We start from the raw sequence: 57,221 nt of genomic DNA, 5'->3' as shown, positions 1-57,221 counted from the left end.
TCGAGTGGGCCGCTCGCAATAATTCCCTGACGCTCCACCTCCATTAAGGCTCTGAGCAGGGCCTGCTCGAAACGGCCGCTCCAGAAAGATGAACGAACCCCCTCCTCTTCACGCATCTGTTCCTGCCTTAAGCCAACGGCGCTATCCAGCGCGCCTTTGAGCAGCGAGAACTGGCACTCATAAGCCCAGTTTCCGGGTGGTCCAAAGAAACAATTCTGGCCGAATTTGTCGTCCAGAAAGCGAGCTATGACTTCGCTGTCGAACAGTGCGGCGCCATCATCCAAAAGCAGACAGGGAATTTTCCCCAAAGGGTTAACCGACAGTAACTCGTCACTGTTATCGAAAGGATTGACCAGCTTTTCATCCAACGCCAAACCCAGCTCGCGGGCAATAACCCTGACCACGCGGGCATAAGGCGAAGCTGTAGAGTAATAGAGCTGCATCCAGACTCTCCTGTTACCAGTATTTTTCGACTGTTATCTGTCCTGGGGCCCGGCGCAGGTTTTTGGCCAAGCCTTTATCGATAAGTGCCGCCGTAGCCCCCTGGATCATCCCGGGATTACCACAAAGCATCAATTGCGAGTCCTTTGCACTTATGTTCAGCCCGGCCTTGGCCTCTATCTCACCACTTTGCAGGCCATCCGGGATGCGACAACGCAACGCACCATCAAAATCTTCACGAGTGACACAGGGCACAAACACAAATTGCTCGGGATAGGCCTGTTGATAGCCGCGGATCTTATCGAGATAGGCAAGATCCTGCGCTTCTCTTACCCCGTAAACCAGAACCACCTTATCAAACCGCTGCCAAGGCTCAGGAGTATCCAACATGGAAAGAAACGGCCCCACAGCCGTACCTGTTGCCAAAAACCACAGGTGACGCCCCTGTAATTCTCCTTTTGGGATCTCATCCAAAGTCATAAAGCCGGTGGCTTTGTCTGTCACGCTAATACTGTCACCCGGCTGCAAAGATTGCAGATCCGGTGACAACTGGCCTTGATCTACCGCCACCGCCAGTATTTCAAGATAGTCAGTCCCAGGGGCATTCACCAGCGAATAGGCCCGGGCGATACGTTTATCATCCCGCAGCTGACTGAGCTTGATAAACTGGCCGGCAATAAACGGTGCTATCTCGGCGGCAATCCTCAGGCTGAATAACTTGCTGTTCCAATCGATACGCTCAATGACCCGACCTTCAGTCCACATAGCTTCTCCTTAGGTAACACAAGACGATTATTGCAGCATAACCCCATATTCAACCAACAAAAACCCCTCATAGTGAGGGGGTTATCTGCAGGTAAGATTTCGCATGATCTCGATTATTCCTGCTCTGTGCTAAAGCTATCTCTGAATGCCTGCAACCCTTGCTGTACCAGAGCGTAAGTTTCATCCACCCCAGTCTTGATTTCGCCTTCCAGCACCTTGAGCCCGGAGAGGATATCCGTCGCCTCTTTAAAGCCCTGATCTATGGCGCCGCCGATAACGTCCATAAAACCGGACAGCTGACTGTCAAAGTCCATGCTGGAATTTTGCTGCTGGTAGACACTGAAGAACTGAGTCGCAAAGCTAACAATTCTGTCGGCCGTGGCCTCGGGAGAAGTATCTATCTGCTGCTCCTGCACCTGCTGCAGGGCATTTTCACCCATGTAGGGTGCCAGTTCTTCATTGATGGCCTCAATCGCGGCGCGATACAAGAGACTCATGGGTTCGTTGCCACTATTGAGACTTACCTCCTCCTGCGCCGCCAGAATAGCGTTATTCATCAACTGCTGACTGACATGGCGGATGCTCTTGCTACTGGCGACTTCAGATACCGCCTTGCCATGATTACCATCCAGTTGTTGGGTCTTATCCTTGGCCACCTCAGAGACCTGAGCGCCATGATTGCGGATTTCCATCTTGGTTTCCTCGTATGAAAAGCGTGTCCCAGGTTAATTATCGACCAATTCAGCAATTAGTTTAGTGATTGTTTACCCAGGCCGATACTCGGGCTATGATCCCACATGTTATTTAAGTATTTGATAGAAAATAAAAATGGTAAGAATTTTTCTACTGCTTTGTCTTTCAGTGCTTTTTGGTTTGCCGTCCCAGGCCGCCAACACTAATCAAACCATATTCCTGGTTAGGCACGCGGAAAAAGCTCAGGGAAGCGATCCCGGGCTGACAGCCGCCGGTAAGGCGCGAGCCGAGGCTCTGGCAGCGGCACTACAGGACACCCAACTGCAAAGGCTGATGTCGAGTGAGTTTCGCCGAACTCAGGAAACCCTGGGACCAATTGCAACAGCCAAACAACTCAGGATTGAGGTGTTTCCAGCCAAAGGCGGCTTGGAGGTTCACATCAATGCCATAGCTGATGCGGTCAAAGCCAGCCAAGGCAATGTGCTGATAGCCGGCCATAGCAATACGATTCCGGCCATCATCAAGGCACTCGGTGGCCCCCTTGTTAGTTTGGATGAGCAGCAATACGATCAACTTTTTATTCTCACCTTGGCAGAACAGGGGCCCACGGGCCTGGTAACCAGCCACTTTGGCAGTCAATAAGGATAGAAGATGCGCGAGCAAAACTGGTTTATGTGGGGCCTGGAACTCTTTTCCGGCCTGTTTTTGATAGTCGTCGGCTTAGGACTCTTGGTAATCACTTATATGTATATCGCCGATGTGATGCAAACCAAGCAGGCGGTGCGGCATAACTACCCTGTTGTCGGACGATTCCGATATTTCTTCGAGAAAATGGGCGAATTCTTCCGCCAGTACTTTTTCGCTCTCGATCGGGAAGAACTCCCCTTCAATCGTGCCGAGCGTAGTTGGGTCTACCGAGCGGCGAAAAATGTCGACCGCACCATAGCCTTCGGCTCCACCAGGCCACTGGAAGCCAACGGCAGCATACTGTTTATGAACACCGCCTTCCCCACGCTGGATCAAGACGTTGTACCGCCAACACCTGTGATTATTGGCCCTGACTGCGAACATCCCTTTGCCACCAGCGCCATTTGCCATATTTCCGCCATGAGTTTCGGCGCTCTTTCTCGCCCAGCTGTTACCGCCCTTTCCCATGGGGCAGCCCAGGCAGGATGCTGGCTCAACACTGGCGAAGGCGGCCTCAGCGCCCACCACCTCAAGGGAAACTGCGATCTGGTATTCCAGATAGGCACTGCCAAATATGGCGTTCGCAACGCTGAAGGGCACCTGGATGATGACAAGCTCAGGGAAGTGGCCGCTCACTCTCAGGTGAAAATGTTCGAAATCAAACTCAGTCAGGGAGCCAAGCCAGGCAAGGGGGGAATTCTTCCCGGGGTAAAGGTAACCGAAGAGATAGCCGCGATTAGAGGGATCCCAGCAGGAGAGGATTCCATCAGTCCCAACGGCCATATCGAGTTTCATCATGTCGGCGATATTCTCGACATGATAGCCAGAGTCAGACAGGTGACAGGCAAACCCACAGGGATCAAAGCGGTCTTGGGTGATACTCACTGGTTGGAAGATTTTCTGGAAGAGATTAACCAACGCGGTCATGACTCGGCTCCCGATTTCTTCACCCTCGACAGCGCCGATGGCGGAACGGGCGCAGCGCCGCAAACCTTGATGGACTATGTTGGCCTACCGCTGAAAGAGAGCTTGCCACTGTTGGTCGATCAACTGCGGCGGCATGGACTGAAGCAAAGGATCAAGGTGATAGCCTCAGGCAAACTTATCACGCCCTCCAGAGTCGCCTGGGCGCTGGCGCTGGGGGCGGATTTCACCGCCTCAGCGAGAGGGAATATGTTCGCGCTGGGATGTATTCAAGCGCTGCAGTGCAACAAGGATACCTGCCCCACCGGGATAACCACCCATAACAAGAAACTGCAACAAGGATTGGATCCCAGGGATAAATCCACCCGAGTCGCCAACTACAACAAGGCATTGCACCATGATCTGGGGATGCTGGCCCACTCCTGCGGGGTTACTGACCCAAGACAACTCAAACCACGCCACGTCAGAATCGTTACCCAAAGTGGCCTGTCGGTATCTTTGGATAAATACTACGCTCACTTCGATCAATGAGGTATTGTCACTGTCACCGAAGCGTAATAATGGTTAGATTGTGCGTTGTATCACAAAAGTGGTAAGATCTTGCGCCTAATCAAGACTTGCCACTTCCAGAGGATTTTGAAGTGAAAATGACATTTGTCAGTCAGGTCCCCAAGCCGGAAACGAGCAAAACTGCATCGCTCAGCTGCAAGAATTGCAGCCGTTTAATTGAGATTGAGGGAGAGATGCTCTGTTATCGCGGCGGTAAAATAACTGAACTGACACCGCTAAATGAAGCGAAAAATAGTTTCAACCTACTGTGCGACGGCTGGCAAGCCGACCGCAACCAAACCAAGAAATAGCATCAACTCAGGCTCAGCTACGCACTTCCCCTTGCGACTGAGCCTGCTTTCTTGACTCACTGATAATTCCTTCCAACGCCTCATTAAAGGGTTCTGCAGATACCATAGACAGAGTCAGGCCGCGGGTGGATACTCTCAGCCCGGCACGTAACTCGGTATGTAATTGATTGAGGGCAACATCATCCATACCTCGGGCCTTAAGCTCATCCGCCAGACAATTCCAATCTGTACGGACTTTGTCCTGCATTCCTTCAATATTGACCTGCAATACAATGTTTTCCATCTGTGCTGCCCCCATGGCTGACGCGACTTTGGACTTTCGAGTATGCGGCAGCCAGGCTGAATCAATGCTGAACTTGCACCGACTCATCAGCCTGTTTTGTGTGCTGGATCCGCCATAAACGCGCGTAATATCCATCGGCGGCCAACAGGCTATCATGGGTGCCGGACTCAACCAACTGACCTTGATGCAACACTAAGATTTTATCGGCATCCACCACTGTCGATAACCTATGGGCAATCACCAAGCTGGTATGACCCTTGGCAACTTCGTCGAGCGCCTTGAGAATCGCCCGCTCGGAGCGACTGTCCAGCGACGAGGTGGCTTCATCGAAGATCAGTATCGGCGAGCGCTTCAATATCGCCCTGGCAATAGCCACTCGCTGCTTTTCACCGCCGGAGAGTTTCATGCCTCTCTCACCCACCTTGGTCTGGGCCTGCTGCGGTAATGCCTCAACAAACTGCTTAAGGTGGGCCAACTCTATCGCCTGCCAGATTTCGGCGTCCGAAGCATCGGGGCGGCCATAGCGAATATTCTCAAACAGAGTATCGTTAAACAGCACAGTGTCCTGAGGCACTATGGCAATGGCTCGGCGCAGTGCATCTTGGGTCATATCGCGAATATCGATACCATCGACCCGAATCGCTCCTTGGCTGACATCGTAAAAGCGGAACAACAAGCGCACCAACGTCGATTTACCGGCGCCGCTTTCACCCACGACAGCCACCTTCTGCCCGGGCTCTATCTCAAAACTCACACCCTTGAGTATCTGCCTGTCACCATAGCCAAAGCCAACCGAGTCAAAGCTGATTCGGCCCTCTGTCGGCACGATATCCTTGGCCGCTGGGTTGTCTTTTACCAGCGGAGTCTTATCCAGCAGCGAGAACATCCGCTCTATATTGGCCAAAGCACCCCGAATTTCACGATACACAAAACCCAGGAAGTTGAGCGGCATAAAGAGTTGCATCATAAAGGCGTTGATCAATACAAAGTCACCCACAGTCATCTGTCCACGGGTCACTTCAAAGGCCGCCAGCCCCAGCATTAAAGTCATGGCGACAGCAATAATGGTGGCCTGACCGGCATTGAGGGCGAACAACGACAGACGATTCTTGCGCTTGGCCACTTCCCAGTCTGCCAACGCCTTGTCATACTCATTCGCCTCATAGGCTTCATTGTTGAAGTATTTGACGGTTTCATAGTTAAGCAGGCTATCGATAGCGCGGGTGTTGGATACCGAGTCGGCCTTCGCCGCCTCACGGACATAAGAGGTACGCCACTCAGTCGTCACAACAGAAAACAAACCATAGGCCAGTACGGAACAGAAGGTTATCAGCGCAAACCAGATACCATAATTCCACAGTAAAATGGCCACCACCATCAGGATTTCCAACAAGGTGGGTACTATGTTGAACACCATAAAACGCATCAGAAAACTGATGCCGCTGGTGCCGCGCTCTATGTCCCGCGATAATCCGCCGGTGCGCCTGTCGAGGTGAAAACCGAGATCCAGCCGGTGCAGATGTTCAAAGACCTGCAATCCCAGGCGTCGTATCGCCCTCTCGGTCACTCGGCCAAAGAGGGTATCCCTGATCTCCCCGGTGAGCGCATTGACTAATCTCAAGCTGCCATAAGCCAAAACCAGCGCTATAGGCACGGCCAACAGCTGCGCCGTTTGGGCGCTCCCCAAGTCATCAACCAAATGCTTCAACAGGAAAGGCAAACCGACACTGGCGAGTTTTCCCACAACAAGACACAGCAGCGCCAGGATAATCCGGCCCTTGTATTCCAACAGATAGGGCCAGAGAAGTTTGAGCACTTGCCAGTTGAGCTTATCGACGGGACCTTCAAGGTAAAGAGTTGGACGCATACATCTTGCCAGGAGAAAAGAGTGTTCCGAGTGTAGCAGTGAGTGGGGCCCAAGTCTGCGATCTGTTTGGCTGACCGCCCGGAAATAATCATCAGAAGCAGCACTTTAGAATGACAAAAATAACATTTAACCTAGACTAAATGGCTAGCAACGGAATTTTTATCGCCAAAATTCCTCCAAAGAGCGGAAAGATGGTTATGCATGAAAAAAGAATTTGCTACTCTTTCCTGCTAAGTACGGGCGGCAACGAGTGTTCAAAAATGTCAAACAAACCGGTCCGCACCGATTTTTTACTGTATCTGTTGAAGGAAATCTTATGTTGGATTCAAAAGTTCAATACCCGCCCCTGCCACTGATCCAAACCTGGGTATGGATGATGATCGAATCAGGCAACCCCGAGATCCAGGAAAAAGGCCGTAACAATCTGATAGCTTCCTTTGGCAGCCTGGCCAAGGCCAACGAATACCTGGCACAGCAAGCCCAAAAGTAAAGGCGCCAATGGCGCCTTTAACCCTATAATATTGACGCTCAACCCTGACGGCGCTTCAGCACGCTGTCATTGAGCATTGACAGCAGTTTCTCTGTATCATCCCAACCGATACAGGCGTCGGTAATACTTTGCCCATAACAGAGAGGATGCCCGGGATTAAGATCCTGACGCCCTTCCACCAGATGACTCTCCACCATCACTCCGAAAATCGCCTGCTGTTTAGCGGCAATCTGGCCGCAGACATCTTCAGCCACCAACATCTGACGCCGGAAGTCTTTACTGGAATTGGCATGACTGAAGTCAATCATCACCTTAGGTTTCAGGCCAACCTTCTCAAGCTGAGAACATATCCGGTTCACATGAGCTGAGCTGTAGTTAGGTTCGCGTCCACCACGCAGAATGATATGGCAGTCATCATTACCCTTGGTTGACACAATTGCCGAATGACCAAACTTGGTCACCGACAGAAAATGGTGGGGCGCGCTAGCGGCCCCAATGGCATCTATCGCCACCTTGATGGTGCCATCTGTGCCGTTTTTGAATCCCACAGGACAAGACAGGCCTGACGCCAACTCGCGGTGAACCTGAGACTCTGTGGTACGGGCGCCGATGGCGCCCCAACACATGAGGTCGGCCATATATTGCGGGGTAATCATATCGAGAAACTCACCCGCGGTTGGTACCTGGCTGTCATTCAATTCCAGCAGCAGTTTGCGGGCAGTTCTCAGGCCGTCGTTGAGCTTGAAGCTGTTATCCATGTATGGATCGTTAATCAGCCCCTTCCAGCCCACTGTCGTTCTGGGTTTCTCGAAATAGACCCGCATCACCACTTCCAACTGATCCTGATAGGCCGTTCTGAGTTTGGCCAAACGCGCACCATATTCCAGCGCGGCCTCAGGGTCGTGAATAGAGCATGGGCCTATCACCACCAGCAGGCGATCGTCCTGTCCATGCAGGATTTTGTGAATATTCTTCCTGGCTTTAAAGACGGTGGATGAGGCGCGTTCGGTTGCCGGAAATCGTTCCAGAATGGCTATCGGTGGCAGTAACTCTTTAACTTCATTAATCCGTACATCATCATTCTGGTAATACATAAACGTCACACAGCTCCGGCTATTGATAAGAATCTCTTGTTTTGAATAACAGTTTCAATCTATCCGCTATATTCAACCAATGCAATTAACTTATATGGATTTCTCTGCAATTCATGTTATTTCTTATTTTTTGTATGATAATCCCTGCCTTCTAATGAGAAATTCCCTAAACACAGCCTTGTTGATAAACAAACCACCAACACCACCTTTCAATCAAGGATTAGCCCTTATCGCTACAAGCTCTCACATGGTTTGAATCAAACCCTATTGAATTCCTATTTATAGGCAAGTAACTCATTTATAGAGTGCGCTCAAAAGTGACTCCCACCTCTCATGATCAACTGTTATATTTAACTAAAAAATCAATAAATTCCTACATATACAACTACCCATTCCAATTGGCTTAACCTAGCCAATATTTCAACAATTGACTTGCCGCAAGCAAACATTACAACTAACTTGATTAGCGGATAAGCATATTTATCCATTCACAAAATAATGATAATCAACAAGAGAAATGCGACATGAAAATATCCACCACCCTGATGATGTTGGGTCTTTGTAGTGTCTGCTCCCTGAGTCATGGCGCCACCGGCGTCGCCTTTGTCCATGGAACAGGAAAACAAACCGATGCCCTGAACGATTACTGGACCCGCGAGTTTGTCGATTCAGTTCGTCAAGGTATCAGCACCCCGAGTAACTATCAGGTCATCAACTGTGACTTCGAGCAATATATGTGGGATGAGGCCGCTGCCGGCTGTTTGGTCGATCAGCTGCTGAGCTTTATCAACGCCCGCAATCTGGATCAACTGATCCTTATCACCCACTCCAATGGCGGCAACATAGTGCGCTGGGTCTTGTCCAATCCCACCTGGGATGGACGTTATCCAGCTGTGATCAACAGCATCAGCCGAGTGATAGCGCTGGCGCCTTCCAGTGCCGGTACACCACTGGCCGATGCCGTCACTCAAGGCAATGTGTTTGAAACCAGTCTCGGCTGGCTGCTCGGTTACGACAGTGACGCCGTCAAACAGCAGCAAGTGGGCTGGATGGCGCAATACAACAGTCAATGGCTGTACGGCACAGCCGGGCGTCCTTCTCTGGGTAAGCCTTTTGAAGCTGTTGTCGGCTCAGACGTGGAATCGGCAGTTTGGGACAGCGACAGCTATTGCGGCGGTTATCAGTACCAGGTCGGGTTGGAGACCACCCAAAACTGGTTGGATAACTGCTCCGACGGTTTTCTTGAGTGCAGCTCCCAGAGTGCCGCCGGCAGTGTCTGGTTTACCGATAAGCAGAAAACCCGTGACAGAGAACCTTTGAGTCACCATCAAAGCCGCCGGGCCTGTTTTAATCTCGACACCCTTCTGCGCAATCATATCTGAGGAGGTAAGTATGAAGATGCATATCAGCAAGACACCGCTGCTGGCAGCGATACTCCTGAGCCTCACGGGTTGCCAGGATGATACCAAGGTAGCACAGAACCAGCAGCCCAAAAGCCTGACCTTGGCCATGGCTCCGCCCCAGGCAAGCGATATCAAAGCAGGAGAAGAGCTAGATACAGGGCAATTGCCGCCCTTGAATACCTCCAGGGAAGATGTCAGCTTTGTCAGGGCGCTGTCAGGGGAGTATCAAGCCCAGCTGCCGGACAAAACCGCCAGTGCCAGCAGTGATGAATACTGGTTGATGGTTACAGGCTCCGAGCTTAACCAAGGCATAGAGCTGCCATTAACCCAAGGCAGCAGCGTTATCCGTCTGGCGCCTCGCTGGGATAAAAGCAGCGGCGCCCCGACGGCCCCCAAGAGCATTGCTCCGGACGCAGTTCAACTCAGCTCAGCCGCAGGCAAAACTGAGAACAAGCGTCTTATCCGCCGCGCCGTAGACTCTGAGTCTCTGGCCAGCGCCGGAATGGATGATGACTCCAGTGCCCTGTTGCTGAGCTCAGATATCAAGCCCGGCCTCTATCGCCTGCAGGTCGCCGCAGCGCTGACCGCCACTGACAACTATCTGGTTAATGTCAAAGAGAAAGGCTCTGCCTATCATCTCAAGTTAAGCACCCCATCATCACTCGAGGCCAACACCCATCTCGAGTTGGAGCTGGCGCTTGAGAACGATAAGGCCCTGGGTTCACCTCGTTTGGCCAGTGCCCGGCTACAGCAAGCAAGCGGCGAGCAAACCCCACTGCAACTCAGCCAAAGTGGCAACAGCTGGCGACTGCAAAATGAGCAGCTGCCCATGCCCTCAAGCAATGCGGGGTTCAGTGAATTGGTAGTCGATATTGAGACCCAGGTGGATAACACCTTGGTACGACGTACAGTCAAGACCGCCTTCAAGCAGTTCTATCCATCGGCGCGGCTGGCACCCGAAATCAAAGTGGGTTGGCAAAATGGTCTGCCAAGCACTCTTAACTTTACGCTGGAGCTGGCCCAAAGTGGTCGTTTTGGGGTGTCGGCAATACTCACAGGGACCGATGCCCAAGGTCGGGAAATCGCCATACTGCAGAGTGAGACTGCGGCCTGGCTGACACAAGAGCAAAACAGTCTGCAGTTGCCTCTAAACCTTGAGCTAATCCAAAATTCGGGCTTAAAGCCGCCCTATGGTGTCAGGGCCGTTGAGCTCAAGGATATGGGGCAGATGGCGCGCTTGAGTTACCGCGACAAGGCGCTGAGTTTCGATGCCCTTTAAGGCCAGCTTTCAGGCAGAGAGAAACTTATAACCAGAAAGCAACTTATAGCCCAAAGCAACTTATAACCCAAAAGCAACAAAGCCCGATACAGATGTCAGCATCGGGCTTTTTACCCTACAACTTGGCTTAACCAATTGCGCCTTTATAACCCCGCTCTTTTAGCCAAGCTTTTGAATCAATGCCCTTCCATCGCATGCAACTTGGCCTGATAGCGTTTTTTCTGCTCGCCGTCACCGGCCAGCGCCAACGCCTTTTGCAGATTGCTCTTCGCCCGGTCGGAGTCCCCTTTTGCCCAGTAGGTTCTGGACAAACCAAAGTAAAACTCGTGACGATAATCCGCCTTCTCAATCGCTCTTCGATACCAACTCAGCGCCTTATCATATTGGCGATCCATGTAGGCTTGTTGCGCCATATCATAGTAGTAATAAGGATTACGGATCCGGGCAAGCTCCAGTACCTTGTGCACTTCGGCCCATTCATCCAGTCTGTCCTGGCTGCTCAGCATGACCGCCAGGTTATAGAGGGTAGTCATGTTTTCCGGCTCAAGCGTCAACGCATAGCGGTAGACCCGCTCGGCCATCTGTTCCATGCCCCTGGCGCGATAGAGCACCGCCAGGCTGTTGAGCGCCGGAATAAACAGACTCTGCTGTTGCAGGCTCTTTTTCAACAAGCCGTATGCGAGATCCCAATTCTCATTGATCAATGCCTCGGCCGCCGCATTGTTGTAATACATGGCGACCACAGTACTTTGGCTGATCTTATTGACCTTATAGCTGCGCACAGCACGCTCGGGCAGGAAATCCACCAGAATGGAACGCTCGGTAACATGGAAGACCTGATTGCTCTTGGGCGGGTATAACTTGAGGTTGATATGACCATTGACCAGATAAAAGGCGCCTTGGCGATCCCAGACCGGAGGCACTTCCACGTCGCGAAATTCAACCTCTATCCCCAGTTGTTGCGCCATGGCCGCCGTCAGGATCACCAGTGACATGCAGTTTCCAGACCTATCATGAAAGGTTTCGGCGGCGGTGCGGGTATAGTTGTCCTGATAGCGAAAGCCGCCCTTGTCGGCATGGATATAGTCAGCCAACCACTCGTGGGCCAACTGCTGATTGGAGATGAGTGCACCGCGGCTATAGGCACCTCTGAGCAACTGCACCGCCTCGGGAGGCAAGGCGAATAACTCGGCGGGCTCGGGGATATTCCCTGCCTCTTTGAATTGGTTATCCTGAAACAGGCTGCCAAGAGCCATCTTGCTTGGCACCGGGGTACTGCTGCAACCGCAAAATAGCAGCAGCAAAACCGCACCAATTAAGCGACTCAAGATGGTAGTGGATAGAGTGCCAAAGAAAGAATGAGTGAGAGAGCCGGAGAAAGCGCTTGAGAAAGTGCCTGAGAACATAAGGCCTCCTGAGTTAAGGCTTCTTTACTGAAAGCTTAAGTCAGACTGGCCACTCCTGCCGCGCCAAAGGGTGACAAAATGTGAATATCCCCTAGTTCAAGCCTTCATTCCCGGGAGCGATAACTTCAGAACCCGGCTTGGGGATCCCTATATATAGCTGCTGTTGCCGGTAAAGATAGGGGCGATAAAAATGGCCATTGCAGGAAAAGTAGCGATAGGGGCGCATGTAAGGAACACATATGGCAGGCAGGCTGCGGAGGATCTCCAGTTGTTGCTGCGAGCGCAGTAGTTCCTGCCACTCATGCTGACGCAGTAATTCATCCCTGACGGCAAAGGCATCGAAGGGCTCACTGGCATCACGAACCACCACTTGACCTGCCTCGGCATTGCCAAGCCACAGCAAGGTAATTAACAAAGCACCGAGAAAAGTACCGGTCAGCTTCATTACACTGAGAGTCTTCATCGCCATCCCCTTAGGCTCCAGGCTGTTTCTGCTTTCAGTCTGCCCCCAAGAGCGTCTGTCATCAAGCGCCATAGCCCCTAAATGCGCTTTTCCTGGCCGACTCCCGCCAAGCAAGGTAACAACAAGGCCGGTAACCCCAAAGCCAGCTCTAACCAAAAGCCACCTCACAAGAGATGGCTTAAAGGTGAAGGAAGCCTGCTTGATCTCTCAAGAACACTCATGGCTTATCAGCTGGCATTCTTGACTTATCAATTGGCGTTCTTGACTTATCAATTGGCGTTCTTGGCCTCTCAGTTGGCGTTCTTGACAGTTACAAACTCAGGATAGGCATCGATACCACAGTCCGACGCGTCCATACCGTTGTACTCTTCCTCTTCGGTCACCCGGATCCCCATGGTCACTTTCAAGGCGCCCCACACCAGCAATGACGCCAGGAACACCCAGGCAGAGATCACCGCAGCGCCAAACAGCTGCCCTGTCACACTGGCTTCGGCATTGGACAGAGGCACCATCATCAAACCGAAGAAACCGGCGACCCCGTGCACCGAGATAGCCCCGACAGGATCGTCTATCTTGATGCGGTCAAAGCCCACAATGGAGAACACCACCAAACCGCCGGCTACCAGGCCTATCACACCCGCCATCGGCAGCGAGGGCGACAATGGATCGGCCGTGATAGCCACCAAACCAGCCAAAGTACCATTGAGTATCATGGTCAAGTCGGCCTTGCCCCACACCATCTTACAGACGATCAGTGCAGATACCGCACCGAAGGCCGCCGCCGAATTGGTGTTAACGAAGACTTTGGCCACAGCGCTGGCATTTTCGGCATCAGAGACCAGTAACTGAGAACCACCGTTGAAACCAAACCAGCCCATCCAGAGGATAAAAGTCCCCAGGGTTGCCAGCGGCAGGTTGGAACCCGGGATAGGGTTAACCTGGCCATTGGCGCCATATTTACCTTTGCGGGCTCCCAGCAGCAAGACACCGGCCAAGGCCGCGGCCGCACCGGCCATATGCACTATGCCGCTACCGGCAAAGTCGACAAAGCCGGCTTCGGAAAGGAAACCACCGCCCCAGGTCCAGTAACCTTCCACCGGATAGATGACTGCCGTCATTACCAGGCTGAATGCCAGGAAAGCCCACAGGCGCATGCGCTCGGCCACGGCGCCGGAAACAATCGACATGGCTGTAGCCACAAATACCACCTGGAAGAAGAAATCAGACTCCAGCGCATGGTCGGCGTCGGCGGCTTGAGCTCCTATCAAGGTGCTGATGCTCGGCAGCCAGCCACCCTCACCATTGTCCACATACATGATGTTGTAACCCACAATCAGGTAGGTGATACAGGCAATTGAATAGAGACAGATGTTTTTGGTGAGTATCTCTGTGGTATTTTTGGAACGCACCAACCCGGCCTCCAGCATGGCGAAACCCGCCGCCATCCACATCACCAGCGCGCCGGAGATCAGAAAGTAAAAGGTGTCCAGCGCAAAACGCAGCTCTGTGACCGTAGTACCCAATTTGCTCAGTTCTTCCATCTTCTCCCCCTTACAGCGCTTCTGTGTCTGTTTCGCCCGTACGAATACGGATAACCTGTTCCAGATCTGTCACAAAGATCTTGCCGTCACCTATCTTGCCGGTATGAGCGGCATTGGTGATGACCTCCAGCAGGTGCTCAAGATTCTCCGCCTTAGTGGCTATCTCGAGCTTGACCTTGGGCAGAAAGTCCACCTGATACTCGGCTCCCCGATAGAGCTCTGTATGTCCTTTTTGCCGACCAAAACCTTTAACTTCGGTGACCGTCATCCCCTCAATGCCTATGCCCGCAATCGCTTCGCGGACATCATCGAGCTTGAACGGCTTAATGATTGCGCTGACTAATTTCATCCAGACCTCCAGAATCGCCTTGCTGTATTGGTGTTATGCCAAAAGCAATTCAAACATTAGGCCAAAATGTTAATTTTTTGTTTTATAAAGAGTTAGTTTTTACGGACCAGGTTGAGAGCTGCAGATATGCACCAATTAAGTGCAAGCAAGGCTCAGGCGCACAAAAAAAGCGCAATCATCTACGACCTAAGGCCTATTGGCTTAAGCCCTGTCCTGTCGTTAACTGAATGTCCTTAGGTTTACTGAAGCAAAAGCAGGGCTCGTTTACACCTGTCCTAAGGCCAACCAGAAGGAGAACAAGATGTTAAAAGCGGAAGAATGTGTGCTGGTCATAGTGGATGTTCAGGGTAAACTGGCGCAGATAATGGACAAGAGTGAACAGCTGCATCAGCAACTGGCCATGCTGATAGAAGGCACAGCCTTGTTTGATATCCCGGTGCTCTGGCTGGAACAGTTGCCGCAGAAGCTCGGCCCCACTACAGAGTCACTGGCCGCCCTGCTATCCAAAACCACATCGCCGATTGCCAAGCATCACTTCAGTGGCTGGCACTGCCCGGCGTTCCGTGAGGCACTGTTGAGCGCGGGCCGCAAACAGGTACTGCTGGCCGGGATAGAGACACATGTCTGTGTCTATCAAACCTGTGGTGATCTTATCGAGCAGGGTTTCGATGTGCACTTGATAGCCGATGCCGTCAGCTCCCGCAGTGAAAGCAACAAACGCTTGGGAATAGAGATGATGAAGCAGCAGGGAGCCAGGCTCAACAACAGCGAATCTTTACTGTTTGAACTGCAACATCAGGCAGAAGGTGAACGCTTCAAGGCTCTGCTTAAGCTGATCAAATAGGTCTGTAATCCCTCACGGGCTACCACTGATTTCTTGTAAGATAAAAAAATCCCCGCGGTGCGGGGATTTTTCATTTACGAGTGTTAACGACTGTTACTTGTAGGTCGCTTCACGCTTCTTGGCTTCAGCATCCCACTTGGGCAGAACATTTTTCTTGAAGTCTTCCTTGTCGGAAACCATCTTCTTCATGTCCATACCCAGAGCGGCCTGAGCCTTGGCCTTGGTGGAGATATCAGGCAGAGCGACAGGATCAACGATACCTTTCTTGGCCAGCAACTGCGCCAGTTTCACCCGGGCGTTGGCAGCCTTGTCAACCGCAGTACCCAGTACCCGCAGCGCTTCATCAGGAGCGTGAGCCGCGACACCGTGAGAGGCGATAGCATAATCCCAGCGCCATTGAGCATGACGGATATCAGTCAGGATTGGCTTCATTTCGACTTCAGTCGCACCGGCTTTCCAGGCGGCAGCAGCTTCGAAGTGCGCCTTGACGATTTGATCTTCAGCCTTCAACTTCAGCTCATTAACCTTGGCTTTACGCTCGGCAGTCAGATTCTCCATAAACTCTTTGCTCTGAGTGTGGCACTGAGCACAGGTTTCTTCGAAGCGGTCGAAAGGATTACCCACTTTGTGATCGGTGAACTTACGCCCCTTGTCGTTGGTTACTTTCGGCATGTGACAGTCAACACAAGTCACGTTGTTCTTACCGTGTACCCCCAACTGCCAAGTTTCATAGCCTGGGTGCTGTGCCTTCAACATAGGTGTCTTGGACAAGGCGTGAGTCCAGTCGGCAAACTCAATGGCATCGTAGTAGGCTTCCATGGATTCCACTGTAGTACCTTGATCCCATGGGAACTTAACAAAGCCCTTACGGCCTTCCACTTTCTCAAAGTAGTATTCTACGTGACACTGACCACAAACCATGGATTGCTTGTCTTTACGGGAGGCCTTATCAAATGGTGTACCCAGGGTATCCATGGCGCGCTCGGCAAAAGGACGGCCCAAGCGCAGCTTAGGCGAGCCTTTCTCGTGACAGTCACCACAACCTATGGCGTTAACCACTTCAGGGCCACCTTTGGCCCACTTGCCGGTGAAGTAACCATCTTCACCCTGCTCTTCAATCAGGCGAGGTACATCCGGGCTCTTACAGCTCCAGCAAGCCATTGGCATTGGGCCATCTTCGGCACTCTTTGGCGCACCGGTACGCAGGGTATTGCGCACATCCGTCACGGCATAAATGTGGCCACGAGGGGCATTGTAGTCCTTGGCGAAACCATAACCGGCCCACATGATGACCAGGTTGGGATCTTCTGCCAATACATCAACAATTTCAGAACTCTTTGCAGTGTCATGCCAACTGGCATATTGATTTTTGTACTTGTCTTTGTAGACTTCGTTGCGAGGCTCGGTCTTGTCACTCGCAAACGCACCGGCAGCCATTAGGCTTGCGGCGACCAATGCACTGAGTGCAAAGGATTTTTGGTTTAATTTTTTCACCATCTCATCTCCGTGTTACTTTATCGTTATTTGCAATAACCACGACATCTCCAAGGTCAAAAGTAGCCGCTTGAATACACCAAAAATATACCTCTTAGGGGGTATCCGGGGCGAAGTTTGCGCCAGATCAAAATGTGAAGGCGATGTTGTTCACATTTTTGTACTCTTGTTAATGTATTCAAGTGCTGGCTAATGTAGAACTCTGAGACCCAAGTCCTTTTTTATTCTCGACAATCTTATCGGCGCGTTTCCTTTCCGGTCATCGAGAGCAACACTGCAGGGACTGAGGAAACCTTAGCAAAAGTGAGTGAATATTTCATGAAACGAGGCAGTTTGACCTCTACCATTTTAGGCTTAATGCTGACCCTTATCCTGCTTTCAAGCGGTTTGGCCACTTTTGCCATTATCAATCTGTCTTACAGCCTGGGGGATGCCAGGGCGATCAACGCTTCCGGTTCATTGCGGATGCAGAGCTACCGGCTGATGTTTTATGCCAACTCCGGCAGTGAAGAAGCGCTGCAAAAAATTCGCGAATTTGAAAATACCCTCTACTCAGATGCCTTGGTACGCTCTATGGACTGGTCATCGCCTGCCAGGCTCGGGCAGCAGTACCAACTGGTGATCAGCAAGTGGAAGGTCATGAAGTACTACATAGAGCAGGAAGACTCACGCAACTACGCCTCCTCGCTGAAAGACTTTGTCGATACCATAGATTTGCTGGTATTGGAGATGGAGCACCATGCCGCCTTCAAACTAAGATTGCTGGCCATCAGCCAGATAGTAGGTCTGGGTTTGATGCTGCTGATTGCCTTTATCGCCGTGCGCTTTACCAAACGCAAGGTGGTGGTGCCGCTGCAACAGATGATGGAATCGGCCAACACTATATCCAAAGGTAACTTTGCCGTCGAAATGCCGAAGACGGAATATATTGAGCTCAGCGCTCTTTCCGATGCCCTCGACAGTACGGCTCAGGAGCTGGCAACTCTCTACGGCAACCTGGAAACTCAGGTGAAGGAGAAGACTCTGGCGTTGACCCGTGCCAACCGTGAGCTCAAGTTTCTTTATGACAATCTGGTGTTGCTGCATTCGGGCAAACTCAATTTCGAGGTAATGCGGCAGTCGCTGCTGCAACTCAAGGAGTATGAGCACCTGCAACATCTGCGGCTGATTATTCAGCAGGATGAAGATGCCATGGAGGTGATAGCTACCGACGAGGATATCTGGCCGCAATCCGGACAGACCATGCAGTTTCCGCTCAAATTTGAACAGCAGGAACTCGGCTTTCTGGAAGTGATAGGCAAGCACGATATCAATGTGCCCCTGTTTGAAAACTTCGCCATCATGCTGGCTCGCTCGATTGTGATTCACAACGCCTCCGAGCAGCGCCAACAGCTGGCTCTGCTGGAAGAGCGGGCAGTTATCGCCAGAGAGCTGCACGATTCTCTTGGGCAACTCTTGTCGTTCCTGAAAATCCAAATAAGCTTGTTGCGAAAAGGCCTCGACCAGAGCTGCAAAAGCCCGGCGGTAACCCAACAGCTCGAAGAACTCAATGAGGGGGTGACCACAGCCTACGCCCAACTCAGAGAACTGCTGTCGACCTTCCGCCTGACCGTTAAAGAACCCAATCTGCGCAACGCCCTCGAAGCCATGCTGGAGCAACTGCGCGGCCAAACAGATACAGAGCTGGAACTCAGCTATCGCCTGCCGCCACAGTTACTGGCGGCGCACCAACACATTCACATTCTGCAGCTCACCCGAGAAGCCACCCTCAATGCCATTAAACATGCAAATGCGAGTCGTATTTGTATCAGCTGCGAAAAGAACTCTGATAACATGGTGGTTATCAGTGTCGAAGACAACGGCATAGGCCTGGCGCATATCAAGGAAAGGGATCAACATTTCGGCATAGGGATAATGCACGAACGAGCCAGCCGTCTCTCGGGTATGGTTGAATTTTCCAGCAATGCGTCGGGAGGCACCAGTGTTGTCCTGACTTTCCCACCTCAGCAGGAGCCACATCATGGGTAAACCTTATTCAGTTCTGGTAGTCGATGACCATCCCTTACTGCGTCGCGGTATCTGTCAGTTACTGGCATCCGATCCTGACTTTAGTCTCTTCGGTGAAGCCGGTACCGGGCTCGACGCCCTGGCGGCTACCGCCGAAAACGAGCCGGACATTATCCTGCTGGATCTGAATATGAAAGGTATGACAGGCCTAGATACCCTGAACGCCCTGCGTCAGGAGGGAGTGACCTCCAGAATCGTTATCCTGACGGTTTCCGATGCCAAACAGGATGTTATCCGTTTACTGCGAGCCGGCGCCGATGGTTACCTGCTCAAGGATACTGAACCCGATCTGCTGCTCGGGCAACTAAAAGAAGCCATGTCCGGCCACCGAGTGATCAGCGCCGAAGTGGAAGACTATCTGTTTGAATTGAAAAATGCCGCCGAGGAGGAAGCCTGGCTCGACAGCCTGACACCGAGAGAATTGCAGATACTGCAGCATCTGGCTGAAGGCCAGAGCAACAGGGTAATCTCCGAAGAACTACATATCAGCGAAGGCACGGTCAAGGTGCATGTCAAAAACCTGCTTCGCAAGGCCAATGCCAAGTCCCGCACCGAGATGGCTGTGCGTTACCTCAACCGTTAAGCCACAAAAAAGGGACGCTCCCGCGTCCCTTCTCATAGTTGCCAACGCCGCTTAATCAGCGACTCTGGTGCAGAAAGTCACACCAACTTTCAAGCACATCCTGAAAGTCTTCCAGGCCGCACCAGGCTTCTGACTCGGCATCATAGAGGGAGAGGGACTCATCCAACTCCTGACTCTCGCCGAATTCGAGCACATTGGCGTAAACACGCACCTGCTCCTGATCCAGTTGCAGCGTCAGATCCCGGCCAATCAACTGCCATTCGCGAATGCGTCCTGACTGTAAGTCTGCCAATGCCTGTTTGACCCGAGTGCAGATCTCGACGTCATCCGCCAACTCTTCAGAGAACCATTGCCCCAGTACATGATGCTCCATACTGAAGCGGGCCATTGCGGTTCCCGTCAGTGAATTGCGCCGAAATTCGTATTCCATGGTGCCACTTCTTTTGCTGTAATCAAACCTATACTAATTTTAACCCAGAGCCCCGGGGATTGCCCATAGTTATGCCCATGCTTTACTTTCTATAGCCGTATTCCTCAGTTAGCTCTGCTCTGAGCCATTTAAGCCATTGAAGATTGGCAATGGCATAGTGATGCTACAGCGAGACAAGTTGGTGTAATCATCGAATGGCTGACAAATTCCCAAAGCGCGAGTCGAAAAAGCGCGCATGCGGCGCAAGCCAATGTCGCTTTATCCCGATCCCCCCCATGACCTTACTTGCCTGCCGAGCTTTTCATTGCCACTGAATGAGTAAATTCCTATGCCCAGTGGTATAACTAGGTTAGCTTGAACTAAAGCAAATCTATGAGAGTGAATCTATGGCCGAAAAACAGTTTTGTGCCTTGCTGCTCAGTGGAGAGATGGCAGGCAAGGAGTTGACGCTGCAACAGGTCAGCGACTGGCAGCCAGAGCAGGGTATACTCTGGCTGCATCTGGACTATAAGAAGAAATCCAACCGTCAGTGGTTGCAACAACACAGCGGCCTGGAAGCGCTGGAAGTGGCAGCACTGTTGGCGCAGGACACTCGCCCCAGGGTGGTACAATCCGGCCAGGGTTTCCTGCTGGCGCTCAGAGGGGTCAATCACAACCCCGGGGCTGACCCGGAAGACATGGTGTCGATACGCCTCTACCTGGACAATCACAGAATAATCAGCACCAGCAGTCGCGAGCTATTATCGGTCAATGACATCATCCAAAGCGTCGGCCAAGGCGCTGGCCCCGGCAACACAGGAGAATACTTGTTGACGTTGACGCAACGGCTCACCCAGCGGAAGACGGAGTTTATCGACCGGCTGGAGGAAACCGTCGACGACCTGGAAGACAAGGTCATGGCCGGTAACGACAAGGATCTGCGCAGCGACATCGCCGAGCTCAGGCGCCAGATAGTGGTGGTCCGGCGCTACCTGGCGCCGCAGCGGGAAGCCTTTAGCCGCCTGCTGGCAGACTCGGCCAAGATATTTGATGAACAGCAGCGGCTTAAATTCAACGAAATCAACGATCAACTCATTCGCTGCATCGAAGATCTGGACGCAATAAGAGACAGAGCCAGCGTCACCCAGGAGGAGATGCAAAACCGTCAGGCCGAGGCCGTCAATCGCCGCCTCTATTTCCTGTCGCTGATCAGCGCCGTCTTCCTGCCACTGGGGTTTCTCACAGGTCTGCTCGGGGTCAATATCGCCGGGATCCCGGGCGCCGATGTCGGCTGGGCCTTCGGAGCCTTTTGCCTATTTCTGCTGATATTGGTGGGAGGACAGTTGTGGCTGTTCTATCGCTATAAGTGGCTTTAGAATCAATGACGCAAGCAGTGGTTGTAAAGAAGAAAGGACGCCGGCGGCGTCCTTTTCAATATCGGGTATCCACTTTCCGTAAAAGAAGGGATTACTTGGCAGAAGCCTCGGCTTCGGTCGGTTCTACAGGGGCATCGGCCTTCTTGACCTTGAGCAACTCGACTTCAAAGATGAGTGTTGAGTTGGCTGGAATAGTGCCCATGTCACGCTCGCCATAGGCCAGCTCAGATGGGATTACGAAACGATACTTGGCGCCGACCGGCATCAACTGTACACCTTCGGTCCAGCCCGGGATCACCCGGTTCAGGGCAAATTCTGCCGGTTCACCGCGGGAGTAGGAGCTGTCAAACTCAGTGCCGTCGATCAGAGTACCACGGTAGTGAACTGTCACTACGTCTTCGGCGGCCGGCTTCTCACCCTCGCCTGGAGTCAATACTTCATATTGCAGACCGGATTCAGTGGTGATCACACCTTCTTTGGCCTTGTTCTGTTCCAGATAGGCTTTGCTTTCCTGCATCGACTTGGCCGCCATTTCCTGAACCTTGGCCATACGTTTTTCATTCAGCTTTTGATCCAGACCTTCAAGCACTTTCTGCATCTCATCTTCTGTCAGTTGCAGCTCGTCTTTCAGACCCTGTTGAAAACCTGTCACAATCAAAGCACGATCGACTGAGAAACCCAGCTCTTCCTGTTCTTTGATATGACCGGCCATATAGCGGCCGATAGAGGCGCCCACGCTATAGGCTTCTTTCTGCTCGACAGAGCTCAGTTCCACCTTGTCGGCACTCGCTGTTTTTTGTTCTTGGTTACAAGCGGAAAGGCCGAATAGAGCCAGCGCGACCAGTGAAATTTTGTAAATCGGTTTCATTAAAGGCATCCTCAGGATCTTCAAATGGTTACAATTAACCCAAAATGTGTAAGACGACTCACTTTATACCAGTTAACTTTGAGATACAAAGCAGATTATCCATACTGGTTAACAAGGGAAAGCGGTCAACAAGCCGAGCCCCTTGTATGGAAGTGACAGCGTTTTACCCTTACTCAAAATGACAAGTCGAGGCGGTATAAGTTCATGGCAATAAACAGATTGCTACTTATTTGCACGCTCAGTTTTACTCTGCTGGGCCTTGGTGCCTGCCATCCAGGCCCGGATAGCAGCCAATCCTTGGCGGCCGATCCCAGCTACAGCGCCAGCCTCTCTGCCGATGGCCGCTACGCTTTGATAAGCAGCAAAGAGGGGATCAGGCTTTGGGATCTCAAACAAGGCGCTGTCAAGTATCAGTGGGCTCAAGGCAGTGCAGCCAACGATGTGATCGCCACTGATATTTCGGTAAATGGAGAATATGCGGTGACGTTAAGCCGCGATTCAGTTGCACTGTGGAAAATCGCCGACGGCCGGGCGGCGGGTTGGTGGTCACTGCCGGCAGTAGCCCAGGCTGTGGCCGTGGCCGACAACGGCCAGTTGCTGGTGGGGTTGGCCGATGGCGCGGTAATGTCGCTGACCCCGACCACAGGTGTGCTGGTGAAATTTCTTGGCCACAGCGAAAAGGTCAACAGCGTTGCCCTCTCTGCCGATGGCCGCCTGGCATTGACCGGGGCCAATGACGCTACCGCCCTGCTATGGCGCACCCAGGATGCTCAGGTACTGAGGCGCTGGCAGATGGACTCCAGGGTACTGAAGGTTGCCCTCAGCCGCAGCGGTAACCTCAGCTTAGTGTCCGACAGTACCGGCAATGCCGACATTTGGCACAATGACTCAGGGAAACTGGTCAGCTCGCTGGCGATAGTACGGCGGCAAATGAACTTTTCGGCGGCGCGCTTTATCCAACAGGAGCAGGCCTTGTTAACCGGCACACCAGCCAGAGAATTGAGTCTGTGGCAGGTCGATTCGGGGAAAAGAGTCGCCGACTGGCAAGTTTCACTGCCAAAAAAGCCTTTGCCCCAAAGCGCCGTAGTATACTCAGTGTCTGAATCCGACAACGGCCAACTTCAAAGTATCAGTAGTGCCAGCTTGCTGGAACGCTGGTCGGCGCCAACACAGAGGTAAGTAATGCAAGCAATCCCGGACAGGATCGAAGAACTCGAAACCAAGCTGTCATTTCAGGAAGCCACACTGGAAGAATTGAGTCAGGAGATTTTCGAACTCAATAAAGTCGTAGCTGAACAGCAGTTTCAGATCCAGTTGTTAATCAGTAAACTCAAGGCGGTAGAGCCAAGCAATATAGCGTCTCAATCGGAAGAAACGCCGCCGCCTCACTACTGAGTCGAATAAAGGGGGATAAGGATGTTAGCCATAGCAACCCACGGAGAACGTATTCTGGGGCAGACTGCCCAGCCGGTTCAGCGATTCGATGAACCTTTGGCAGCCCTGACCGAGAAAATGCTCGAGACCATGAAACTGGCACAGGGCGTTGGCATAGCTGCGCCTCAGGTAGGCCAAGGTATCCGCTTGTTTATTATGGCCCCCCACCCCAACGACAGATATCCGGATGCGCCTTTGATGGCGCCCCAGGTGGTGATCAACCCACAGATACTCAAACGCTCAAGCAAGATGCTGGCCGGGGAAGAGGGTTGCCTGTCTCTGCCCGGCGAAAGAGTACAGATTCTGCGCCATGAAAGCATAGAGGTACGTTATCAGGATCTCAGTGGCGAGTGGCAGCAGGAATGGTTACAGGGCTTTATCGCGCGCATTTTTCAGCATGAATATGATCATCTGGAAGGGCTCACCTTGAGAGAACGACTGGAGATCCAAAACCAAGGAGCCGGCTCTTGAAGTCAGGCAAGTTACTGCTGCCACTGCTGTTGTCATTGAGCCTCACTGGCTGCGCCTTCAACAGTGTATTAGTCAACTATCCATCCCAGTTGGCAGGCGTTCGCGCCGAGCTCAACTCATCAAAGCCGGGCAATGCAGCCAAAGAACTGGCAAATGGCATAAACGGCCGCGATGGCCTGCTCTATGCCCAGGAAGCGGGGCGCGCCGCCCAGATAAGCGGCAATTTCGCCGCCAGCAAAGACTATTACCAAAACGCCATAGCTGCCTACCAAGCCTTTGACGATAAGGCCAAGCTCAGTTTATCCGGACTGGGTTCCCAAGGCGGCAGCCTGCTGCTGAACGACAATATTATTCCCTATCGCGGTCCCGGGTATGAGCGCATCATGCTGCACCAGTATCAGGCTCTCAATTATCTGTTTGCCGGCGATGCCGAAGGCGCGTTGGTGGAGGTGCGTCGCAGCAATGAACTGCAATCGCTGGAGCAGCAAAGGTATGAGAAATCCAGCAGTGCGGTGCAACAGATGGCCAACGGCACCATCAGCGCCGAAATGGATAAACTGGGCAAGGCCGCCGGCAATGTCACCAGCTCGTTTTTGAACGCCTACAGTTACTACACCACAGGGGTACTGCACGAAATCCTTGGTGAGCGCAACGATGCCTTTATCGACTATCGCAAGGCGGCGCAGATTATGCCGGACAACCCTTATCTGCAGCAGGATCTGGTGCGCTTGGCCAAAGAGCTTGCCATGCCTCAGTATGATGAGTTCAAACGCCGTTGGGGAGAAGCGCCCTCGCCTGCCAAGGGACAAGGCCAGGTCATCTTGCTGTTGGAGCGCGGCTTTGTGCCCGCCAAAGAGAGCCTAACGGTTCCCTTCACCATTCACGGCAATTGGCAAACTGTCTCTCTGCCCACCTATATGCCCTCCAGAGTACCGGTCAACAGTGCCCATATCCGCGGCTTGTCAAAACCTATGACTGCAGCCCCGATAGCCAATATAGATGCCTTAGCCATCACGGCGCTCAAGGAGGAACTGCCCTATCTGCTGGTGCGCCAGGCCGCCAGAGTCTATGCCAAGTCGGAAATGGCCCGCAAGGCAGAGCGCAAAGACGGCTCGGATCTTGGGGTGATCGCCATGCAGATATTCAACGTGGTTACAGAGCAGGCCGATCGCCGCAGTTGGCTCACGTTACCGCGCCAAGCACAGATAGCAAGGCAGTTTGTCGATGCCGGCAGCTATCAACTGACCCTGGATAATCAGGGCACGGAAATTCAGGTTCAGAGTGGCAAGACCACTCTGGTCTGGGCAATAGACACTGGCAATGTCACACGTTTTTATACAAAATTGATTTGATAACCTTGAAATGGAACTGACTATGAAACACTTGAAGCTGATACTGATACTGGCAATGGCTATGGGCATGGCAGCCTGTCAATCCAAAGTGGAATACGGTGATGCCACTGAGGTAGAGACAGTGAATGAAAACTTCGGTTCGACAGATCTGCAAGCCATTGCCGCCAAAATGGTCGACAGCATGCTGACTTTCCCGCCTGTGGTGGCCATGACAGCCAACGACAGACCTATCATCTTTGTCGACAAGATCAAGAACAAGACCTCTGAGCATATAGATACTGAGTCAGTGACCGACTCCATCAGCAACAAGCTGCTGCGCTCAGGCAAGTTCCGTTTTATCGATATGACCAAGGTGGATTCAGTGCGCAAGCAACTGGACTACCAGAACAACGCCGGCATGGTTGACCCATCCACCGCCATCAAGTTCGGTCGTCAGATAGGCGCTCAATACATGCTCTACGGCAACCTTTCCAGCATAGTTAAACAAAATGGCAGCACCCGTGATGTCTACTACAAGATGACTATGCGCCTGATGGATCTGGAAACCGGCTTAATCGAATGGTCCGATGAAAAAGAGATCCGCAAAGTGAAGTCCAAGTCCTTCCTCGGGCTCTAACCAAGTCTAACGCTCCTTCCCAAAAGCCGCTGTCACAGCGGCTTTTTTGTAACATTTCTCCTTTGTTCTTTGGCGGCAAATAGCGTAATTTATGCCGCGGGCACCAAGCCTGAGAGGGTATTAATCCTAAGTGTATTCCTCCCCTTTCATTCCTGTTGTGAGGGAAAACACCGACACCCAATGGTAAAACAATAAAAAGCAAGGAATCTGTTTGTGAAATCTCTTCCCCGGTTGTTTGGTCTCAGCCTGTTGGCTGCCGGACTACTGACACTCAGCGGCTGCAGCAGCACTCAATCCTCTGCCGGTGTGCGTGATGGCAGCAGTTATATCAGCGAGCAACAGGCGATGGCCCGCTCTGCCAGAGTCAGCAATGTCAGCTATGAACTGGACTTTACCTTGGATGGTAGCGAGCGATTTGCCAACCGCACCCTGGTACGTTTCAGTCTCAGCGACAACCAACAGCCCCTGACACTGGACTTGAGCAAGGCGCAGATCACCAGCCTTAAGATCAACGGCCACAGGCTCTATCCCAAATACAATGGCGCCTACCTGGAGATCAGTGCCAAGTTGCTGCTCAAAGGCGACAATGAAATAGAAGTCAGCTTCACACGCCAGCACTCCACCAATGGTGAAGGACTGCATCGCTTTGTGGATCCCGTCGATGGCAAGGTCTATCTCTACTCTCACTTTGAGCCCGCCGCCGCGCAGCAGATGTTTGCCGTATTCGACCAACCGGATCTCAAGGCCAGCTACAAGTTAACCGTCAGAGCCCCCAAAGACTGGCAGGTGATCAGCGCCACCCAAGAATTGAGTGTGACCCCGGAGGGTAACAGCCAGCTGTGGCAGTTTCCGGCAACGCCCAAGTTGAGCCCCTACAACTTTTCCATGCATGCCGGCCCTTACCACGTCTGGCAAGACAACAGCGGCAAATACCCCATGCGCCTGTTTGCCCGCCAATCTGTGGCGGCCCAGGTCAATGCCGCCGACTGGTTCAGATACACAGGCGCCGGGCTTAAGTTTTTTGACGACTATTTCGGTATCGACTACCCCTTTAAAAAATACGATCAACTGCTGGTGCCTGACTTCCTCTATGGTGCCATGGAAAATGCTGCTGCCGTCACCTTTGCCGAAGGGCGTTTTCTTGGCAGTGGTGAGATGACAGCCAATCAGCGCCAGCGCTTGGCGTCTGTGATCATGCATGAAATGGCGCACCAGTGGTTTGGCGATCTGGTGACCATGAAATGGTGGAACGGTCTGTGGCTCAATGAAAGCTTCGCCTCCTTTATGGGCATGCTGGCGAGCGCCGAAGCCACTGAGTTTGACAATACCTGGCGCAGTTTTTACGCCAGGGGCAAACAGAGTGCCTATCAACAGGACTCAGGCGTTACCACCCACCCCATAGAAGTGCCAGTGGCCACTAGTGCCAACGCCTTCGATAATATCGATGCCATCACTTATCAGAAAGGTGCCGCGGTTCTGATTCAACTGCGTCACCTGCTTGGGGAGCAAACCTTCCGCCGTGGCGTCAGTGAATACCTCAAACGCTACTCCTGGCAAAACGCCACACTGGAAGACTTCATTAGCAGTCTCGGCCAGGCCGCCAAGCGGGATCTGAGCCAGTGGACCCGGGATTGGCTCTACAGCGCCGGTGTCAACAGCCTCAAGGCCGAGTTCCAGTGCCAAGATGGCCGCATCAGTGAATTTGCCCTGTTGCAGTCAACAAGCGATCCCGCCTACCCGACTCTCAGAGAGCAAAAAGTTCAGCTAGCCTTACTGAGCAATGGCCGCCATGAGATGCACCTGCTGCAAACTCTGGCCGTTAGCTACCAAGGTGAAAAAACCTTGGTGCCGCAACTTACAGGAGCATCCTGTCCTGATTTGGTTTATCCCAACTATCAGGACTGGGGCTATGTCAAAGTCGAGCTCGACCCTCGCTCGTTCGATACCGCCTTCAATCACCTGGCCAGGGTAGAAGATCCCCTGCTGCGCGCCATGCTCTGGCAAAGCCTGTGGGACAGTGTCCAGAGCGGTAAGTTGCCTTTGAACAAGTATCTGGAAACCGTGCTTATCAATGCTCCCAAAGAGAGCGATTACACCCTGCTGGGGCAAATTCTCGGCAATATGCGCTACAGCAAGGCCTTGCTCGAGTCGATGGCTCCGATTCACTCGGCCTATGCCGAGCGCGCCATCAGAGCGCTGGCGCAGATGAGCCTGCGTCTGACCATGCAAAACGCGGATAATAAAGATCTGCAGCGGCGCTGGTTCGATGCCTATGTGGACTTTGCCCGCGACGGGGACTCGCTGGATCACCTGCTGTCACTGCTGCAGGGCTACAGTAAGATAAAGGGAATAGAGCTGGATCAAGATACCCGCTGGCAGCTTATCTATCAGTTGAACCGTTACGATTACCCCACCAGCAAACTTCTGCTGCAGCAAGAAGCCAAACTTGATATCAGCGATTCAGGGCAAAAGGCGGCCATCGCCGCTGAAGTAGTGCGTCCGGACACCGCCGGTAAACGCCGCTGGCTGGAAAAAATCAACCATTCGGCGCTGCCGTTTGCCAAGCTGAGGGTGGCGATGGAAAACCTCTATCCCAGCAGCCAAGGGCAACTGCAGGCCAGCACCGCAGAGCAGCGCTTGAATCAGTTAGCCACTCTGGACGCCGAAAAAGACCCGGTATTTATGCGCAGTTACGCGCCGGCATTATTACCGCGTCAATGCAGTCACGCCTCAGTGCTGCGGCTCGAAAAAGCCTTGCAGGCCAACCCAGAGCTATCGGCCCAGACCCAGCGCAATCTCAAGCAAGCAATAGAAAGGGAGCGGCACTGCGTGTTGATAAAAGAAACCCTTAAGCCTTAATTGGCAAAGCAAGTTCAAGGGCCTCAATGAGGCCTTTGGCGTATTATTGGTCCAACCGAGCCACACAATAGTGCCGTAATGTGCGAGAATAATGTGCCAAAATATTCAATATGCTTAACACCCAAGGAGTCATTATGGGATTAATGAGTCTGGTAGCCGTCATAGCCATAGGCTTTTTTGCCATGGTACTCATCAAGGACTACAACAGTAAGCAGCAAGACGGTCAAAGCCGTGAGATAGAAAAACTGCAACGGGAAGTGGACGAACTGAAGCAGCGGATTGCCAACCTGGAAACCATAGTTACAGACAAGAGCTACGATCTGAAGGACAAGATCAATCGACTCTAAGACTAACGCAATGGTTCCTCTTCAGTATATCCGGAACAAGATACTGTATTAATTAAGTTAGTTGTCATAATTTTACTATCCGGCTGTCATTTAGCATCCTTAGCTTAAGAAATACCATGCTCGTCAGGCGAGTAAACTCCTGTGCGAAATAGCAAAAGGATCTGCTTAATGAAGGTTTTTCACTCCCAAACAACGTCGGCATTACTTGGCTCTGTACTGCTTGGTCTGTTGCTCGGTGGCTGCAACAGCAATGACAACAACGCCAATACTTCAACTCCGGCTCAGGATCAGCAGGAGAAAGTTGGCGCCAACCTGGGCCCCCGTCCCCTGTTTCTGGTAAATGACATGGATGAAGGGCCGCTCAAAGATAAACTGGCACAATGCAGCAAGGCGCCCTTTTATCGCACCGACTTCAGCATAGGCCACCGCGGCGCCTCCATGCAGTTTCCAGAGCACACCAAAGAAGCCTATTTGGCGGCTATAGATGCCGGCGCCGGGATAGTGGAATGTGATGTCACCTTCACCGCCGATAAACAGCTGGTTTGTCGGCACTCCCAATGCGATCTGGCCACAACCACCAATATCCTCGGCATCCCTGAGTTGGCAGCCAAATGCCGTCAGCCTTTCTCTCCCGCCGATGCTGCCAATGGTATTAACGCCAGCGCCGAGTGCTGTACCAGCGATATAACTCTGGACGAATTCAAACAGCTTTGCGGCAAGATGGATGGTTTTAATCCCAAGGCCACCACGGCGCAAGCATTTATGGAGGGCACTCCTGCCTGGCGCACGGATCTTTACGCCAGTTGCGGCACATTGATGACCCATGCCGAGAGCATAGCTCTGTTTAAAGAAGCCAAGGTCAAGATGACGCCTGAACTTAAGGCTGCCAGCGTGCCCATGCCCTTCGATGGCTTCAGCCAACAGGACTATGCTCAGAAGATGATCGACGAATATCAGGCCGCCGGGGTGCCGGCAAAAGACGTCTATCCCCAGTCATTTAATCTGGAAGATGTGCAGTACTGGTTGGCCAATAATACCGATTTTGCCAGGCAGGCCGTCTATCTGGATGGCAGGTATGACTCGGACAGCAGCTTTAACCCCAATGATATGGGCCATTGGCAGGCCGATATGCAAAGGCTCAAGGCGCTGGGAGTCGAAATCATTGCGCCGCCCTTGTGGGTATTAGTCGTTCTGGATGACAGCGGCAAAATAGTTCCCTCGGCCTATGCTCTGGCGGCCAAGGAAGCCGGGCTTAAAATAATCACTTGGTCACTGGAGCGATCCGGCCCCCTGGCACAAGGCGGTGGTTGGTACTACCAAAGCATCAGCGGCAACATTAATAACGATGGCGATGTTTATCAACTACTGGATGTACTGGCCAAAGAAATAGGAGTACTGGGGGTCTTCTCCGATTGGCCGGCGACCGTAACTTACTATGCCAACTGCATGGATATCTAGCCATTGCTGACAACAAAGAGGGCGCCCATCGGCGCCCTCTTTGTATTGGATTTTTTATCAGAGAAACAGCTCTTTGATATTTTTGAGATCGCCCTTACCTTCGGCCAGCTCTTGTGCACTCAGGCCGGAAACTTCATGGGGGAATACCAGCCATTCATCCGAGGCGTGGATATAGTAGTCGGGTTTCAGTGGCACCGCAGTATTCTGTGGCTTGTAGTAAGGACAAGCGATACGGATATCCTTGGGCATATTCAGACGCATGGATTGACTGAGCTTTTCCTTGAGAGCAAAAACGCTGCGCCCGGAATCGAAGACATCATCAACAATCAACAAACCATCATCGGCATTGGCATTTTCAACAATGTAATGCAGACCATGAACCTTGATCTCCTTGCTCTGCTTGTCTGTACCTATGCCGTAATAGGATGAAGTGCGCACCGCTATATGGTCGGTTTCCACCTTTTTGAAGTCGAAAAACTCCTGTACCGCGATCCCTATTGGAGCGCCGCCACGCCAGATCCCAACAATAAACTGCGGCCGAAAACCACTGTCATAGACCTGTGCAGCCAGACGAAATGAATCCTCCAGCAATTCCTGAGCGGTAATAAAGCGTTTTTCTATCATAGGTATACGACCCCATCTTGTTCTATTTTGTGTGCTTCGCTGTCTGCTTTGGCAGGTACTGAATTGGAGGCCTGTTCCAAAATCCGGAGTGGGCTTCCACCATTGTAGGCAGGCAGAGGATTTTGGGCGCGCATTTTATAACAAATTTTTCCTCGGTGCTGTGCCAAATGCACATTCTTGTGTCTCAGGCGACAAAAAATCTTCTCTAGTTGCTCAGCCCTAATTGAGCAATCTCTACTTTATTCATTCAAGCATGTTCAATTAATAAATAACAAACTAATTAACAATGTTTTTTTAACACCAAACGAATCACGAATGAATACTTAAGCATTTTTTATGATTAGTTATTGATTGAGATATGGGAACTGGCTATAGTGCCAGTCATACGGTTCCTCAAGAGTATCTCCAAGATGAAAAAATCCCTGCTTATGGCCACTATCACGGCCTTGCTGTTGACCGGCTGCGGTAAAGATCAAGATGTACTGGTCGTCGGCACCAATGCCGCTTTCCCACCATTTGAATACATGGGGGGCGCCAATGGTGATGAGGTAAAAGGGCTGGATATCGACATTGCCAAGGCGATTGCCGCCGATGCAGGTAAAACCCTCAAGGTAGAAAACCTCAAGTTCGACTCTCTGATAGTGGCGCTGAACTCAGGCAAAATCGATTTTATCGCCTCTGGTATGACAATCACGGATGAGCGGCAAAAGAGTGTCAACTTCTCTACGCCATACTATGAAGCCACCCAAGTGGTGATAGTCAATCAGGACAGCCAGGTATTCAACACTCCGGCTGATCTTGCCGGCAAGAAGATTGCGGTGCAGTTGGGCTCTACCGGCGACATCATGGCCAAGGAACTCAAGGCCGAAGTCGTCGCTTTCAATACGGGTTTTGAAGCCTTTATGGAGCTGAAAAACCACAAGGTAGACCTGGTACTGTTCGACAGCCAACCGGCAGCCACTTATCTGGCCAAGAACCCCACTCTCAAACAGTTGGATATCGATTTCTCCCCCGAGTTTTACGGTATTGCTGTCGCCAAAAATCAACCCGAACTGCTCAGCCAGATCAATGCCACACTGGTACGGCTACAAAGCTCAGGCGAATACCAACAACTCCTTGAAAAATATCAGAAGTAGTCTTAGATGGATGCAATAATCTCTTCGCTGTTTACCCCCATAGGGGAAGACGGCATGATCGGTATTTTGCTGATCCTAAACGGCCTCAAGGTCACCTTGACTGTGACCTTCTTCGCCATGATCCTCGGCGCCATTCTCGGGGTGCTCACCACCTTGATGGGCATGTCCGAGCGCTGGTATCTGCGCTGGCCGGCCAAGCTGTATGTCGGGGTGATCCGCGGTACTCCTGTAGTAGTGCAACTGGTGATCCTCTACTTTATTGTGTTGGCCGCCATGGATGTCGACAAGGTGACCGCCGCCATCATCGCCTTTGGCCTCAACAGCGGCGCCTACATCAGTGAGATCATCCGCGCCGGTATCCAGGCGGTCGACAAGGGCCAGGCCGAGGCCGCCCGCTCTTTAGGGATGAGCCATTCACTGACCATGCGTGAAGTCGTGTTACCGCAGGCAATCAAGAATATTCTGCCGGCGCTCGGCAATGAATTTATCGTGCTCTTGAAAGAAACCGCCGTCATCGGCTTTATCGGTGGCGTGGATCTGATGCGCGCCGGTGAAATCATCCGCAGCCGAACCTTCGAAGATGTGGTGCCGCTGCTGACTTGTGCCCTTATCTATTTGTTATTGACCTACAGCTTCACCTGGCTGTTGGGTAAGTTTGAAGCGAGGCTGAAACAAAGTGATTGAGATAACCAACCTGCATAAGTCCTACGGCAAACTGGAAGTACTCAAGGGCATAGATCAGCATATCGCCAAGGGAGAAGTGGTCAGCATCATAGGCCCAAGTGGTAGTGGCAAGAGCACTTTTCTGCGTTGTATCAACCTTTTGGAGCAACCGACTGAAGGCGAAATACGAATAGCCGGTGAATCGATAACGGCGCCTGGCGCCTGTGTCGACAAGCTCAGGCAGAAAGTGGGCATGGTATTTCAGCACTTCAACCTGTTTCCCCACAAGACGGTATTGGCCAACCTAACGCTGGCACCGGTCAAGCTGGGATTGATGAGTTTGGCCGAGGCCGAAGCCAAGGCTTTGGGATTGCTGGCTAAGGTTGGTCTGGCAGATAAGAAAGATGCCTATCCATCCAGCCTGTCCGGCGGCCAGAAGCAGAGGGTGGCCATTGCCAGAGCCCTGACCATGTCTCCGGAGCTGATGCTGTTTGACGAACCCACCTCGGCGCTGGATCCGGAAATGGTCGGCGATGTGCTGGACGTGATGCAATCTCTGGCTCGCGACGGCATGACCATGGTGATAGTCACTCACGAAATGGGGTTTGCCCGCGAGGTGTCTGACAGGGTGATCTTCATGGATGAAGGAGTGATCCAGGAAGCGGGCACACCGGAGCAGATTTTTAACGCGCCGCAAAATCCCCGAACTCAAGGTTTCCTTGCCAAGGTGCTGCGCTGATCACAAGGTAACTTTTTAGTACAAAAGTGCCATAAATCTGCCATCGTTTCTCTCTATGTTGGGTGCTTTCCCAAACGCCCAATATAGAGAGGTTATTCTTGCGTCAATCCCATCAAGTCGCAGCATTGTCACTGCTGTCTCTGGCCCTGCTGGCCGGCTGTAACTCAGATAACGACACTCAAACTCCGGAGCCGGTAACGGGTCGCTGGCTCAAAGGCGATCTTCATGTTCACACCGCGGTTTCCCAGGATGCCAGAGAGACCCAGGCCGATATTCTCAAGTGGGGCTTCGAGGACTTTGGCCTGGATTATATGAGCCTGACCAACCATATGCGCAACAACAGCCAGGACAATGACGATAACGACCTAGGCGGCATTCTCTTCTATGATGCCCTCACCCGCTACGAAAAACCCGGACTCGCCAGCCTGATGCCCAACTACCCGGGCAAGTTGGTTTACTCCGGCTTTGAGTGGGATATGCCGACTCACGAGCACTTCAATATCGCCATCCTGGCCGATGAACAGCAGACTCTGGATGCGATTAAAACCTTCGAATACAGCTTCAGCGCCAAGAATGAGCCGGAGGATTTCACAGCCGAAGATCTCGCCGCCTGGGAGGCCGCCGGCGTCAAGCGTCAGAATCAAACCCATGCAGATGCCGTAGCGGCGCTTGCCTGGCTACAGCAACATTTTCCCAAACAGAGCTACGGCATGCTCAATCATCCCAGACGCTATCTCGACAGCTACACCATAGCCGAAGTCAGGGAGCTTCATGATGCCGCGCCTGAGGTCTTCTTCCTGGTGGAAGGTATGGTTGGCGGCCAGTTCAGTGGCAACCGCGGTGACTATGGTGACAGCTCGAGCGGTGTTTACGGCGGTGTCGATCCCGTCGTTGCCGAAGTCGGCGGTTGGTGGGATGCGCTACTGGGAGAAGGGCGCAGAATTTGGAACATGGGTAACTCGGATATTCATTTCAAGACCAGGCCACCCTACGCCAGCAGTTATTATCCCGGCGAATATGCCAAGAATTACACCTGGGTTGAGGGTGAAGGTACCCAGGCACTGCTTGAAGGGCTACGCTCGGGGAACAGCTTTGCGGTATTTGGCGATCTCATCGACGGGCTGGATTTCCAGATGAATAGCGGTGAGCAAACCATCACTATGGGACAAACCTTGAGCGCCAAGGCCGGCGACAAGGTCACTATCAATATCAGGTTCCGCAGCCCTGAGCTAAATAACAAGGAAAGCGATATCGGCAATGAACACTACGCTGGCATTAATCCTGGAGTACACCATATCGATTTGATTGCCGGTGATATCGGTGAGCGAGCCAAGCCGGGAACGGCTGCCTGGCAAAAGGAAACCAACGACAGCACCCGGGTGATTAAGTCATTCACCCAGGCTGACTGGCAAAAAGACAGCGATGGTTTCTACAACATGAGCTTCAGCTTTATCGCCGATGGTAAGCAGTATTTCCGCCTGCGTGGTACTAACCTGGATTACAACGTCAACGGCTTGACCAACAAGGGCACACCTCTGCGTTCAAAGGTACTGCCTCAGGCTGAAGGGGAGCAGGTGCAGCAATGGTACAACGACATCAATGAGCGTAACTACGGCGATCTCTGGTTCTATTCCAACCCGCTGTTTATCACCACCCAATCCTGAAGTAATTTCTGTTCTCAGGCGGGACGCGGCAACTGCCCGTCCCGCAAAAAGTCTTTTAAAAACCAGGTCAATGGCATGCTGCGGCTATTACGACGACTGAAAGCCACCTTGTCTGCGGAGCTTTGACAGAGCCAATATTCACACTCCTGCGGCTCGGTTGATAGCAACACCAAAGGATCGTGCAGCGCCAAATTGACGCCCTTTTCAGCTCTGGCCGAAGTGTAGCGGATCATCTGCGCCTGCTGTTGCAGCAACCAGGCCCCCAAAGCCTGGGTATAGGCATAGTTCGACTTGTGAGTCAGTTGCTGCTGCACTTCCTTCCCCTGCAATAGCGTCAGGTCGGCACAATCGCGGGCATTGATATCCACAGAGTACAACATATGCTCAGAGCGCAGCGGCTCCAGATAAGGCTCCAACATATCGGCCATAAAGACAAAACGATAATAGGCGACTTCGGCCAAACAGGTCTGCCAGGATTCACTGGCATAAAAGAAGCTTTCCATTGTGATACTGCCAAAGCGCGAACCATGGCGCAGCGGCGGATAACGAAACGGGGTCTTGAGCAGATAATGCAAGTGCTCAGTCCCGCTTCGGTAAGGCGGTTTAACCTCATCGAGCAGGGATTCAAGCAGCATCTGTTCGTCAAAATCATCCACCAGACTCAGGGTGGCGGCTTCTTCCTGGGACTCGACCAGGCGATAACCTCGGCCAAAGTAGTGGCGAGGAAAAAAGTCCTGCGGCTCTAACGCACTAAAATCCATTTTCAGTTGTTTGTCTCCTGTCACCGGTTATGGCTGTCAGACCTTGCCTCTCATAGCATCCAGATATTGGTTAACACTCACCAGACCAACCACGGTTTGCAATAAAGTCTTGGGGGTTCCATTCAGCGCCTTGTTGGGACTGTTGAGCCAGTGACGCATAAAGGCTTTTTCACCACCCGCTATGGCATACAGCGAGCGATATAGACGGATAAGTTGCAACTGCAACTCCCCCTGCTTGGAATCGGGTTTAAACCCCTTGCCGCTGTTACGGCTCAAGGTGCTGGGATTTACGCCTATGATACGGCTGGCCTCGGCCTGGGTAAGTTGTAACTCGCTGCAAGCATTGGAAAACGCCTTGAACAATACCTCGGCTGCATTGGCTTTCTCTAGGGTATTCATCTTTGCTGCTCCGCCATAAACCTGTCCATATATTAGCCAACCAGCACGGCAAACGCAATTTAAGACTCAATATAAATGCAAAAGCAACCCCACTGACACCAATTAGTGGTTCCCACCAGCGTACTTTCAATTTATTTTTGATATAGCTTGCAGCAGAAACACTGTTGTAAAGCGCAACAGAGATCGTAGAATGCCAAAACAATTTCAGCCTCATTTGTCCGGAGCAGTGACATGACAGATCTGACATACCTTGCCAAAAAGCGCTATACCACCAAGGCTTTTGATCCCAACAAGAAGATCCCCCAGGATAAAATTGAAGATCTGCAGAGTCTGCTGCAGTTCAGCCCCTCCTCGGTGAACTCCCAGCCATGGCACTTTGTACTGGCCGCGACAGATGAAGGCAAAGCCAAAATTGCCGAGTCTACCGCAGACTATGGCTTCAACACGCCAAAGATCCTCAACGCTTCCCACGTGATTGTGCTCTGTACCCGCAACAACATGGACGAAGCCCATCTACTGCGTCTGCTTGAGCAGGAAGAGGCCGATGGCCGCTTCGCCGACGAAAACGCCAAACAAGGCCAACACAACGGCCGCTCTTTCTTCACCAATATGCACAAGTTCGAACTTAAGGACCTGCAGCACTGGATGGAAAAACAAACCTATCTGGCGCTGGGTACTCTGCTGCTGGGCGCCAGCGTATTGGACATAGATGCCACTCCTATTGAAGGCTTCGATGCCAGCAAACTCAATCAGGTTCTGGGTTTGAGAGAACAAGGCCTGACGGCCAGCGTGGTTGTGGCCCTTGGCTACCATGACGAGTCAGACTTCAACGCCAAGCTGCCCAAGTCTCGCCTGCCTCAGGAAGAGCTGTTTACCAAAATTTAAGCGAGGTCTCCTTCCCTGCTTTTCTTTCAGAACCCGGCTCCACGCCGGGTTCCATTATTTTCACCTTGCACCCACGGACACCTGTGGCATAGTAGATTTTATCGTCAGTTCAGGATGAATGATTGCTACCATGCTGCTTGCCAAACCCGCGCTGAACCAGGCCGACGTTACTGAAGTCAAGCCGACCCGACTCAAGGGCGATAACCCGCTTATCTGGCCAATTCTCGGTTTGCTCAAACGCAGCAACCGCTCCTGGAAGGTGCATCACCTCGCCACCGAATTACAGCAGCAGGGACTGATGCACGACTTGGATCCTCTGCCCGAGAAAGATCTGTTCAAACGCAACTTTCTGCTGATGAATGCCCTCTATGAACTGCAACACATACTGCTGCCGGGCCAATGGCTGCAGGTAGAAGCCATGGATATCATATTGCTGCGGATCCCACCGGCCAATGTGCTGCAACTACAACAGGATGACTCAGCGCTTAGAGACTACTACCTCGACTGGAACAACTATGACACCTGCGTCAATGTCGTTCGTGAGATGCTGGAGTCCTTCTGGAACAGTTATCAGGATTATATTGGCGTACGACGCGGCCGTTTTGCCCAGCGAGAGGCGCTGCGGGTATTGGAACTGGAAGCCGACGCCAGTGACAAGGAGATCCGTCGCCAGTGGCGTAAACTGGCGCTAAAGTGGCACCCGGACAGGCAAGGTGGTGATGCCGCCAAGTTCAGACAGATCTGCGAAGCCTGGCAAGCCCTGCGAGGTTGAATAACCAGGCAAAGCGCCAAAGCTTAGCCTCGCTCACAGAAATGACCGCCAAAGGCACCGACGCTTAAGTCATAATTAAGCCAGTCACACTAACCTGACAGCAAAGGGCGCTGCGCCCGGTCAATTCTGAGGAGATTATTTTGCTCAAGCCACTGGTTGCCGCAATGGCACTTACCCTGATCCCGCTGGCCGCCAACGCCGCCGACTTTATCGAAGGTAAACACTATACCCAGATAGCCAAGAAAGGCAGTGAAGAACCCAAGCTCACCGAGTTCTTCTCTTTCTACTGTCATAACTGCTTCAGCATGGAAACCCAGTATCTGCCGGACATCAAGGCCGGTCTCAATAAAGAAGTCAGCTTTGACAATAAGCATGTCGACTTTATGAACAGCGATCTGGGCACTGAGGTGATGAAGTCTCTGGCCATCATGCAGGAGCTGGGCGCGACAGAGAAGTTGACTCACCCCATGTTTGCCGCCATTCAGGGCGAGGAAGGAGCCCATGGCCATGACCATTCTGCCCCTGGACACAAGCACACCTCTGCTATCAATAGCCGCGACGATATCAAGCAACTGTTTGCCGCCAACGGCGTGGATGTCAGCCAGTATGATGCCTTGGCCGACAGCAAGAAAATCAATGATGTCATCGCCCTGTGGCGTAAACAGCAGAATGAATTTGCCATTCAGAGCGTGCCAAGCTTCGTGGTAAACGACAAATATATGGTTAACCTGGGAGAAATTCGCACTCTGGGCGAACTGACCGATCTGATCAATTTCCTGGCTACCGAAAAAGATGCCAAGCAAGATGAAGGCGGCAGCCTGGGTTGGTTGTTCCTGGCCTTTGCCGGTGTCGCTGCAGTCAGCAGACGCCGCCGCTGAAATCAGACGCTATAGCGACAAAACACTCTATTCGCCAACAATTTAAAGGCCACCCCAGGGTGGCCTTTAACATATCAAAAAATCTGTATATCCAATGAGTTAGGGAGACTTTATACCCAAGTAAAACCGCCTATCTGATGCAAATTGTGGATATTGCCCCCAAAGTGATAACGGCTTGCAAATGAATCAGCGCAAGATGTGTATAAAGCAAAATTTGCTCGCTTGTGCTGCAAAGTCGCCACTCCCATGTCAAAAGTAGGTTTGTCATTTGAATATCCTTCCTGGCGTATATGATTGAGTTAACACAGATTTATGAAAACTACCGAGAAGGTTTTGAAATCACTCTAAGTCACCTATGGCAGCAACAACTTGTGTAACAGAGGGAGCCTGATGGCTCCCTCTTCTTTCATCTTGTGCTTGCCTTTGCCAGTGGTCGTGCCTATAACCGCTTTCCTCCAGGAGTTTATTCAGGTACAAGATTAAAAAACAAACAAGGATGAACCATGAAACTCAGGCTGCCGCTGCTGGTTTTAATGCCGGTACTTCTTTTAAGTTCAGTCGCCCAGGCCAAGCCAGAGCCTTTGCTCTATGGCTACAGTGATACCCTGGCATCCAAGGTCTACCAAAGTGAGCGGCGCTGGATGCTGTCCTTGCCGGAACGCTACCATGCCACCCAAGACAGTGATCGCCGTTATCCCGTGCTCTATATCGTCGATGCCGACTTCCAGTTCCGCCATGTCTCTGCTGCGGTCAACAACCTCGCCAGAATGGGCAAGATACCGCCCATGATAGTAGTGGGTATCGCCATGCAGGGGCAGAAAGACTACCTCTACTCCACCACCTGGCCATCGGCTGAGGGCGCAGACTTTGGCGGCAGCGACAAAATGCTCGCCCACCTGCAACAGGAACTCGTGCCCTATATCGACAAACATTACCGCTCCTCGGGCCACAACGCCCTTGCCGGTTATTCTCTGGGTGGCTTGCTGAGCCTGCAGATGATGCTGCAATCCAAGAGTCCTTTCAGTGCCTTTCTCGCCATGAGTCCCAGCATCTGGTACGACAACATGGCGCTGCTTGAGCGGACCGCTCCTTGGCTGAAACAGCCTAGGCAGACATCGGCCTACCCCAGGCTTTTTCTCTCTCTGGCCAACGAACAAGGCATGGGGGTGGATGAATTCAGAAAGCTGCTTCATGAGCAGGCGCCCGAATGGCATTTCGACTACAGCTTCTTTCCCTCAGAAACACACTACAGCACCGCTATGCCGGCGCTGCTTGCCGGGCTGGAAAGCCTGACGCCAGGTTACTTTACCGATGTTGGCCCCTTGCTGCAGCTTGGGGATTACGAAGCGGTACTGGCACACTTTGAGGCCAAGAAAACACTTTGGAGCGGCTTTCATTTCGACTGGCTGCAGGCCTACACCTTGGGAAAGTACCTCTATTACAGTGAGCAGAAATCAAAGATGGCCGAAGTGCTCGCCCTGGCCAAAAAGCAGTTTCCAGAGGATCTTGCAGAGCTGAGTGCCGGCTTTGCCAAAGTGCTCAACAACCGGGGCGAGTTTAAGCTGGCCAAGGAACTCTTGCTGATGACCTCAAAAGTGGGTACTACCCAAGCCGATTGGCAGCAACAACTAAGCCTGGCACTGGCTGCTGAAGGCCACAGCCTTGGGGCAAAAGCAGCTCATGCCAAGGCGCTGGAACTGGCCGAAGCCTATCAACTGGAAAGCTGGGAGTGGTGGGAACTGCAGTAACAGGCCCGGCGCGCTCAATCTGCCGAGCCTTTATCAATCACAATATTGGCAACAGGACCGAAATCAGGCCATCTGCTGAACCAGGCCATGACTGGTGTTTATCTGCCGCAGAATATTCAACAGATTGCCGCCCTTGTCTTCCCTCAACTGGCCGACATTCAAACGGTGACTGATATCGGCCAGGCTCAACAACCCGCGGATCTGATGGGTTTGGGTATCGACCACAGCAAAATAGTTATCGCGGCTATGACGCAGGCTCTGCAGTACATCGGCGACACTGGCGCTGGCAACCTCATCATAGGCCAGCGCCTGCAGTTGCTCCCTTGGCAGCATCAAATCAAATACCGTCCAGGAGGAAGGTTGATGAGCCTTGTCGACAAGCTTGAGCAGATTGTCCGGTGCCAACAACTCCTGGGTGATAATACCCAGCATTTGATGACGGGCGTTAATGACAAAATGCAATGCGCTGTGTTCACTCTGCATCAGGGCTGAGGCATCAGGCGCCGGCATATCGGCACTGATGACCATACGCGCACTATGGCTGAAGTCCATCATGGCCTCTAAGGCATTGTCATAAGGGTTGAGTTGATTGGCTAAAGCAGAGGCTTGCAGCCTGTCGTTGCTGGCAATCGCAAAAGGATGAAGTGTTTTCATGTTGTTACCTCACTTGGAAACTGGGTTGCCGGGCTTCACATTAGTGCGAACCCGAAAGACGGTTTTCAAATGAGGGCAAATGGCGGTGCGCGGGTCTGTGCCTGAGGAAATACATGCAGTGCATGGGATTGCAATGACTCCAGCGACGGCAGACGCAGTACCAACTCGGCCGAAGGCGCCAGATGAGTAGATTTCTGTTTCAGAAGCGGCGGCTCCTGAGAATCTGTCAGCGTCTTGAGGAACAGGTCTTGGGAATTATCCCCCTGCACTGCCAGAGGTATTGAGGCTGAAACCGGTACCAGAGAAACCTGCTGAGAATGGGCCTTGGGGATAGCAGCAAGAGTGCCTGTCAGCAAAATACTGACCAGCAATAATGCAAACCATCTCTCGATTCGACTCATCTGTGATCCAAGTCTCAAAACACCCGTTTGCCGACAATAACACCGCCTTGGAAAAAAGCACAATATTTTTCAGCGGTAAAAAATAAACCCCGCTCAGAAAACTGACCGGGGTTTAGGGGAAGTGCTTCTTGCAAAGGAATTGGCCATTTGCTGCAAACCACGCCTTGCATCCAGGCCTATAAGTCGACGCAGAGCACACATGTGACTTGTTCGCACCTTACCAGCTAACCTAACTGACACTCAGCGACGGATCTTCACCTCTGGCTCATTAAGCATCGCCAGCAAGGGGTTTTGCTGCATCACTCTGGATTTGAGGCCAAATCCCAGGATAAGTCCCATAATAAAGCCACCTATATGAGCCCAATAGGCCACGCCTTCACCGGCCATCATCAAACCAACCAGGTTGAATACCAGCCAGATGGCAAAGAAAGCCATAGGCGACAACTTCTTCTGGTAGATAACAAACATAAAGGTCAAGCTGGCATGGCGGAACCACAATAGATACATACCGAACAGACCGGCAATGGCGCCACTGGCCCCCACCATAGGGATATTGGAGCCGGGATCGGCAATGATCTGCACCGCCGCAGCCGCCAGGCCACAAAGCAGATAAAGCCCAAGGAATCTCATGCGCCCCAAGGCGTCTTCTAGGTTGTCGCCAACCACATAAAGGAAGTACATATTGCCCGCCAGGTGGATCAAATCACCGTGAAGGAACATATGGCTGAACAGGGTCCAAACATGACTGCCGTGCAACACCTCATCGGCCCGCAGGGCAAAGTTGGCAAATACGGTATCAGTTATATCCAAGTCTGTGCCATAAGCGGCAAAAATCATGATGTTGAGCGCCAGCAGCAGATAGGTGATGGCGGGTTGTGAGCGAGTCTTGAGATTAAACTCCACCGGCATTTGCGACAGAAACTGAAACAGCCAGGTTTTGACACTGATCTTGCCATTCAACTCCGCCAACAGTCCCTGCAACCTTGGGGACTGCACCACTTTATTCCTTTCGTCTTTATCGACCCAGACGCCATTGCAACTGTGGCAGACATCCAGCTCTATCTGATAGCCGTCCATCAGATGGTATCTGTGCATCTGTTCTTCACAGTGCATGCAGTGCCGCTTGGAAAGCCCAAGATGAGGCCCGAGCGACTCTTCAATGCGTACATGATCATTGCCATTGTCAGCAGTTGACAGCGCGCCGTTAAGCTCGCCATTATCAAACCAAATGCCTTCACAGTGATTGCAGCTGTCCACCTGCTCACCGTATAGTTCGAAGGTGCGCATCGATTCGCTGTAACACCCGGGACATTTTAAATTCATGGATTATTCCTCTGTGATATTCACATCCACGCCACTACGTTGCAACTCAAGCTCCATACGCTGAAAATTCAGTTGCAGCTTAGGCAAAGTGTCGGCCGAAATCTTCCCTACCAAGGCTCTTAACCTGGTTGTACCGACACCACGGCTCAACTCTTGCTTTTCCATTTTTTCAATCAGCTGGGCAGATTCAATTCTGAACCTGCGGATAGCGGTCAGGATCTCAGCCGGTGTTTCCAGCGCATTGGCCGAGTAATACATGTTTTGCCAAACAAAATCACTGAGCTGGGGATGCAATGACTTCAAGTCCAGCGGTCTCTGTTTATCTATGTCCGCCATATAGGCTTCCAGCGTCTGCAAGTTATCCCGCACTTCATCATACAAGGCTCGCTGCAGATGATAGTTATTCTGGGTATTAACCAGAGAGTCAAACTTAATCGCCTGTGACAGCCCTTGCTGCGCCGCCAAATAAACGCCCAGAACCGTTGCCAGCACCATAAACAGTTGGCTCACCCAGAAGCTGGTTTTAACCAGCTCACTATTGTCAAAATGAATTTTACGACCGTTTGATACCGACTCAGATTTCCTTTCCATAGCAACTCCCGATGATGGTATTTAACCTGTCATTGTGAGTCAGAAAAACCTGGTTATCCGTCGGCCAATTCCCAAGTAACAACCTGAGTTGTCAGTTAACGTCGATCCCGGCGCGCTTGAGCTCATCAGCCATCTTTTTATAGCTCTGCTCTAACTTAGGTAAGGTGTGGGTTTCCACCTCTTCAATCAGGGTTCGCAGCTGTTTGGAGCCAAAGCTGGGTCCATAAAACTTACGTTCTATCTTGCCGACAATATCAGCAGAACCCATATAGAAACGGCGGGCACCGGAGAGAATATCACTGGGGGTTTCCAGGGTATAGGCCGAGTACTTCATATTTTCCCAGATGAAGTCTGCCATAACTGGATGATATTCTTTGATATTATAAGGTTTTTCTTTCTCGATAAGCTCAGTGTACTCTGTCATGACTTTGACATTGTCTTTCAGCTCCTCATAGAGAGAGTGCTGCAGATGATAATTGTTCTGCATATTGGTCAGGCTATCAAACTTAATCGCCTGTGACAGACCTTCCTGCGCCGCCAAATAAACCCCGGCAACCGTGGCGATAATCATAAAAATCTGGCTGACCCAAAAACTGGTTTTCACCAACTCCTGATTATCGAATCTGATCTTTTTGGCGCCCCGACGCTGACTTGACTCTTGATTGACTTCCATTTCAATACCTCTATGAAACTGAATGGGTTTTTAAGGTCGACATCATACAGAAGGGCAATGCAACGAGCTAGCCAAAAGGGCTTTTCTCCTCTGTTCTCAACCGATATTCACAGTACCACCGCCCACCAGAATACCGCCGCAGTCAACCGCATCGCCGGTTCTGGCGGCGGGTTTCCCATCGATAAAAACACTGCCCGAACCCGCGGCAATGGTACGAGGGTGCGGCGGATGTTTGGGCTTGTCGTGGGGGGTCAATGAATCGCCCTGACGCGCCAGCGGAATACCATCCACCTTGACCGTGGAAGAGGCCGAAGTCACCGGCGTGGGTGGAAACCCATCATGATCTGTCCCTATATCGCCCAACTTAACGGCATTACCCATAACTGACTCCTTAATACCTTGATTAACGTCCGCAAAATTCATCTGCCCATTGCTGCACCCTGGCAAGCTCTGTCTCCGTTAATTAGATATTGTTGACCAAACATCTTTCCCACTGAAGTTTACGCCTTAACTTATTGAATATTATGCCATTTGTATCGATAGATGCCATATGTATGCAGGAAACTTAAATTCCTTCGACTTCAAAAAAGAGGCCATAGTTAGCAATGCTTTTAGTCAACAACACACTTTCCGCTACAAGCCAAGGAAGCTAAAGCGGCAGTTATACAGGGATCCAATCCAACTACAGCTCTGTCAGCTCAGTTTTGCCGTGTCCGGCATTGTGGTTAATCGGTATAGCCAAGACAGGGATTAGCGTCAGTTGTCGGCTTTCTCTGGATGACAGACAAGGCGTCACTGGGTAGAGTAGGAATCAAGGCTTAAGCCTGCGTCGACCAGACACCATTGGAGGAGATAGCTTATGTTGGGCGAAAATCATGCGCTGATCCTGGAGTTTCCGGAGTACAAACAGAAAATCCATCAACTCAAGGAAAACGATCCGCACTTTAGTGAATTGGCGGCAGAGTATCAGGCTCTCGACCTTGAGATCCGCGGTCTGGAAGAAAACTGTGTGCCCACGGCAGAAGAACGTTTCAGCCAACTGACATTGCGCCGCGCCGAACTCAAGTCCTGGCTCTACCAGCAGTTACTGCGCTGAGGAACACTCGCTCCCAAACACCCCCGGATATCTCCCTGTAAAACAAGAGCTCCGTGTTGCTTAAAGCGCCGGAGCCCTATCAAGCCGATACTTCAGCATTCAAAAACACCAAAGCTTAGAGCTTATCCAGTTGCAGAGCATTGGCAAACGCCTGTAATTCACTGACCTTAACCCCTTCACCCGAGAGGGTAAACATGGCATTGCCATTGACTATCACAGTCAACTCAGGCTCACCGGACTCTGTGCTCAGCATGGCGTTATGCCCCTGAACCTTGACCAGCTTGCCGCCGCTCATGGCAATCATTGAAGGATTGGTCAGCATGGCCATCACAGACTGCAACAAGGGAGAATCAAGCACCAACTCTATCTCCAACCGCGCACTGTCTTCTTTATAATAGTAGCGGCTGGCATTGATGCCGCCCCCCAACATCATGCCACCACTTTCACTTGAAGGTTCATCTGCTTGCCAGCCAGGTAATGGCTCTGGAAATACCCCCACCACTTCCCCGGCCCGCTGCTGCCGGATAAGGGCTGATGCATAATCCAGCTGGGAACTGGCCTGGCTCAATTCACCCTTACGGTAATGCTGTAACCCGGCCTCAATAGCTTCGGCTACGGCAGGATCTTCAGCGGCCTGCAGCGGCGCCGCCAATGCTAATGAGGCAACAAGTAATAGATTTGAAGGTTTCATTATCTTTCCCTGATAAAAAGTCCGCGATTAGCATAGCCGCAAGCTGAGCCCTACGCCAGCTATCCGTTACCGGGCCCTTGCTGTAGCTCGGCGGCAAGCTTCCGAAGCAGTGTAACATCTGGCTCAAACGTCAGTGCCTGCTCGGCTCTTGCCAGCGCCAGCTCAGAGTGTTTACGACACACCTCGGCAAACTCTGCCCGGTTGGACAAGGCTTGAAAGGCTTTTTGCAGCCGAATGTGAATTTCCACCAGCGCCGCACCATCCCGGGCGATCGGCATAAAGAAGTCATCGAACAGTTCTTCAAGACGTATCGGCAGCATCCAAACTCTGGGATAGGGAATAGCCTCCGGCGCCGGCAGATTCTGCTCATCGGTCACCTGCCATTTGGCTATCAATCTAACTCCGCGGCCAATCACATCTATCGCTGTGCCAGGATCATTCACCGCCGCCGACAAGGCCCTCGATGCCACTTCGGCCAATACCGATAACCCAAAGCGAGGGTCTTGATCGAAAGAACGTTCATTAGCCACGGTAAAAGCCTTGTGCAGTGGCTGCAACTGAGCGTCATCGACACCGCCATCCTCGGCCTGAAAACTCAACCACAGCAGTGGCCGTCCCTGATGGACAAAGGCACCTGGCAATGACGTGATATAGGCTTCGGCGCCGTAATCTTCGGCCCATTGATTGATGCTGCCGAGATCCACATGCTGCACATAGCCTGTGTCGGCCGGATAGAGAGCTAAAGCCCCTTTGGGAATCTCCTCCTCTGATGCCAGGCGCTGCCCGTCCAGCCAAGGATGCTCACAGCGCCGCAGGATAGCCGCTCCGGCCGCCTTTTCAATTCTGTCTGTGGTTTCCCCTACCCGGCCTAGCTTGGACAGATGATTGATCCAAACCAGAATGGTGGCCACTATCAATACCACCACTGCCACAGTCACCAGAAACAGTACCACCCGCCCCTCTTCGCCATAAACACCGGTACTGAGGGCGATAATGCCCACTATGCTGAAAACAAAGGAGCCGACAAAGGTGGCCAGCGCCTGCTGGGCAGTGGAGTCTTCCATCAACAGTTTGGTGGCTCTGGGGGAAATATTGCTGGTGGCTGCGCCATAGGCTGAAATCATCACACTCAGGGAAAAGGTGGTCACGGCCAACATGCTGGAGGCGAGGATATTGAGCAGCTTATCCACCGCATCTGCACCTATCATGCCCGACAGCGAAGGGGGAATAACCCCCTGCACCACTATCGCCAGCAATGCGGTAACCACCGCCAGAATCGCAAACAGCACAGTGCGCATCCAGAGTTTGCGGCTCAATAGCAACAGTCGCCAGCCCCATTTACTCAGCATAATCCCACTCCTTTGATGACTCTCTCCCTGGCCAGAATAGCAGCCTTTTGTTCTTTGGACAGGCAGATCAAACTGTTAGACTTGAGAAGGTGCAAACAAGTCCTATAGTGCAAGCCAGAGCGTTACCAGGACCTATTAGCGCCTTCCCTTAAGCTTCTACCCTGCGGCCAGGATAATAATGAAAGTCGATCTCAACCTGCTTCCGGTATTGGAAGTCCTGCTGGAAGAACAAAGCGTTACCGGCGCGGCCAGGCGGTTGCACCTGAGTCAATCGGCCGTCAGTAAGCAGCTCAACCGCCTGCGGGAGTTGTTCAATGACCCGCTGTTTGAACGTAGCGCCTTTGGTCTCAAGCCCACTCCCAGAGCGCTGGCTCTGGGGCCAGAGCTGCAGCAATGGCTCAGGTTGGCCGAGCGGTTGACGCTACCGGACAAGTTTGACCCCGCCGCCAGTGAACGTCAGTTTCGTATGCACTTGGTGGAAACCGCCTACTCCCTCACCCTGCCGCATTTTATGCCTTCCTTGCTGCGCCAGGCTCCCGGGCTGGATATCAACTGCAAGACCTGGCACCCGGGCACCATGGAGCAGCTGCTGCGCTGCGAGCTGGACTTTGCCATAGGCTGCCGCGAGTGGGATCCGCGCTCGCTAATGCATATCAATAGCCTACCGGATGAACTCGAGTATCTGGAGCTGACCCGCGACAAGCCCATCTGTCTGCTGCCGCCGGATCATCCTGCGCTTGAGGGCGACTGGAACCTGGAGCGTTTTCTCAGCTTCGAGCATCTGCAGGTAGCCTTTGGCGGTATCGAACATTGGCTGCTGGATGATGTACTGGCACTCAATCACAAGACCCGACGGATCCGCGCTAACATCACTGACTTTCCTACTGCAATTGAGCTGTGCCGTCACAGCGAATTGCTACTATGCGCACCTGCCAAATATGCGGCCCAGGCGCTGCAACATGTTGAGCTGGCGACGCTGGAAGTGCCGATAGATCTGGTGCCAGGCGCATACGTGTTGTTGTGGCACAAACATTTCAACCAGGATTCGGCCCACAAATGGCTCAGGCAGATGATTGCCGACACAGTAATCCCGGCCAATACTTTAAGGTAAAAAACTGTTTGGAAAACGCCGCCAAGATGCTCAAATCCGGTGTTATCTTTTTTCAGCATATGCTGCAAACACCTGTAGCTGACTCTAACGGTCAAGATTACTTCAACAGTTCAAACATCGATCAAAAAGTCACAGTAATAAAAGGCCCGGTTCAGCGTCATCGGAAAGTTGAAAATTCCGGATGCTGTCCCGGGCCTATTAGCCTCTATCCTACCAGTTAATACTGATGGGCCTCAGCCATCCTCGCAGGGGTATGACACACGGAGCAAGATTCAACGATCGGAGCCGGATCGAATACATTGAATTCGGCGCTTTCGCCTTGATGAACGGCTGATGGCGTGACGGCTACATTAAAGTCACCACCTTGGGTACTCATATGAGCCTTGGCGGCCGGAGTGCTATGACATGCCGCGCAGTTCGCAGAAATGGCGGTAATACCATAGACACTGTTTTCATCAAGCCCGTTGAGCACGACTGCCGGCGCAACCTTTTCCAGATTGATCTCACCGGTATGACAAGCCACACATTCCACCTTCTTGTTCTTGTCTGTAGCAGGCATATCATTCACGCCACGTTTAACCTTGTAATCACCAAAGTGCATGTTGTGCACCAAAGGTCCCCAAGCCATAGGATAGTCTTCACCCTGTTTACCCGGAGCCCAGTTGTAAGCGCTGTGGCACTGGGTACAGGCATCGCCGCCGAGATCAAAGCCCCCCCGCTGCCCACCATGCCCCTGCAAACCTTCGGTATGGCAGTTAAGGCACTTCATGCCATCAGAGCTGGTACGACGCACCTCTTTGATATTGGACACAGTAATAGGTGCATTACCATCGGCATAGGCGATTCGACCGTCGACACCGCCCACCAGAACTTCACCCTCTTCGTATGGTGCGGCATGTTCAATAGTATAGGTATACGAACCATCCTCGTTGGTTACCCCTGCTGTAGAACGTGCCACATGGCCTTCATCACGACCAGGCAGTACAGCTTCACCATGTTTGACAATAGTTGCCCAACCACGGGGAGTCGCATCGCTGATAGCAGCAATATCCACGGATTTACCATCGGCATCAGTCGCTTTTACCGTGACTTCAATTTGACTCTTATCGGCAGAACGCTGTACTGAGATTAGCTCAAATTGGTAACGGTTAAGGGCTTCATCCCGCGCCGCACCATTATTATGAGCATACATGTAACCATCGGGTCCATGACAGGTCTGGCATGAAGCATCGGTAAAGCCGGTATGATTAACATTACCAACTCGATCGGCATCAAACAGGCCGGTGTGACAAGTCACGCAGCCATTAATGGAGGCTGTGAACTGAACATCATCGGCATGACAGGTAGAACAACGCTTCATGTTCATGGAGTAATTCCCCCATAAAGCCGCATGACCTTTGGAAACCTTACCTCCCTCGCCATCAGACATTTTCCCGTGACCTATCATTGCCAAGGTATTTAACGCATAGCCACCATCTTTTTTCTCTGTCTGGGTATGGCAACTCAAACAAGCTTCAACAATTACTACTTCTTGATCATTATTTAAGGCGTGATGGTGTTGGTGCCATCCCCAAGTGGAATTGCCTGTCGCTGCAGTAAACTCACCATGACACGCCACACATTTGGCATCTTCTGTAGTGCTGACCTGGGCATATTGATCTGTTTGAGTCAGCATTACCCGCTTAGTACGCGGCATACCATTATTACCATTACCCGGACGAATATAACCTATACCCACTGATTCAGATGTCACGCCTTCACGGGGCATAGACAAGGTATAAACCCCGTCACCTTCGTGAGTCAAAGTCCCCTTGGAATTAGACTCTCCGGCAAAATAAGTCATTGTTACTGTATCGGCAAGGAAGCCCTGCGCATTGGTTACAGTAGACAACAATTCGACCTTGTCTAAATCTTCAACGGGTACACCATCTTGATTTTCAACGGTAAACTCGACATTGACCAGACCATCACCAAAGTGCCAGTCCAGCACCTTGGCAACCGCAGATGTAGTCACTACTGGCGGCTCTCCAGGCGTACCGGGAATACCTGGGGTTCCGGGCTCACCCGGTTTTCCATCCTTACCGTCACTGCCACAGGCCGACACGCCTAATGCTGCAGCAATTATCATCACCATCTGGTATTTCTTTATTTTTCTCATTATTTTCCCCTAATGCGTAAGAGGTACTACGAAATGAGTACCAAATATTAGAATAGGAAAATAAAAAATTTACTTTGTAAATAAGATCACAATTTAGACAAATAAAGTAAATACAATCAACATTAAAAACAACCCACCAACACACGAACATTAATTGAAACTTAATTTTAAACTAAATATTTATTAACCAAATAAAGATTTAACGAGAAAAATGAAACTTAAGTTTGAAAAGCAAACAATAGTTCAGCATGCTTCAACCAGAAAGTTCAACGTTCCCATTGAATGAACAACCTATGCACGGCACATAAGCCCTGCACACAAAAACACTTAAAATACTGATTTAATTATTTAAAAACCATAATACGCTTGAGTTGGCGAAAAACAACAACACAGTATCCTTACGAAAAATATCTTTAAATTCAAAATATTGATAAGACATAAAGTTAAAATCAGCAAAAAACATCCAGCTTCGGCGGATAATTACAGCCAATGCTGACTTCGCGCATATTTTTAAAAGCTCAACACAATTTACCAGGAACGATATTAGTCACCGAAAAATAAAAAGAAGAATACACAAGGGACATTTTCGAATCCTTTTGAAATATCTTGCCAGACTCTATTTCCCTTAAAAGATATAAGAGTTTCCTCAGTCAATGCCGACAGATAGGTAATCATAACCACTATGCTGCTACAGGTTGCTTATCAGTGCATTATGCAGATAAGCAATATTCAGGGAATATAGAGCATGTTAATTAGGGCCGCCGCTATGGTGGTAGCCGGATCTTTGCCATCCACAGCCGGTGCCAGGTTAGTCCAAACCACCAGAGTCACCTTGTTAACAGGATCATGCCCCATAAAAGAGTTATAGCCGGGCAGCTCACCTGTATGCCCATAGAGGTTGCCAAACTTGGCGATCCCCAAGCCGTAATAGGCAGTGTTGGGATTCTCGGGATCTATCGGCCTGACACTATCCAGACGCCTTCGCTGCCAATCGGCATTCAGCAGTTCTCCGGCAACCAAAGCCTCTACCCAGGTTGCCAACTCATTGGCAGTGGAGATCCCGGCGCCGGCCGCCCAGCCCCAGGAAGGATTGGCCTCGGTTTGATCTATGGGTGCCAGAATGCCCTCTCGGGCTTCTTGTTGCATCTTTTCCGGCAGCATATAGGGTGGATCCATAGTCAACACATTGGTGCCATACATATAGCCCCGCGCCAAGGGCGTGGGAAGAGTATTCGAATGGATATCGGGAAACAGAGTCCGCTCAAGCCCCAAGGGAGCAAACAACCTCTGCTGCATCACAGCCGCCAGCGGCTTGGCATCGATTTGCTCGGCAATCAGTCCCAGCAAGACGGTATTGGTATTGGAGTATTCAAATGCGCTGCCGGGGGCAAAACCTGGCCTATGGGCAAAACTCATTGCCAGTAGCTCATTCTGAGTCCACACCTTGGTTGGCTGCTCATCAAGCGTCTGATTCAACTCGAGCGTTGTGGTGTAATTGAACAGGCCGCTGCGCATCGTAAGCAAATGCTCTATAGTGGTCGACTCACCGTTTGGCACATTGTTGAGAAACATAGAGACAGTGTCATTCAGTTGCAATCGCCCTTGTTGCACCATCTGCAAAATCACGGTACCGACCCATGTCTTGGTATTGGAGCCCACCCTGACATGCTGATCAAAGTCGGTCGCTTCACCGCCGCCATAACGGGTTACCCCATAGGCGGTTTTAAAATCGCCCCTGGGCGTTCGCAGAATGACCACAGCGCCAGGCACCAGCATCTCCTTGGCCAGTTGTTCCACCGTCTGCTGCATCTTGGCCGTGTCGACAGGATTGAGCACCACCTCTTGCGAATCCGAATTGCAGGCGCTAAGCACACTCACAGAGACCAAGATAGACGCGTAGATAGGCAGATAAGCCCAACCCCCCTTGGCACTAACGGCCGCCTTATCGCCAAAGTAACTCGCTTCCAAGCCCACCCTACTCAACACTCGATTGAACATAAACAGCCTCTCCCTATCTGTTACCGCATACCGGCGAGCCAGACTATCCCGCCTTCCATTGCATCACACAAAGCTAGTCAGCTTTGGCATTGGATTCAAGTTGTTGTGAGAGAAATGGCAAATATTTCCAGAAGGAGGCCTAGCTGGCTAAATCCTTGGAATGGGGAAAATAAAGCATAAAAACTTTTGAAAAACAGGCAAATAGAAATACCACATAGGCAACTATCATTTTTATAGCCCTACCCTGCCTGAAATTTTAAATTTTGTATTCATTTATCACCTGAACGAGCCCAAATCGACTTAGATGCCAATGACTCATCATTAAAAGCATCTAGCATTGAGTACCCTGGCAGCTAGAGTCTTGACTCATTCAGTAATGGATGCGTCATTTTATTGTTGGCAGTGACGCCACCTTTAACTCGACGCTATACATAGGCATGTCTATTTATACTGTGCTACCAGTTAAGAGGCGAATAATCCACCGCCTAACTGGTAACCACTTTTTCGCATTAGGATAAAACTGAAATGCACTGCTTCATACTTTAATATAGGCTTGACTCACACCTATTGAGAACAGCTGAAACCGGTCAAAGAGCATCACACAACATTTCCCTAACCCCCTTACCACTCTTGAAGGCACAATCAATGGCTAATTGTCTATCGGCACTGAGGTTACCCATCTCCTGGTCAATTAACTCTGCACCTTGTTCCAGGGTATTGGCGTCCATCACAGTTTGAAAAAGCTGCAAATACCAGTTTTGGTTCGGCCGTAACGCTATTCCTTGTCTTTCAAAGTACTGGCATGTTCGAATGATCACAGAACATTGCATCATCACATAGGTGGATTTCACTTCTGTACGGCGCCATAACCGCTCTACGCTCATTAACGCAAATAAGCCAGACAATGTTTGAGCGAGTAAGTATTGCCCCACCAATTCAGCTGTATCTTGATGCCGATATTTTAAGTGGGAGTCAACAATGAAAAAGGTACTAAAACAACATTCCGCCATCGAAGTAACCAACTGTTTGTTTTCGGGGTATCCCTTGTCCCTCAAGCCGGAAACAACATCATCCAATACCACTTCGTATATGTTGGATAACAAAGTATCCAAAGCAGCAGGTAATTCAAGCTGCTCGTCAGTATCCGATACGGAGTCAGACTTACGCAATGCGACCACTAGCTCTTCGAGCATATTCGTCAATATCAAAACTTCGTTTTCAGAAAACTGATCCAAGTACTGGAAGTCATAATCATTGATAAACAGAGTTTTTTTATCACAGCGAATACTACGAATTTCACTTAAGGAAAAGCTCTCTACCTTTCTTAGCGTACCTTTAGCCCAAATGGCGTGAGGAGTCACAACCAGAAAATCTTTGGTTGTTTGCATAAAAGTGTTATCCACAATCATCAGGATATCGTAAGGTTCAATTTTACCCTCTGATATCTCAATGACTTTTCTGACTTTGTGGACTTTGATAGCTGGCGCGATTTGGATTTGCTGGGATAGACGATGCCTCTTGGCCACAGCGTTAACTATATCCAAGTATTCCCGCTGATAGCTACCTTCAAAAGCAGGCTTGGAACTGGATTCCTGCTGCGGCTTTTCAGGCGTAAGGCTTGCCGGTGCAGCGCTTTCAGCAGTGACGCTCGCCGGCGCTGTATTAGTGATAGAAGCGCCACCATTTGCATCTGCTGCCGGAGTAACACTCTCGGTTGTAACGCCTTCAGAGGAAAGATTTTCAGTAGTAGCGCTCGCCGAAGCTGTATTGCAGACAGAAGCTTCACTATTTGCATCTGCTACCGGAGTAACCTTGGCTTGTGCCACATTCGAAACTTCAGCAGTTTCTGTCGTCCCTGTATTGCCTTGTATCTTTTGGGCCAGTTTTTCCAATAGTTTCAATAAAACCGCGGGCTTCATCCCGGAACCCGCCATACCAAAAGCACAGCCTTGCCCCAACAACAGCTCGGAACCGTCAACGGCATGCTCTTGACTGGTGTTTATCAACTCTTCCCACGACATTTGGTTTTTTGCAGAAGTTGTAGTCCAGTCATTTTTCCAAAACAATCCTTCAGATGTAAATGCCAGACCATTTTTTGCAGAACCAAAAACCGTAGAATCGACTATGGCATAAATATTGACTGACGCAGGCATGCCATAACATGCACTGGCATTTTTAGCTTTCTTACTGGGTATGTTGGGAGCAACAAAAAGCCCATCAGAGTGGAAGTTCTGCAAAATCTCCAGCACATCTGTTTCCATTTATCTTGTTCCTTGTATAAAACCTTGCTCAATACTTATCTATGTAAAGCATTGATATCATTTGAGTAAGGTTCAGGATAAATGTTACAAGCAGCCTTCTGCAATGCTTTCTTAGCGGAAATTTGAACTCTAACGACATCATCAATCCTGCCCCTGCGTTCTACAGATTCTACCGGGTGCCTGCGATGACAAGCGCGGCCATATTGAACTGCTTAAACACTCCATCAATGGCGAGCTTAACCAAGGGCCTTAGTCGGTTGTTCAAAGGGTCGGATGGTACGCTGGGAGCGGTTATGGAGAAAACGAGAGTTTCCGTAAAAATCATCTATTTCAATGGACAAGAAGCAGCCCAAGCTTTTAAAGCAATATGATAGGGATAGCTGGCTCTTATGAGCAATAAAAGCCAGCCTAAATAAAAAATCAGATTTAACATTCATTAACTGGAACTCTAAATACGTATTTTAGAGCACCTACCTGATAGAAATAAACCGTACAAGTTTGGTACCCGCCGTCACTAGATTCGCCGGTATTTTCACCAACATTGCTGAAGTTGGAGGGACCACCTGATGAGTTTTTAAAGTCACCGCTTTCACCTAGTGTTTTTAACTTGCTAAGAATGCAGGGTTCAGTAAAAGCGAGAGGGCCATTTTTCCCCTTCAACTGTGCTAAAGTATAGCCTCCAGCGACGACTGAAAGATCATTCAATGTTAAATCAATTATTGGTGTAGCTGCGATGTTGTCATTTTTAATAGCACTTAAGTCAAATAGAAGATAATCTGTCATAAACCCACCGCCCTCAGACTGCCTAAAACCGAACTGAAGTGATAAGGATGGATCTTTACTTGTATAGTTAAGACCTACTGTTCCCAGCCGATTACTTAGAGTTACTTGTACATCATTTATATCGATTGACGAACCATTCTTACTCAATACAGCATGAATATCCTCCAAAAGACGAGTACCGCTAACTATATCTGACTTTAATTTATTTTCTATATCCGTTAATTTATTTGGGTCAACTATAACAGCGAGTGCTGTGTCTATGGAGCACTCGCTTGAAACACCAGAACTGCTATCCTGCTTACTATCATATAATCCAACTTGATTAATTCCAGCTGAGATAATACCAATCTCGTCTCGACGAATTTTATTTTGTTCTACAACTGATTTCTTTAAGGCTCCATAGGCTAGCCCGGCATCTGACAAAAGAGCCTTTTGTCCTGATGTTATAGAAAAAGACCAAGTCGTCGCTTTATAAGCTGTCCCATCAGAGCCGTGCCCTACACTGAAACTATAAACAACACCGGAATTGGGGTTGACCAGGGCTATGTTATTTCTCGTTGAGCCACAAATCATATTATCTGGTGTCATGGGTTGAGTTCTGTCTTCCGGGTAACAATTTAGACGTGGCGTAAAATTTTTAACAGCAAACTGTCGTGCACTAGCATCATTTGTACAACTTGAGCACAAATAGTTCTGAGTAGCCATTGATGAAAATGGTAGAATCCCCACCAGTAAGAGAAATATTTTTTTCACTTTACACCTCCTTGTTAGCACCACCATTACCAGCTCATAACCCACCAGTCAACCACCACAACAATTGTTCTTCAATCACCTTTTTAATGCTGGGTAATGTAACCTATTAGCCTGCATGGTTTATGTTGACCTGAACCCTATTCGCGCTGGAATAACCAAAATCCTGGAGGACTCAGACTATAGCAGTATTCAACGGCAGATACGGGCAGGGATACTGGATAAAAACACCTGAACTATTACCCTTTGGCGACAATGAACGGCATAACACGCCACAAGGATTGCACTTTGAAGCGGCGTTGTTGATCAAATCATTCGCTTGAACGCAACTACCCCTAGGCTTTCAGCTGCTTTACGAGATTTTCTGGCGAACAGGCATACCCAGTCTTA

The 57,221-nt window shown here is 51.1% G+C and carries 56 protein-coding genes (1 of these 56 running past the window's edge); 28 read left to right on the top strand and 28 right to left on the bottom strand.

Going from position 1 to position 57,221, the window contains the following annotated elements; genetic code table 11:
• The 3 genes from ACMHXH_RS14445 to ACMHXH_RS14435 form a co-directional block, all read right to left on the bottom strand.
• Positions 1–443 carry the 5' portion of a glutathione S-transferase N-terminal domain-containing protein gene (locus tag ACMHXH_RS14445; protein WP_039036004.1) on the bottom strand. Its footprint begins 148 nt before the window's first position, so 443 of the gene's 591 nt are visible here — the first part of the coding sequence; the start codon lies at positions 441–443; its stop codon lies beyond the left edge, outside the window.
• A gap of 13 nt (positions 444–456) precedes the next feature.
• Positions 457–1,206, bottom strand: a complete 750-nt coding sequence (locus ACMHXH_RS14440; protein ID WP_071477160.1) for a ferredoxin--NADP reductase — start codon at positions 1,204–1,206, stop codon at positions 457–459.
• 113 nt (positions 1,207–1,319) lie between these two features.
• Complete coding sequence (locus ACMHXH_RS14435) at positions 1,320–1,898, bottom strand: DUF5610 domain-containing protein (RefSeq protein ID WP_039036006.1); 579 nt, start codon at positions 1,896–1,898, stop codon at positions 1,320–1,322.
• Positions 1,899–2,034: 136 nt separating this feature from the next.
• Here ACMHXH_RS14435 and ACMHXH_RS14430 point away from each other — a divergent pair, with 136 nt between their 5' ends.
• The 3 genes from ACMHXH_RS14430 (at position 2,035) to ACMHXH_RS14420 (ending at position 4,370) form a co-directional block, all read left to right on the top strand.
• The gene (locus ACMHXH_RS14430; RefSeq protein ID WP_039036007.1) at positions 2,035–2,541 is read left to right on the top strand and encodes a phosphoglycerate mutase family protein; all 507 of its coding nucleotides are present in this window, start codon (positions 2,035–2,037) and stop codon (positions 2,539–2,541) included.
• 9 nt (positions 2,542–2,550) lie between these two features.
• The gene (locus ACMHXH_RS14425; protein WP_039036008.1) at positions 2,551–4,041 is read left to right on the top strand and encodes an FMN-binding glutamate synthase family protein; all 1,491 of its coding nucleotides are present in this window, start codon (positions 2,551–2,553) and stop codon (positions 4,039–4,041) included.
• Between the two features lie 116 nt (positions 4,042–4,157).
• Positions 4,158–4,370 (top strand): hypothetical protein, encoded by a 213-nt coding sequence (locus ACMHXH_RS14420; RefSeq protein ID WP_202932803.1) that lies wholly within the window; start codon positions 4,158–4,160, stop codon positions 4,368–4,370.
• 13 nt (positions 4,371–4,383) lie between these two features.
• On the opposite strand, the gene ACMHXH_RS14415 is transcribed toward ACMHXH_RS14420, so the two are convergent.
• Both ACMHXH_RS14415 and ACMHXH_RS14410 read right to left on the bottom strand, forming a co-directional pair.
• Positions 4,384–4,653 carry a hypothetical protein gene (locus ACMHXH_RS14415; RefSeq protein ID WP_039036010.1) on the bottom strand — a complete coding sequence of 90 codons (270 nt, stop codon included), beginning with the start codon at positions 4,651–4,653 and terminating at the stop codon, positions 4,384–4,386.
• A gap of 61 nt (positions 4,654–4,714) precedes the next feature.
• A complete protein-coding gene (locus ACMHXH_RS14410; protein WP_071477159.1) occupies positions 4,715–6,520 on the bottom strand; it encodes an ABCB family ABC transporter ATP-binding protein/permease in 1,806 nt (601 codons plus the stop codon).
• Positions 6,521–6,836: 316 nt separating this feature from the next.
• Here ACMHXH_RS14410 and ACMHXH_RS14405 point away from each other — a divergent pair, with 316 nt between their 5' ends.
• A complete protein-coding gene (locus tag ACMHXH_RS14405; RefSeq protein ID WP_096142315.1) occupies positions 6,837–7,010 on the top strand; it encodes a hypothetical protein in 174 nt (57 codons plus the stop codon).
• Between the two features lie 38 nt (positions 7,011–7,048).
• On the opposite strand, the gene aroG is transcribed toward ACMHXH_RS14405, so the two are convergent.
• Positions 7,049–8,104 (bottom strand): 3-deoxy-7-phosphoheptulonate synthase AroG, encoded by a 1,056-nt coding sequence (aroG, locus tag ACMHXH_RS14400; RefSeq protein WP_039036012.1) that lies wholly within the window; start codon positions 8,102–8,104, stop codon positions 7,049–7,051.
• Between the two features lie 524 nt (positions 8,105–8,628).
• On the opposite strand from aroG, the gene ACMHXH_RS14395 reads away from it, so the two are divergent.
• Both ACMHXH_RS14395 and ACMHXH_RS14390 read left to right on the top strand, forming a co-directional pair.
• Positions 8,629–9,486: a hypothetical protein gene (locus ACMHXH_RS14395; RefSeq protein WP_144360982.1), complete on the top strand. Its 858-nt coding sequence runs from the start codon at positions 8,629–8,631 to the stop codon at positions 9,484–9,486.
• Positions 9,487–9,496: 10 nt separating this feature from the next.
• Positions 9,497–10,786 (top strand): DUF4785 domain-containing protein, encoded by a 1,290-nt coding sequence (locus tag ACMHXH_RS14390; protein WP_335912592.1) that lies wholly within the window; start codon positions 9,497–9,499, stop codon positions 10,784–10,786.
• 176 nt (positions 10,787–10,962) lie between these two features.
• Here the strand turns inward: ACMHXH_RS14390 and ACMHXH_RS14385 are convergent, their stop codons facing one another.
• From ACMHXH_RS14385 to glnK, 4 genes are all read right to left on the bottom strand, one after another.
• The gene (locus tag ACMHXH_RS14385) at positions 10,963–12,192 is read right to left on the bottom strand and encodes a hypothetical protein (protein ID WP_335912593.1); all 1,230 of its coding nucleotides are present in this window, start codon (positions 12,190–12,192) and stop codon (positions 10,963–10,965) included.
• A gap of 91 nt (positions 12,193–12,283) precedes the next feature.
• Positions 12,284–12,655 carry a hypothetical protein gene (locus tag ACMHXH_RS14380; RefSeq protein ID WP_233962956.1) on the bottom strand — a complete coding sequence of 124 codons (372 nt, stop codon included), beginning with the start codon at positions 12,653–12,655 and terminating at the stop codon, positions 12,284–12,286.
• A 290-nt stretch (positions 12,656–12,945) separates the two neighbouring features.
• Positions 12,946–14,196 (bottom strand): ammonium transporter, encoded by a 1,251-nt coding sequence (locus ACMHXH_RS14375; protein WP_144360979.1) that lies wholly within the window; start codon positions 14,194–14,196, stop codon positions 12,946–12,948.
• Between the two features lie 10 nt (positions 14,197–14,206).
• The gene (gene glnK / locus ACMHXH_RS14370) at positions 14,207–14,545 is read right to left on the bottom strand and encodes a P-II family nitrogen regulator (protein ID WP_025011521.1); all 339 of its coding nucleotides are present in this window, start codon (positions 14,543–14,545) and stop codon (positions 14,207–14,209) included.
• A 301-nt stretch (positions 14,546–14,846) separates the two neighbouring features.
• On the opposite strand from glnK, the gene ACMHXH_RS14365 reads away from it, so the two are divergent.
• A complete protein-coding gene (locus ACMHXH_RS14365; protein ID WP_039036015.1) occupies positions 14,847–15,389 on the top strand; it encodes a hydrolase in 543 nt (180 codons plus the stop codon).
• 93 nt (positions 15,390–15,482) lie between these two features.
• Here ACMHXH_RS14365 and nrfA read toward each other — a convergent pair whose 3' ends face one another.
• A complete protein-coding gene (gene nrfA / locus ACMHXH_RS14360) occupies positions 15,483–16,886 on the bottom strand; it encodes an ammonia-forming nitrite reductase cytochrome c552 subunit (protein ID WP_039035816.1) in 1,404 nt (467 codons plus the stop codon).
• A gap of 315 nt (positions 16,887–17,201) precedes the next feature.
• On the opposite strand from nrfA, the gene narQ reads away from it, so the two are divergent.
• A complete protein-coding gene (narQ, locus tag ACMHXH_RS14355; RefSeq protein ID WP_039035815.1) occupies positions 17,202–18,911 on the top strand; it encodes a nitrate/nitrite two-component system sensor histidine kinase NarQ in 1,710 nt (569 codons plus the stop codon).
• The gene (locus ACMHXH_RS14350; RefSeq protein WP_101052500.1) at positions 18,904–19,533 is read left to right on the top strand and encodes a response regulator; all 630 of its coding nucleotides are present in this window, start codon (positions 18,904–18,906) and stop codon (positions 19,531–19,533) included. Before narQ ends, ACMHXH_RS14350 begins: the two co-directional genes overlap by 8 nt.
• 55 nt (positions 19,534–19,588) lie before the next feature.
• On the opposite strand, the gene ACMHXH_RS14345 is transcribed toward ACMHXH_RS14350, so the two are convergent.
• A complete protein-coding gene (locus tag ACMHXH_RS14345) occupies positions 19,589–19,963 on the bottom strand; it encodes a YacL family protein (protein WP_039035814.1) in 375 nt (124 codons plus the stop codon).
• Positions 19,964–20,349: 386 nt separating this feature from the next.
• On the opposite strand from ACMHXH_RS14345, the gene zntB reads away from it, so the two are divergent.
• Positions 20,350–21,318: a zinc transporter ZntB gene (gene zntB / locus ACMHXH_RS14340; protein ID WP_413738208.1), complete on the top strand. Its 969-nt coding sequence runs from the start codon at positions 20,350–20,352 to the stop codon at positions 21,316–21,318.
• Between the two features lie 91 nt (positions 21,319–21,409).
• Here zntB and fkpA read toward each other — a convergent pair whose 3' ends face one another.
• Positions 21,410–22,186: an FKBP-type peptidyl-prolyl cis-trans isomerase gene (fkpA, locus tag ACMHXH_RS14335; RefSeq protein WP_039035812.1), complete on the bottom strand. Its 777-nt coding sequence runs from the start codon at positions 22,184–22,186 to the stop codon at positions 21,410–21,412.
• Between the two features lie 204 nt (positions 22,187–22,390).
• On the opposite strand from fkpA, the gene ACMHXH_RS14330 reads away from it, so the two are divergent.
• From ACMHXH_RS14330 to ACMHXH_RS14295, 8 genes are all read left to right on the top strand, one after another.
• Positions 22,391–23,365, top strand: a complete 975-nt coding sequence (locus tag ACMHXH_RS14330) for a WD40 repeat domain-containing protein (RefSeq protein WP_039035811.1) — start codon at positions 22,391–22,393, stop codon at positions 23,363–23,365.
• A 3-nt stretch (positions 23,366–23,368) separates the two neighbouring features.
• Positions 23,369–23,581 carry a SlyX family protein gene (locus ACMHXH_RS14325; RefSeq protein WP_025011529.1) on the top strand — a complete coding sequence of 71 codons (213 nt, stop codon included), beginning with the start codon at positions 23,369–23,371 and terminating at the stop codon, positions 23,579–23,581.
• 21 nt (positions 23,582–23,602) lie between these two features.
• Positions 23,603–24,091 carry a peptide deformylase gene (gene def / locus ACMHXH_RS14320; RefSeq protein ID WP_234501549.1) on the top strand — a complete coding sequence of 163 codons (489 nt, stop codon included), beginning with the start codon at positions 23,603–23,605 and terminating at the stop codon, positions 24,089–24,091.
• Positions 24,088–25,443, top strand: a complete 1,356-nt coding sequence (locus ACMHXH_RS14315) for a COG3014 family protein (RefSeq protein ID WP_413738206.1) — start codon at positions 24,088–24,090, stop codon at positions 25,441–25,443. The genes def and ACMHXH_RS14315 overlap by 4 nt, the downstream gene beginning before the upstream one ends.
• Before the next feature lie 22 nt (positions 25,444–25,465).
• Positions 25,466–26,059, top strand: a complete 594-nt coding sequence (lpoB, locus tag ACMHXH_RS14310) for a penicillin-binding protein activator LpoB (RefSeq protein WP_177192617.1) — start codon at positions 25,466–25,468, stop codon at positions 26,057–26,059.
• A 213-nt stretch (positions 26,060–26,272) separates the two neighbouring features.
• Complete coding sequence (pepN, locus tag ACMHXH_RS14305) at positions 26,273–28,918, top strand: aminopeptidase N (RefSeq protein ID WP_413738204.1); 2,646 nt, start codon at positions 26,273–26,275, stop codon at positions 28,916–28,918.
• A 134-nt stretch (positions 28,919–29,052) separates the two neighbouring features.
• Positions 29,053–29,265: a hypothetical protein gene (locus ACMHXH_RS14300; RefSeq protein ID WP_039035807.1), complete on the top strand. Its 213-nt coding sequence runs from the start codon at positions 29,053–29,055 to the stop codon at positions 29,263–29,265.
• Positions 29,266–29,433: 168 nt separating this feature from the next.
• On the top strand, positions 29,434–30,723 hold the full coding sequence (locus tag ACMHXH_RS14295) for a glycerophosphodiester phosphodiesterase family protein (protein WP_335912595.1): 1,290 nt from the start codon (positions 29,434–29,436) through the stop codon (positions 30,721–30,723).
• A 57-nt stretch (positions 30,724–30,780) separates the two neighbouring features.
• Here the strand turns inward: ACMHXH_RS14295 and ACMHXH_RS14290 are convergent, their stop codons facing one another.
• Positions 30,781–31,347, bottom strand: a complete 567-nt coding sequence (locus tag ACMHXH_RS14290) for a phosphoribosyltransferase (protein WP_039035805.1) — start codon at positions 31,345–31,347, stop codon at positions 30,781–30,783.
• Between the two features lie 410 nt (positions 31,348–31,757).
• On the opposite strand from ACMHXH_RS14290, the gene ACMHXH_RS14285 reads away from it, so the two are divergent.
• The 4 genes from ACMHXH_RS14285 to ACMHXH_RS14270 all read left to right on the top strand — a co-directional run bounded on the left by ACMHXH_RS14285 (position 31,758) and on the right by ACMHXH_RS14270 (position 35,549).
• A complete protein-coding gene (locus ACMHXH_RS14285) occupies positions 31,758–32,483 on the top strand; it encodes a basic amino acid ABC transporter substrate-binding protein (protein WP_039035804.1) in 726 nt (241 codons plus the stop codon).
• 6 nt (positions 32,484–32,489) lie between these two features.
• A complete protein-coding gene (locus tag ACMHXH_RS14280) occupies positions 32,490–33,167 on the top strand; it encodes an amino acid ABC transporter permease (RefSeq protein ID WP_025011537.1) in 678 nt (225 codons plus the stop codon).
• Entirely contained in the window at positions 33,160–33,885 is a 726-nt protein-coding gene (locus ACMHXH_RS14275; RefSeq protein WP_039035803.1) for an amino acid ABC transporter ATP-binding protein, read from the top strand. The genes ACMHXH_RS14280 and ACMHXH_RS14275 overlap by 8 nt, the downstream gene beginning before the upstream one ends.
• A 98-nt stretch (positions 33,886–33,983) precedes the next feature.
• The gene (locus ACMHXH_RS14270; RefSeq protein ID WP_144360975.1) at positions 33,984–35,549 is read left to right on the top strand and encodes a hypothetical protein; all 1,566 of its coding nucleotides are present in this window, start codon (positions 33,984–33,986) and stop codon (positions 35,547–35,549) included.
• 14 nt (positions 35,550–35,563) lie between these two features.
• On the opposite strand, the gene ACMHXH_RS14265 is transcribed toward ACMHXH_RS14270, so the two are convergent.
• Together ACMHXH_RS14265 and ACMHXH_RS14260 are read right to left on the bottom strand one after the other, a co-directional pair.
• A complete protein-coding gene (locus tag ACMHXH_RS14265) occupies positions 35,564–36,310 on the bottom strand; it encodes an RES family NAD+ phosphorylase (RefSeq protein ID WP_335912596.1) in 747 nt (248 codons plus the stop codon).
• Between the two features lie 36 nt (positions 36,311–36,346).
• Positions 36,347–36,709 carry an MbcA/ParS/Xre antitoxin family protein gene (locus ACMHXH_RS14260; protein WP_025011540.1) on the bottom strand — a complete coding sequence of 121 codons (363 nt, stop codon included), beginning with the start codon at positions 36,707–36,709 and terminating at the stop codon, positions 36,347–36,349.
• Between the two features lie 231 nt (positions 36,710–36,940).
• On the opposite strand from ACMHXH_RS14260, the gene ACMHXH_RS14255 reads away from it, so the two are divergent.
• The 4 genes from ACMHXH_RS14255 to ACMHXH_RS14240 all read left to right on the top strand — a co-directional run bounded on the left by ACMHXH_RS14255 (position 36,941) and on the right by ACMHXH_RS14240 (position 40,992).
• Positions 36,941–37,594, top strand: coding sequence for an oxygen-insensitive NAD(P)H-dependent nitroreductase NfsB (locus ACMHXH_RS14255; RefSeq protein ID WP_039035801.1), 654 nt, complete (start codon positions 36,941–36,943; stop codon positions 37,592–37,594).
• Between the two features lie 130 nt (positions 37,595–37,724).
• Positions 37,725–38,366, top strand: coding sequence for a DNA-J related domain-containing protein (locus ACMHXH_RS14250; RefSeq protein WP_039035818.1), 642 nt, complete (start codon positions 37,725–37,727; stop codon positions 38,364–38,366).
• 140 nt (positions 38,367–38,506) lie between these two features.
• Positions 38,507–39,244: a DsbA family protein gene (locus ACMHXH_RS14245; protein ID WP_039035800.1), complete on the top strand. Its 738-nt coding sequence runs from the start codon at positions 38,507–38,509 to the stop codon at positions 39,242–39,244.
• Positions 39,245–39,747: 503 nt separating this feature from the next.
• Positions 39,748–40,992 (top strand): alpha/beta hydrolase, encoded by a 1,245-nt coding sequence (locus ACMHXH_RS14240; protein ID WP_335912597.1) that lies wholly within the window; start codon positions 39,748–39,750, stop codon positions 40,990–40,992.
• A gap of 63 nt (positions 40,993–41,055) precedes the next feature.
• Here ACMHXH_RS14240 and ACMHXH_RS14235 read toward each other — a convergent pair whose 3' ends face one another.
• The 6 genes from ACMHXH_RS14235 to ACMHXH_RS14210 all read right to left on the bottom strand — a co-directional run bounded on the left by ACMHXH_RS14235 (position 41,056) and on the right by ACMHXH_RS14210 (position 45,015).
• The gene (locus tag ACMHXH_RS14235) at positions 41,056–41,646 is read right to left on the bottom strand and encodes a CBS domain-containing protein (protein ID WP_039035798.1); all 591 of its coding nucleotides are present in this window, start codon (positions 41,644–41,646) and stop codon (positions 41,056–41,058) included.
• Positions 41,647–41,711: 65 nt separating this feature from the next.
• Positions 41,712–42,047: a hypothetical protein gene (locus tag ACMHXH_RS14230; RefSeq protein WP_071477149.1), complete on the bottom strand. Its 336-nt coding sequence runs from the start codon at positions 42,045–42,047 to the stop codon at positions 41,712–41,714.
• 240 nt (positions 42,048–42,287) lie between these two features.
• A complete protein-coding gene (locus ACMHXH_RS14225; RefSeq protein WP_071477148.1) occupies positions 42,288–43,370 on the bottom strand; it encodes a rhomboid family intramembrane serine protease in 1,083 nt (360 codons plus the stop codon).
• A 3-nt stretch (positions 43,371–43,373) separates the two neighbouring features.
• Positions 43,374–43,961, bottom strand: coding sequence for a hypothetical protein (locus tag ACMHXH_RS14220; protein WP_039035795.1), 588 nt, complete (start codon positions 43,959–43,961; stop codon positions 43,374–43,376).
• A 91-nt stretch (positions 43,962–44,052) separates the two neighbouring features.
• Complete coding sequence (locus ACMHXH_RS14215) at positions 44,053–44,634, bottom strand: hypothetical protein (RefSeq protein ID WP_039035794.1); 582 nt, start codon at positions 44,632–44,634, stop codon at positions 44,053–44,055.
• Positions 44,635–44,730: 96 nt separating this feature from the next.
• Entirely contained in the window at positions 44,731–45,015 is a 285-nt protein-coding gene (locus ACMHXH_RS14210) for a type VI secretion system PAAR protein (protein ID WP_335912598.1), read from the bottom strand.
• 478 nt (positions 45,016–45,493) lie between these two features.
• Here ACMHXH_RS14210 and ACMHXH_RS14205 point away from each other — a divergent pair, with 478 nt between their 5' ends.
• A complete protein-coding gene (locus ACMHXH_RS14205) occupies positions 45,494–45,730 on the top strand; it encodes a YdcH family protein (RefSeq protein ID WP_039035791.1) in 237 nt (78 codons plus the stop codon).
• Between the two features lie 115 nt (positions 45,731–45,845).
• Here ACMHXH_RS14205 and ACMHXH_RS14200 read toward each other — a convergent pair whose 3' ends face one another.
• Both ACMHXH_RS14200 and ACMHXH_RS14195 read right to left on the bottom strand, forming a co-directional pair.
• Positions 45,846–46,421: a hypothetical protein gene (locus tag ACMHXH_RS14200; protein WP_215774022.1), complete on the bottom strand. Its 576-nt coding sequence runs from the start codon at positions 46,419–46,421 to the stop codon at positions 45,846–45,848.
• Between the two features lie 59 nt (positions 46,422–46,480).
• On the bottom strand, positions 46,481–47,770 hold the full coding sequence (locus ACMHXH_RS14195) for a DUF2254 domain-containing protein (protein ID WP_215774021.1): 1,290 nt from the start codon (positions 47,768–47,770) through the stop codon (positions 46,481–46,483).
• 172 nt (positions 47,771–47,942) lie between these two features.
• On the opposite strand from ACMHXH_RS14195, the gene ACMHXH_RS14190 reads away from it, so the two are divergent.
• Positions 47,943–48,881 (top strand): LysR family transcriptional regulator, encoded by a 939-nt coding sequence (locus ACMHXH_RS14190; protein WP_039035788.1) that lies wholly within the window; start codon positions 47,943–47,945, stop codon positions 48,879–48,881.
• Positions 48,882–49,098: 217 nt separating this feature from the next.
• Here ACMHXH_RS14190 and ACMHXH_RS14185 read toward each other — a convergent pair whose 3' ends face one another.
• The 4 genes from ACMHXH_RS14185 to ACMHXH_RS14170 all read right to left on the bottom strand — a co-directional run bounded on the left by ACMHXH_RS14185 (position 49,099) and on the right by ACMHXH_RS14170 (position 56,834).
• Complete coding sequence (locus ACMHXH_RS14185) at positions 49,099–51,039, bottom strand: multiheme c-type cytochrome (RefSeq protein WP_335912600.1); 1,941 nt, start codon at positions 51,037–51,039, stop codon at positions 49,099–49,101.
• 729 nt (positions 51,040–51,768) lie between these two features.
• Positions 51,769–53,037: a serine hydrolase domain-containing protein gene (locus tag ACMHXH_RS14180; RefSeq protein ID WP_335912601.1), complete on the bottom strand. Its 1,269-nt coding sequence runs from the start codon at positions 53,035–53,037 to the stop codon at positions 51,769–51,771.
• A gap of 587 nt (positions 53,038–53,624) precedes the next feature.
• Complete coding sequence (locus tag ACMHXH_RS14175; RefSeq protein ID WP_335912602.1) at positions 53,625–55,298, bottom strand: hypothetical protein; 1,674 nt, start codon at positions 55,296–55,298, stop codon at positions 53,625–53,627.
• 426 nt (positions 55,299–55,724) lie between these two features.
• On the bottom strand, positions 55,725–56,834 hold the full coding sequence (locus ACMHXH_RS14170) for a hypothetical protein (RefSeq protein ID WP_335912603.1): 1,110 nt from the start codon (positions 56,832–56,834) through the stop codon (positions 55,725–55,727).
• Positions 56,835–57,221 lie beyond the last annotated feature (387 nt).

This window comes from Shewanella sp. BJSY2023SW001 (assembly GCF_047314685.1).
Lineage (GTDB): Bacteria > Pseudomonadota > Gammaproteobacteria > Enterobacterales > Shewanellaceae > Shewanella > Shewanella indica.
This window is presented reverse-complemented; position numbering and strand designations above follow the sequence as displayed.

Bases quoted from the DNA above. Each gene is read 5' to 3' on its own strand.
- ACMHXH_RS14440 (WP_071477160.1), bottom strand. From the start codon at position 1,206: ATGTGGACTGAAGGTCGGGTCATTGAGCGTATCGATTGGAACAGCAAG.
- ACMHXH_RS14435 (WP_039036006.1), bottom strand. From the start codon at position 1,898: ATGGAAATCCGCAATCATGGCGCTCAGGTCTCTGAGGTGGCCAAGGAT.
- ACMHXH_RS14430 (WP_039036007.1), top strand. From the start codon at position 2,035: ATGGTAAGAATTTTTCTACTGCTTTGTCTTTCAGTGCTTTTTGGTTTG.
- ACMHXH_RS14425 (WP_039036008.1), top strand. From the start codon at position 2,551: ATGCGCGAGCAAAACTGGTTTATGTGGGGCCTGGAACTCTTTTCCGGC.
- ACMHXH_RS14420 (WP_202932803.1), top strand. From the start codon at position 4,158: ATGACATTTGTCAGTCAGGTCCCCAAGCCGGAAACGAGCAAAACTGCA.
- ACMHXH_RS14415 (WP_039036010.1), bottom strand. From the start codon at position 4,653: ATGGAAAACATTGTATTGCAGGTCAATATTGAAGGAATGCAGGACAAA.
- ACMHXH_RS14410 (WP_071477159.1), bottom strand. From the start codon at position 6,520: ATGCGTCCAACTCTTTACCTTGAAGGTCCCGTCGATAAGCTCAACTGG.
- ACMHXH_RS14405 (WP_096142315.1), top strand. From the start codon at position 6,837: ATGTTGGATTCAAAAGTTCAATACCCGCCCCTGCCACTGATCCAAACC.
- aroG (WP_039036012.1), bottom strand. From the start codon at position 8,104: ATGTATTACCAGAATGATGATGTACGGATTAATGAAGTTAAAGAGTTA.
- ACMHXH_RS14395 (WP_144360982.1), top strand. From the start codon at position 8,629: ATGAAAATATCCACCACCCTGATGATGTTGGGTCTTTGTAGTGTCTGC.
- ACMHXH_RS14390 (WP_335912592.1), top strand. From the start codon at position 9,497: ATGAAGATGCATATCAGCAAGACACCGCTGCTGGCAGCGATACTCCTG.
- ACMHXH_RS14385 (WP_335912593.1), bottom strand. From the start codon at position 12,192: ATGTTCTCAGGCACTTTCTCAAGCGCTTTCTCCGGCTCTCTCACTCAT.
- ACMHXH_RS14380 (WP_233962956.1), bottom strand. From the start codon at position 12,655: ATGAAGACTCTCAGTGTAATGAAGCTGACCGGTACTTTTCTCGGTGCT.
- ACMHXH_RS14375 (WP_144360979.1), bottom strand. From the start codon at position 14,196: ATGGAAGAACTGAGCAAATTGGGTACTACGGTCACAGAGCTGCGTTTT.
- glnK (WP_025011521.1), bottom strand. From the start codon at position 14,545: ATGAAATTAGTCAGCGCAATCATTAAGCCGTTCAAGCTCGATGATGTC.
- ACMHXH_RS14365 (WP_039036015.1), top strand. From the start codon at position 14,847: ATGTTAAAAGCGGAAGAATGTGTGCTGGTCATAGTGGATGTTCAGGGT.
- nrfA (WP_039035816.1), bottom strand. From the start codon at position 16,886: ATGGTGAAAAAATTAAACCAAAAATCCTTTGCACTCAGTGCATTGGTC.
- narQ (WP_039035815.1), top strand. From the start codon at position 17,202: ATGAAACGAGGCAGTTTGACCTCTACCATTTTAGGCTTAATGCTGACC.
- ACMHXH_RS14350 (WP_101052500.1), top strand. From the start codon at position 18,904: ATGGGTAAACCTTATTCAGTTCTGGTAGTCGATGACCATCCCTTACTG.
- ACMHXH_RS14345 (WP_039035814.1), bottom strand. From the start codon at position 19,963: ATGGAATACGAATTTCGGCGCAATTCACTGACGGGAACCGCAATGGCC.
- zntB (WP_413738208.1), top strand. From the start codon at position 20,350: ATGGCCGAAAAACAGTTTTGTGCCTTGCTGCTCAGTGGAGAGATGGCA.
- fkpA (WP_039035812.1), bottom strand. From the start codon at position 22,186: ATGAAACCGATTTACAAAATTTCACTGGTCGCGCTGGCTCTATTCGGC.
- ACMHXH_RS14330 (WP_039035811.1), top strand. From the start codon at position 22,391: ATGGCAATAAACAGATTGCTACTTATTTGCACGCTCAGTTTTACTCTG.
- ACMHXH_RS14325 (WP_025011529.1), top strand. From the start codon at position 23,369: ATGCAAGCAATCCCGGACAGGATCGAAGAACTCGAAACCAAGCTGTCA.
- def (WP_234501549.1), top strand. From the start codon at position 23,603: ATGTTAGCCATAGCAACCCACGGAGAACGTATTCTGGGGCAGACTGCC.
- lpoB (WP_177192617.1), top strand. From the start codon at position 25,466: ATGAAACACTTGAAGCTGATACTGATACTGGCAATGGCTATGGGCATG.
- ACMHXH_RS14300 (WP_039035807.1), top strand. From the start codon at position 29,053: ATGGGATTAATGAGTCTGGTAGCCGTCATAGCCATAGGCTTTTTTGCC.
- ACMHXH_RS14295 (WP_335912595.1), top strand. From the start codon at position 29,434: ATGAAGGTTTTTCACTCCCAAACAACGTCGGCATTACTTGGCTCTGTA.
- ACMHXH_RS14290 (WP_039035805.1), bottom strand. From the start codon at position 31,347: ATGATAGAAAAACGCTTTATTACCGCTCAGGAATTGCTGGAGGATTCA.
- ACMHXH_RS14285 (WP_039035804.1), top strand. From the start codon at position 31,758: ATGAAAAAATCCCTGCTTATGGCCACTATCACGGCCTTGCTGTTGACC.
- ACMHXH_RS14280 (WP_025011537.1), top strand. From the start codon at position 32,490: ATGGATGCAATAATCTCTTCGCTGTTTACCCCCATAGGGGAAGACGGC.
- ACMHXH_RS14265 (WP_335912596.1), bottom strand. From the start codon at position 36,310: ATGGATTTTAGTGCGTTAGAGCCGCAGGACTTTTTTCCTCGCCACTAC.
- ACMHXH_RS14260 (WP_025011540.1), bottom strand. From the start codon at position 36,709: ATGAATACCCTAGAGAAAGCCAATGCAGCCGAGGTATTGTTCAAGGCG.
- ACMHXH_RS14255 (WP_039035801.1), top strand. From the start codon at position 36,941: ATGACAGATCTGACATACCTTGCCAAAAAGCGCTATACCACCAAGGCT.
- ACMHXH_RS14250 (WP_039035818.1), top strand. From the start codon at position 37,725: ATGCTGCTTGCCAAACCCGCGCTGAACCAGGCCGACGTTACTGAAGTC.
- ACMHXH_RS14240 (WP_335912597.1), top strand. From the start codon at position 39,748: ATGAAACTCAGGCTGCCGCTGCTGGTTTTAATGCCGGTACTTCTTTTA.
- ACMHXH_RS14235 (WP_039035798.1), bottom strand. From the start codon at position 41,646: ATGAAAACACTTCATCCTTTTGCGATTGCCAGCAACGACAGGCTGCAA.
- ACMHXH_RS14230 (WP_071477149.1), bottom strand. From the start codon at position 42,047: ATGAGTCGAATCGAGAGATGGTTTGCATTATTGCTGGTCAGTATTTTG.
- ACMHXH_RS14225 (WP_071477148.1), bottom strand. From the start codon at position 43,370: ATGAATTTAAAATGTCCCGGGTGTTACAGCGAATCGATGCGCACCTTC.
- ACMHXH_RS14220 (WP_039035795.1), bottom strand. From the start codon at position 43,961: ATGGAAAGGAAATCTGAGTCGGTATCAAACGGTCGTAAAATTCATTTT.
- ACMHXH_RS14215 (WP_039035794.1), bottom strand. From the start codon at position 44,634: ATGGAAGTCAATCAAGAGTCAAGTCAGCGTCGGGGCGCCAAAAAGATC.
- ACMHXH_RS14210 (WP_335912598.1), bottom strand. From the start codon at position 45,015: ATGGGTAATGCCGTTAAGTTGGGCGATATAGGGACAGATCATGATGGG.
- ACMHXH_RS14205 (WP_039035791.1), top strand. From the start codon at position 45,494: ATGTTGGGCGAAAATCATGCGCTGATCCTGGAGTTTCCGGAGTACAAA.
- ACMHXH_RS14200 (WP_215774022.1), bottom strand. From the start codon at position 46,421: ATGAAACCTTCAAATCTATTACTTGTTGCCTCATTAGCATTGGCGGCG.
- ACMHXH_RS14195 (WP_215774021.1), bottom strand. From the start codon at position 47,770: ATGCTGAGTAAATGGGGCTGGCGACTGTTGCTATTGAGCCGCAAACTC.
- ACMHXH_RS14185 (WP_335912600.1), bottom strand. From the start codon at position 51,039: ATGAGAAAAATAAAGAAATACCAGATGGTGATGATAATTGCTGCAGCA.
- ACMHXH_RS14180 (WP_335912601.1), bottom strand. From the start codon at position 53,037: ATGTTCAATCGAGTGTTGAGTAGGGTGGGCTTGGAAGCGAGTTACTTT.
- ACMHXH_RS14175 (WP_335912602.1), bottom strand. From the start codon at position 55,298: ATGGAAACAGATGTGCTGGAGATTTTGCAGAACTTCCACTCTGATGGG.